The 57671-nt window shown below is 35.0% G+C and carries 49 protein-coding genes and 2 pseudogenes (2 of these 51 running past the window's edge); 27 read left to right on the forward strand and 24 right to left on the reverse strand.

Annotated features, from left to right (window positions below):
• Both JCM15579_RS05415 and JCM15579_RS05420 read right to left on the reverse strand, forming a co-directional pair.
• Nucleotides 1–230, reverse strand: the beginning of a protein-coding gene (locus JCM15579_RS05415; protein ID WP_054716845.1) for a hypothetical protein. 949 nt of this gene lie to the left of the window's left edge; the window shows 230 of its 1179 coding nt (coding positions 1–230); it begins with the start codon at nucleotides 228–230; its stop codon lies off the left edge, out of view.
• Nucleotide 231: 1 nt separating this feature from the next.
• Nucleotides 232–1251, reverse strand: a complete 1020-nt coding sequence (locus JCM15579_RS05420) for a lysylphosphatidylglycerol synthase transmembrane domain-containing protein (RefSeq protein ID WP_054716848.1) — start codon at nucleotides 1249–1251, stop codon at nucleotides 232–234.
• A gap of 219 nt (nucleotides 1252–1470) precedes the next feature.
• On the opposite strand from JCM15579_RS05420, the gene rsmA reads away from it, so the two are divergent.
• From rsmA to rodA, 8 genes and pseudogenes are all read left to right on the forward strand, one after another.
• Nucleotides 1471–2262 (forward strand): 16S rRNA (adenine(1518)-N(6)/adenine(1519)-N(6))-dimethyltransferase RsmA, encoded by a 792-nt coding sequence (gene rsmA / locus JCM15579_RS05425; protein ID WP_054716851.1) that lies wholly within the window; start codon nucleotides 1471–1473, stop codon nucleotides 2260–2262.
• A gap of 108 nt (nucleotides 2263–2370) precedes the next feature.
• Nucleotides 2371–3647: pseudogene (gene mgtE / locus JCM15579_RS05430) on the forward strand (magnesium transporter).
• A gap of 239 nt (nucleotides 3648–3886) precedes the next feature.
• Entirely contained in the window at nucleotides 3887–5401 is a 1515-nt protein-coding gene (gene purH, locus JCM15579_RS05435; RefSeq protein ID WP_218186064.1) for a bifunctional phosphoribosylaminoimidazolecarboxamide formyltransferase/IMP cyclohydrolase, read from the forward strand.
• Nucleotides 5402–5500: 99 nt separating this feature from the next.
• Nucleotides 5501–6523, forward strand: a complete 1023-nt coding sequence (locus JCM15579_RS05440) for a rod shape-determining protein (protein WP_054716855.1) — start codon at nucleotides 5501–5503, stop codon at nucleotides 6521–6523.
• Between the two features lie 43 nt (nucleotides 6524–6566).
• On the forward strand, nucleotides 6567–7394 hold the full coding sequence (mreC, locus tag JCM15579_RS05445) for a rod shape-determining protein MreC (RefSeq protein WP_083464551.1): 828 nt from the start codon (nucleotides 6567–6569) through the stop codon (nucleotides 7392–7394).
• Nucleotides 7391–7894 (forward strand): hypothetical protein, encoded by a 504-nt coding sequence (locus tag JCM15579_RS05450; RefSeq protein WP_054716861.1) that lies wholly within the window; start codon nucleotides 7391–7393, stop codon nucleotides 7892–7894. The genes mreC and JCM15579_RS05450 overlap by 4 nt, the downstream gene beginning before the upstream one ends.
• Nucleotides 7895–7910: 16 nt before the next feature.
• Nucleotides 7911–9752, forward strand: a complete 1842-nt coding sequence (gene mrdA, locus JCM15579_RS05455) for a penicillin-binding protein 2 (protein ID WP_054716864.1) — start codon at nucleotides 7911–7913, stop codon at nucleotides 9750–9752.
• A 32-nt stretch (nucleotides 9753–9784) separates the two neighbouring features.
• Nucleotides 9785–11209, forward strand: a complete 1425-nt coding sequence (gene rodA, locus JCM15579_RS05460; protein WP_054716867.1) for a rod shape-determining protein RodA — start codon at nucleotides 9785–9787, stop codon at nucleotides 11207–11209.
• Here the strand turns inward: rodA and JCM15579_RS05465 are convergent.
• The gene (locus tag JCM15579_RS05465; RefSeq protein ID WP_054716870.1) at nucleotides 11163–11786 is read right to left on the reverse strand and encodes an acyl carrier protein phosphodiesterase; all 624 of its coding nucleotides are present in this window, start codon (nucleotides 11784–11786) and stop codon (nucleotides 11163–11165) included. The two genes, rodA and JCM15579_RS05465, sit on opposite strands and share 47 nt — an antisense overlap.
• Nucleotides 11787–12026: 240 nt before the next feature.
• Here JCM15579_RS05465 and JCM15579_RS05470 point away from each other — a divergent pair, with 240 nt between their 5' ends.
• Together JCM15579_RS05470 and JCM15579_RS05475 are read left to right on the forward strand one after the other, a co-directional pair.
• Complete coding sequence (locus JCM15579_RS05470; protein WP_054716873.1) at nucleotides 12027–13382, forward strand: cyclic 2,3-diphosphoglycerate synthase; 1356 nt, start codon at nucleotides 12027–12029, stop codon at nucleotides 13380–13382.
• A gap of 220 nt (nucleotides 13383–13602) precedes the next feature.
• Nucleotides 13603–16104, forward strand: coding sequence for a PAS domain S-box protein (locus JCM15579_RS05475; RefSeq protein ID WP_054716876.1), 2502 nt, complete (start codon nucleotides 13603–13605; stop codon nucleotides 16102–16104).
• Here the strand turns inward: JCM15579_RS05475 and JCM15579_RS05480 are convergent, their stop codons facing one another.
• Complete coding sequence (locus tag JCM15579_RS05480) at nucleotides 16105–17007, reverse strand: DMT family transporter (RefSeq protein ID WP_054716878.1); 903 nt, start codon at nucleotides 17005–17007, stop codon at nucleotides 16105–16107.
• A 94-nt stretch (nucleotides 17008–17101) separates the two neighbouring features.
• Here JCM15579_RS05480 and JCM15579_RS05485 point away from each other — a divergent pair, with 94 nt between their 5' ends.
• Complete coding sequence (locus JCM15579_RS05485) at nucleotides 17102–17404, forward strand: hypothetical protein (protein ID WP_174888098.1); 303 nt, start codon at nucleotides 17102–17104, stop codon at nucleotides 17402–17404.
• Between the two features lie 31 nt (nucleotides 17405–17435).
• Here JCM15579_RS05485 and JCM15579_RS05490 read toward each other — a convergent pair whose 3' ends face one another.
• The 3 genes from JCM15579_RS05490 to lysS all read right to left on the reverse strand — a co-directional run bounded on the left by JCM15579_RS05490 (nucleotide 17436) and on the right by lysS (nucleotide 21766).
• The gene (locus JCM15579_RS05490) at nucleotides 17436–18776 is read right to left on the reverse strand and encodes a glucose-6-phosphate isomerase (RefSeq protein WP_054716881.1); all 1341 of its coding nucleotides are present in this window, start codon (nucleotides 18774–18776) and stop codon (nucleotides 17436–17438) included.
• Between the two features lie 143 nt (nucleotides 18777–18919).
• A complete protein-coding gene (locus JCM15579_RS05495) occupies nucleotides 18920–19915 on the reverse strand; it encodes an NAD(P)H-dependent glycerol-3-phosphate dehydrogenase (protein WP_054716883.1) in 996 nt (331 codons plus the stop codon).
• Nucleotides 19916–20044: 129 nt separating this feature from the next.
• Nucleotides 20045–21766, reverse strand: a complete 1722-nt coding sequence (gene lysS / locus JCM15579_RS05500; RefSeq protein ID WP_054716885.1) for a lysine--tRNA ligase — start codon at nucleotides 21764–21766, stop codon at nucleotides 20045–20047.
• Nucleotides 21767–22162: 396 nt separating this feature from the next.
• Between lysS and lipA the strand changes: the two genes are divergently transcribed.
• From lipA to JCM15579_RS05520, 4 genes are all read left to right on the forward strand, one after another.
• Complete coding sequence (gene lipA / locus JCM15579_RS05505) at nucleotides 22163–23068, forward strand: lipoyl synthase (protein WP_262493489.1); 906 nt, start codon at nucleotides 22163–22165, stop codon at nucleotides 23066–23068.
• Entirely contained in the window at nucleotides 23061–23765 is a 705-nt protein-coding gene (gene lipB, locus JCM15579_RS05510) for a lipoyl(octanoyl) transferase LipB (RefSeq protein WP_054716892.1), read from the forward strand. The genes lipA and lipB overlap by 8 nt, the downstream gene beginning before the upstream one ends.
• 23 nt (nucleotides 23766–23788) lie before the next feature.
• Complete coding sequence (recJ, locus tag JCM15579_RS05515) at nucleotides 23789–25498, forward strand: single-stranded-DNA-specific exonuclease RecJ (RefSeq protein WP_054716894.1); 1710 nt, start codon at nucleotides 23789–23791, stop codon at nucleotides 25496–25498.
• 213 nt (nucleotides 25499–25711) lie between these two features.
• The gene (locus JCM15579_RS05520) at nucleotides 25712–26950 is read left to right on the forward strand and encodes a uracil-xanthine permease family protein (protein WP_054716897.1); all 1239 of its coding nucleotides are present in this window, start codon (nucleotides 25712–25714) and stop codon (nucleotides 26948–26950) included.
• A gap of 177 nt (nucleotides 26951–27127) precedes the next feature.
• Here the strand turns inward: JCM15579_RS05520 and JCM15579_RS05525 are convergent, their stop codons facing one another.
• Both JCM15579_RS05525 and JCM15579_RS05530 read right to left on the reverse strand, forming a co-directional pair.
• Complete coding sequence (locus JCM15579_RS05525) at nucleotides 27128–27388, reverse strand: hypothetical protein (RefSeq protein ID WP_054716899.1); 261 nt, start codon at nucleotides 27386–27388, stop codon at nucleotides 27128–27130.
• Between the two features lie 16 nt (nucleotides 27389–27404).
• Nucleotides 27405–27776 (reverse strand): hypothetical protein, encoded by a 372-nt coding sequence (locus JCM15579_RS05530; protein ID WP_054716902.1) that lies wholly within the window; start codon nucleotides 27774–27776, stop codon nucleotides 27405–27407.
• A gap of 405 nt (nucleotides 27777–28181) precedes the next feature.
• Between JCM15579_RS05530 and JCM15579_RS05535 the strand changes: the two genes are divergently transcribed.
• Nucleotides 28182–28877, forward strand: a complete 696-nt coding sequence (locus JCM15579_RS05535) for a DNA-binding domain-containing protein (RefSeq protein WP_054716905.1) — start codon at nucleotides 28182–28184, stop codon at nucleotides 28875–28877.
• Nucleotides 28878–29432: 555 nt separating this feature from the next.
• Here JCM15579_RS05535 and JCM15579_RS05540 read toward each other — a convergent pair.
• The 8 genes from JCM15579_RS05540 to purE all read right to left on the reverse strand — a co-directional run bounded on the left by JCM15579_RS05540 (nucleotide 29433) and on the right by purE (nucleotide 37212).
• Nucleotides 29433–30731, reverse strand: coding sequence for an NCS2 family permease (locus JCM15579_RS05540; RefSeq protein ID WP_054716908.1), 1299 nt, complete (start codon nucleotides 30729–30731; stop codon nucleotides 29433–29435).
• A gap of 23 nt (nucleotides 30732–30754) precedes the next feature.
• Nucleotides 30755–31408 carry a DUF5020 family protein gene (locus JCM15579_RS05545; protein ID WP_054716913.1) on the reverse strand — a complete coding sequence of 218 codons (654 nt, stop codon included), beginning with the start codon at nucleotides 31406–31408 and terminating at the stop codon, nucleotides 30755–30757.
• Nucleotides 31409–31467: 59 nt separating this feature from the next.
• Nucleotides 31468–32106, reverse strand: coding sequence for an HAD family hydrolase (locus tag JCM15579_RS05550; protein WP_054716915.1), 639 nt, complete (start codon nucleotides 32104–32106; stop codon nucleotides 31468–31470).
• Entirely contained in the window at nucleotides 32100–32591 is a 492-nt protein-coding gene (locus JCM15579_RS05555) for a YbaK/EbsC family protein (protein ID WP_054716917.1), read from the reverse strand. The genes JCM15579_RS05550 and JCM15579_RS05555 overlap by 7 nt, the downstream gene beginning before the upstream one ends.
• Before the next feature lie 510 nt (nucleotides 32592–33101).
• Entirely contained in the window at nucleotides 33102–33575 is a 474-nt protein-coding gene (locus JCM15579_RS05560; RefSeq protein WP_054716920.1) for a PaaI family thioesterase, read from the reverse strand.
• Between the two features lie 64 nt (nucleotides 33576–33639).
• Nucleotides 33640–35673 (reverse strand): helix-hairpin-helix domain-containing protein, encoded by a 2034-nt coding sequence (locus JCM15579_RS05565; protein WP_054716923.1) that lies wholly within the window; start codon nucleotides 35671–35673, stop codon nucleotides 33640–33642.
• A 9-nt stretch (nucleotides 35674–35682) separates the two neighbouring features.
• Nucleotides 35683–36495, reverse strand: coding sequence for a PorV/PorQ family protein (locus tag JCM15579_RS05570; RefSeq protein WP_054716926.1), 813 nt, complete (start codon nucleotides 36493–36495; stop codon nucleotides 35683–35685).
• 210 nt (nucleotides 36496–36705) lie between these two features.
• On the reverse strand, nucleotides 36706–37212 hold the full coding sequence (gene purE / locus JCM15579_RS05575) for a 5-(carboxyamino)imidazole ribonucleotide mutase (protein ID WP_054717084.1): 507 nt from the start codon (nucleotides 37210–37212) through the stop codon (nucleotides 36706–36708).
• Nucleotides 37213–37502: 290 nt separating this feature from the next.
• Here purE and hpt point away from each other — a divergent pair, with 290 nt between their 5' ends.
• From hpt to JCM15579_RS05610, 7 genes are all read left to right on the forward strand, one after another.
• Complete coding sequence (hpt, locus tag JCM15579_RS05580) at nucleotides 37503–38042, forward strand: hypoxanthine phosphoribosyltransferase (RefSeq protein WP_054716929.1); 540 nt, start codon at nucleotides 37503–37505, stop codon at nucleotides 38040–38042.
• A 3-nt stretch (nucleotides 38043–38045) separates the two neighbouring features.
• On the forward strand, nucleotides 38046–38651 hold the full coding sequence (locus tag JCM15579_RS05585) for an adenylate kinase (protein ID WP_054716932.1): 606 nt from the start codon (nucleotides 38046–38048) through the stop codon (nucleotides 38649–38651).
• Nucleotides 38652–38663: 12 nt separating this feature from the next.
• A complete protein-coding gene (gene obgE, locus JCM15579_RS05590; RefSeq protein ID WP_054716935.1) occupies nucleotides 38664–39653 on the forward strand; it encodes a GTPase ObgE in 990 nt (329 codons plus the stop codon).
• Between the two features lie 12 nt (nucleotides 39654–39665).
• Nucleotides 39666–40358 carry a phosphatase PAP2 family protein gene (locus JCM15579_RS05595; RefSeq protein ID WP_054716937.1) on the forward strand — a complete coding sequence of 231 codons (693 nt, stop codon included), beginning with the start codon at nucleotides 39666–39668 and terminating at the stop codon, nucleotides 40356–40358.
• Nucleotides 40359–40625: 267 nt separating this feature from the next.
• Nucleotides 40626–42458, forward strand: coding sequence for a DNA topoisomerase IV subunit B (locus tag JCM15579_RS05600; protein WP_054716940.1), 1833 nt, complete (start codon nucleotides 40626–40628; stop codon nucleotides 42456–42458).
• A 59-nt stretch (nucleotides 42459–42517) separates the two neighbouring features.
• Nucleotides 42518–45121, forward strand: a complete 2604-nt coding sequence (locus tag JCM15579_RS05605; RefSeq protein ID WP_054716943.1) for a DNA gyrase/topoisomerase IV subunit A — start codon at nucleotides 42518–42520, stop codon at nucleotides 45119–45121.
• Between the two features lie 47 nt (nucleotides 45122–45168).
• The gene (locus JCM15579_RS05610; RefSeq protein ID WP_083464552.1) at nucleotides 45169–45690 is read left to right on the forward strand and encodes a shikimate kinase; all 522 of its coding nucleotides are present in this window, start codon (nucleotides 45169–45171) and stop codon (nucleotides 45688–45690) included.
• Here the strand turns inward: JCM15579_RS05610 and hxpB are convergent.
• Entirely contained in the window at nucleotides 45668–46321 is a 654-nt protein-coding gene (hxpB, locus tag JCM15579_RS05615; protein ID WP_054716950.1) for a hexitol phosphatase HxpB, read from the reverse strand. The two genes, JCM15579_RS05610 and hxpB, sit on opposite strands and share 23 nt — an antisense overlap.
• A gap of 144 nt (nucleotides 46322–46465) precedes the next feature.
• Here hxpB and JCM15579_RS05620 point away from each other — a divergent pair, with 144 nt between their 5' ends.
• Genes JCM15579_RS05620 through JCM15579_RS05635 form a run of 4 tightly spaced genes read left to right on the forward strand, consistent with a single transcriptional unit; the run spans nucleotide 46466 to nucleotide 49659 of the window.
• The gene (locus JCM15579_RS05620) at nucleotides 46466–47395 is read left to right on the forward strand and encodes an ATP-binding cassette domain-containing protein (protein WP_054716953.1); all 930 of its coding nucleotides are present in this window, start codon (nucleotides 46466–46468) and stop codon (nucleotides 47393–47395) included.
• Nucleotides 47396–47402: 7 nt separating this feature from the next.
• Entirely contained in the window at nucleotides 47403–48128 is a 726-nt protein-coding gene (locus JCM15579_RS05625; RefSeq protein WP_054716956.1) for an ABC transporter permease subunit, read from the forward strand.
• A 17-nt stretch (nucleotides 48129–48145) separates the two neighbouring features.
• Complete coding sequence (locus tag JCM15579_RS22415; RefSeq protein WP_054716958.1) at nucleotides 48146–48559, forward strand: GldG family protein; 414 nt, start codon at nucleotides 48146–48148, stop codon at nucleotides 48557–48559.
• Nucleotides 48553–49659 carry a Gldg family protein gene (locus JCM15579_RS05635; protein WP_054716962.1) on the forward strand — a complete coding sequence of 369 codons (1107 nt, stop codon included), beginning with the start codon at nucleotides 48553–48555 and terminating at the stop codon, nucleotides 49657–49659. The genes JCM15579_RS22415 and JCM15579_RS05635 overlap by 7 nt, the downstream gene beginning before the upstream one ends.
• A gap of 359 nt (nucleotides 49660–50018) precedes the next feature.
• Here the strand turns inward: JCM15579_RS05635 and JCM15579_RS05640 are convergent, their stop codons facing one another.
• The 6 genes and pseudogenes from JCM15579_RS05640 to priA all read right to left on the reverse strand — a co-directional run.
• Complete coding sequence (locus tag JCM15579_RS05640; protein WP_083464557.1) at nucleotides 50019–51698, reverse strand: lytic transglycosylase domain-containing protein; 1680 nt, start codon at nucleotides 51696–51698, stop codon at nucleotides 50019–50021.
• Between the two features lie 14 nt (nucleotides 51699–51712).
• Nucleotides 51713–52227, reverse strand: a pseudogene (locus JCM15579_RS22240) (DUF5683 domain-containing protein).
• A gap of 175 nt (nucleotides 52228–52402) precedes the next feature.
• Nucleotides 52403–53278, reverse strand: coding sequence for a ParB/RepB/Spo0J family partition protein (locus JCM15579_RS05650; protein ID WP_054716972.1), 876 nt, complete (start codon nucleotides 53276–53278; stop codon nucleotides 52403–52405).
• A 20-nt stretch (nucleotides 53279–53298) separates the two neighbouring features.
• Nucleotides 53299–54102, reverse strand: coding sequence for a ParA family protein (locus tag JCM15579_RS05655; RefSeq protein ID WP_054716975.1), 804 nt, complete (start codon nucleotides 54100–54102; stop codon nucleotides 53299–53301).
• A 215-nt stretch (nucleotides 54103–54317) separates the two neighbouring features.
• On the reverse strand, nucleotides 54318–55319 hold the full coding sequence (locus JCM15579_RS05660) for a bifunctional heptose 7-phosphate kinase/heptose 1-phosphate adenyltransferase (RefSeq protein ID WP_218186065.1): 1002 nt from the start codon (nucleotides 55317–55319) through the stop codon (nucleotides 54318–54320).
• A gap of 107 nt (nucleotides 55320–55426) precedes the next feature.
• Nucleotides 55427–57671: the 3' portion of a replication restart helicase PriA gene (priA, locus tag JCM15579_RS05665; protein WP_054716977.1), read on the reverse strand. It continues 230 nt past the right edge of the window; only the last 2245 of its 2475 coding nucleotides appear in the window; its start codon lies off the right edge, out of view; it ends in the stop codon at nucleotides 55427–55429.

Consider the following 57671-nt stretch of genomic DNA (forward strand, 5'->3'; position numbering starts at 1 on the left):
ACAAATGCAGCAACTCTTCCGATGGTTTCATTGGATTCGTTGGTCATGATCCAGCGACAGCACTCTCCATGTTGAAACATTTTATTTTCCTTGGGATCGAATATGTTGTTGATTTCAAAATCGAGCGGTCTTACCCAATTCTTTTCGTTTTGATACAATCGAACCGGTAATTCTATAAACTCTTTTTTTGTAATGTCGTCGTTTACTTCAATAAGCTTATAAGTTCCCATTTTAGGCTTTTGCTTTATTGTTGATTAATTCTTTTCGGTTGGCAAAAGGTAGAGCAATTACGGATAATGCTCCAACAATAATTATCATGGCCGTTTGTGCTCCGTGAACCACCAAAGCAAAACTTCTGGACATGCTTTCGATGTTATTAACTCCCGGAAGGTAAACTAGAAGCGTACCAATTACCATAAAATGCCATGCACCAACCCCTCCTTGTACAGGAGCTACCATGCCAAAAGCACTCATCACAAAAACAGTTAAACCTGCAAGTGCTGGTAAATTGGAAGTGAAACCAAAACTAAAGAAACAGATATAGGTCATTAAATAATACATCACCCAAATGAAAACTGTATGTAGAATGAATGGCCATTTGTTTTCGATCTTTTTGATGGTACGAAATCCATCCATGAAGCTCTTTAGGGTTTGATCTATTTTTTTGAAAAGTCCAGTATGCTTAAATTGTTTTCTCAACAACCAAATTATAAGAGTAATTGTAGTTAATGCGTATAGCGTGTAAGCAGAGGCAAATACATTCGATAGCTTTTCACTTACTTCTGGGTTGTTGGCGAAAAAGTTGGCAATTACAGAAAATTGAGTGGATAGGGCAATTAAAAGGAATACGATAAGCATGATAATATCAAGAACTCGTTCCAGTACAACTGTTCCTACCAATTGAGAAAAAGAAATTTTTTCATATCTGCTAATAATACCACATCGTGAAATTTCCCCCATTCTAGGTAAGGCCAGATTGGCAAAGTAACCAACCATTACCGCAAGGAATGTATTTACAGTTCTGGGCTTTTTACCTAAAGACTCAATTAATAGGTTCCATCTAATGGTTCTGCTAATATGACTTAATAAACCAAAAAACAGAGAAAGAAGAATCCAGTAATAATTTACATCGTTTTTTAAGGTATGTAATAATTCCGATGGATTTTGATCTCTGTAAGTGATCCAAAATAAAGATGCACCTATTGAAAAGAAGATTAAAAATTTAAGAGTATTTGCGAGCTTTTTCTTCAATTTTGATATTTTTAATGTTAGAATTTTTTTCAGAAAAAACTAACAATGATTAATTTTTCGGCACGAATACCGACTTATTCGGTATTAAGTCCTAATTTTGCCGATCATTAAATGTAGCTACAAAAATAAGTAAATGTTTGAAATCTCCTTTGAAAAGCTGCCGTTTTTAACTTCCGTTAATCATAGCTGCTTGTTTAAAAGAGAATAAAAAGGATAGGTATGGGATACGTTAGGGCGAAGAAAAATCTAGGACAACACTTTTTAAAAGACCTCAATATTGCAAAAAAAATTGTGGCAGGTTTAAAGGCTGATAATGTTTCTAAGGTTTTGGAAATTGGTCCTGGAATGGGTGTTTTGACACAATATTTATTACAAAACGATGCGTTCGAAACACACGTAGTAGAGATTGATACCGAATCAGTAGCCTATTTAAAAGAAAACTATCCAGATCTATCTGATCGTATTATTGGGGAGGATTTTTTAAAGTATGATTTATCAAAGATTTTTAATGAATCATTTGCAGTAATCGGAAACTTCCCATACAATATATCATCGCAAATATTTTTCAAAATTCTTGAGCATCGTGATCAAATTCCCGAAGTTGTTGGAATGATTCAAAAAGAGGTTGCCGAACGTATGAGTGCTGTTCCGGGAAATAAAACTTATGGAATATTGAGTGTTTTAATGCAGGCATTCTACGATATTGAGTATTTGTTTACTGTAAGCGAAAAGGTGTTTGATCCACCTCCAAAGGTGAAATCTGCTGTTATTAGAATGGTAAGAAATACAACTTCTAATTTGGAATGCGATGAAAAATTATTCTTTCGAGTCGTGAAGACGGGGTTTAATCAACGCCGTAAAACTTTACGAAACTCTTTGAAATCCATATTGGGAGAATACAAGTTGGAGGACGACTTAATGGCTAAAAGACCAGAACAGTTGAGCATTGAGCAATTTGTATACTTGACTAATAAAATCCAGGAGTTACTGAATATGCAGTTAAGAGAATAAAAATTACACCTAAAATTTATTGTTATGCAATTTGAATTGACTCGCGAATATATCGATGAAATTAAAAGAGTAATCGAAGAAAAGAATGAAGCTGAGGCAATTGGTTTAATGGAAGAATTGCATCCAGCAGATATTGCCGAAATCTACGATGAATTAAGTATTGATGAGGCAACATTCCTATACCTATTACTTGACGGAGAAACTGCCGCAAATGTATTGGCAGAACTTGAGGAAGACGATAGAGATCGCTTTGTGAAAGCATTACCTGCGGAGGTAGTTGCTAAAAAGTTTATAGACAAGATGGACTCCGATGATGCTGCCGATGTTATTGGTGGTTTATCAGACGAAAAACAAGAGGAAATTCTCTCTCATATTGAGGATATTGAACAGGCCGGAGATATTGTAGACCTTCTGCATTACGATGAAGACACTGCTGGTGGTTTGATGGCAAAAGAGTTGGTTATTGTAAATGAAAACTGGACCGTTCTGACTTGTTTAAGAGAATTAAGTCGTCAAGCCGAAGATATTGATGAAATCTATTATGTATACGTTGTTGACGATGATGGAATATTAAAAGGAACATTGTCCTTAAAAAGAATGATTCTGAGTCCAACTTCGGCCAAAATTATCAATATATACCAACCTGATGTTATGTCGGTTCACACCGATGAGGAAGACGAGGAAGTAGCACACATCATGGAGAAATATGATTTGGTTGCCATTCCAGTAGTTGATAGTATTGGACGCTTGATGGGGCGGATTACTATTGATGATGTTGTGGATGTAATCCGTGATGAGGCTGAGAAAGATTACCAAATGGCATCAGGTTTGGCTGAGGATGTTGAAGCTAGCGACTCCATCTGGCTTCAGACAAGAGCTCGTTTGCCTTGGCTTATTATTGGTCTGGTGGGTGGTATTTTTTCTGCAATGGTAATATCAGTTCATGAGAAAGGACTTGAGCATACACCTAAATTGGCATTTTTCATTCCTTTGATTACTGCTATGGCTGGAAATGTTGGAGTACAATCATCGGCAATTATCGTGCAAGCTATTGCAAATAACTCATTGGGTTTTGAGAGTACGTTTAGTAGATTAATGAGAGAGTTGGGAGGTGCTTTAATTAATGGCTTAACTTGTTCATTATTATTGTTTTTAAGCACTTATTTTTTGACTAGTAATTCTGTGGGATTAACTTTATCAATATCTGTAGCATTATTTGCAGTAATCATTTTGCAGCAATTGCTGGAACCGTAATTCCATTAATGTTGAACAAGATGAAAGTAGATCCTGCGGTTGCAACCGGACCATTTATAACAACATTAAATGATATTGTTGGTTTGTTCATTTATTTATCTATTGGAGCCTATTTTTTAATGTCCCTTTAATAGAAAAAAAGGTCATAATTTTTAAATTGGAAGCAATAAATTTTGATTTGTAAAAAGTTGAACAAAAAAGAATTTCATTGGTCGGATTTTTTTAGGTTTTTCTTAACTTTGCATGAGGTTTCTGGAGATCTTGTAAATTATTGTAGATGAATGATTTGTAAAATCGCTGAGCCGAGATAGTTTTTCGCAAGGAAAATTAATTTATACCATTTTATAAAATACCTCCAAAAAAAAGAATTATGAAGAGAGCTCTTATCAGTGTTTTTGATAAAACAAATGTTGTTGAGTTTGCTAAGGAACTAACCGAAATGGGTTGGGAAATTATTTCAACAGGTGGAACATCTGCAAAGTTTAAAGCAGAGGGAATTCCTGTAATGGATGTGTCTGATTTGACTAAATTTCCTGAGTGTTTTGATGGTCGTTTAAAAACCATTCATCCACACGTAGAAGGTGGTATTCTTGCTATTCGCGACAATGAAATGCACCAAAAACAGATGGTTGAGTTGGGGATTGAACCAATTGATATTGTAGTTTGTAACCTTTATCCGTTCAAACAAACAGTTCTAAATCCAGATTCAACTCATGAAGATATTGTTGAGAATATTGACATAGGTGGACCAACCATGTTAAGAGCTGCAGCTAAAAATTACAATTTTGTTTCGGTAATTACCGATCCTGAAGATTATTCAAAAGTTATAGAAGAGTTAAAGGAGTCAGGAGAAACAAGCAAAGAGACAAAAGAATATTTAGCAGCTAAGGTTTTTGAACACACGGCACATTACGATGCTTTGATTTCTGGTTATTTCAATAAAAAATTGAATGTGAAATCACCAAAAACTTTAACTCTTACATACGAAAAGAAACAAGATCTTCGTTACGGAGAAAATCCGCACCAAAATGCAGCTTTCTATACTCAGATTCAGGAGACAGAAGGAACGTTGACTGCGGCAAATAAAATTCACGGTAAGGAATTATCGTATAACAATATTGGTGACACCGATGGAGCTTTGGAAACATTAAAAGAGTTCGAAGAGCCAACCATTGTTGCGGCCAAGCATGCTAATCCATGTGGAATTGGTAGTGCAGAAACCATAGCTGAAGCGTTCCAGAAAGCTTACGATGCCGATCCGGTTTCTATTTTTGGAGGAATTGTTGCAGCAAACCGCGAAATTGACAAAGCTACTGCTGAAATCATGAGCGGAATTTTCTTGGAAGTAATTGTAGCTCCTTCATATAGCAAGGAAGCTCTTGAAATACTAACCAAGAAGAAGAATTTGAGACTTTTGGAATTACCAGAAATCTTAAAATCGGATTATTCTGCTATGAAAGGCAGAACCGTATTGGGTGGACTGTTGATTCAAGATCAGGATCAGAAATTGATTGGAGAAGAATTAAAAGTGGTTACCAAAAGACAACCATCTGAAAAAGAGATGGAAGATTTGATGTTTGCATGGAAAACAGTGAAACATGCAAAATCGAATGGTATCGCCTTAGCAAAAGATAAAACCACAACTGGTGTTGGACCAGGACAGGTTAGTCGTATTTGGGCATTGGAAAATGCAATTCGTCAGGGAGCAGAAAGAATTCAAGGAAGTGTTATGGCTTCTGATGCTTTTTTTCCATTCTCGGATTGTGTTGAAGCAGCTCATAAAGCAGGAGTTACCGCAATTATTCAGCCGGGTGGATCGATTAGGATGAAGATTCAATTAAAGCAGCTGACGAATTCGGTATTGCTATGGTGTTTACAGGAATGAGACATTTTAAACACTAAGATAATTGCAATTTTGGATGCAGAATTTACTTTCTGCATCCAAAATGCAACTAAAATAAGATAACAGAGATATAGCTACCATATGGGATTATTTTCATTTTTAACTCAGGAGATTGCTATTGATTTGGGGACCGCTAACACTATCATTATCTGCAATGATAAAATTGTTGTTGACGAACCTTCGATTGTAGCTCTCGATCGCCGCACCGAAAAAATGGTTGCGATTGGTGAGAAAGCTCGCCAGATGCAAGGTAAAACACACGAAGATCTGAAAACCATTCGTCCATTAAGGGATGGTGTTATTGCCGACTTTAATGCGGCAGAGCAGATGATTCGAGGAATGATCAAAATGATAAACAAAAAACCTCGGTTGTTTCCTCCTTCGTTAAGAATTGTAATTTGTATTCCATCGGGTAGTACCGAGGTTGAGATGCGTGCAGTACGTGATTCATCGGAACATGCCGGAGGTAGAGATGTTTACATGATTTATGAGCCAATGGCTGCCGCTATTGGTATTGGAATTGACGTTGAAGCTCCAGAAGGAAACATGGTAGTGGATATAGGTGGTGGTACTACCGAAATTGCAGTTATTTCTTTGGGTGGTATTGTAACCAATAAATCAATTCGTATTGCAGGAGATGATTTAACGGTAGACATTCAGGAATACATGCGTCATCAACACAATATTAAAATTGGAGAAAGAACTGCAGAAGAAATCAAAATTCATGTAGGTTCTGCATTGTCAGATCTTGAAGATCCTCCAGCTGATTTTCGTGTTCAGGGGCCAAATCAAATGACAGCATTGCCAATTGAAGTACCAGTCTCATATCAGGAGATTGCCCATTGTCTGGAAAAATCAATCTCGAAAATTGAAATTGCAATTTTAAGTGCTTTGGAGCAAACACCACCCGAGTTGTATGCCGATATTGTAAACAGAGGTATCTATTTAGCAGGAGGTGGAGCTTTGTTGCGAGGTCTTGATAAAAGATTAACTGATAAGATTAACATTCCTTTCCATATTGCGGAAGATCCATTGAGAGCTGTTGCCCGTGGAACTGGGATTGCCCTTAAAAATGTAGATAAATTTTCGTTCCTGAGAAGATAATTAGGAACGAAACTGTATATAATAGCCAGGAATTGATTTTCGAATGAAGAATTTGTTTCACTTTATCGTACGATTTCATTTTACGATTTTATTTATTGTATTCGAAATATTTTGTTTGTTGTTGTTAGTTAATTATAACAACTATCAAAAATCAGAATTCCTGAATTCAAGTAATGCCATTAGCGGAGGAATCTATCAAAAAGTATCCTCCGTTACTGACTACCTTTCGTTAGCTCAAACCAATGAGGAGTTGAATCGTGAAAATGTAAGGTTGCGAAATCTTTTGCACTCATCGTATAAATTAACAACTGATTCTTCTTTCATTTTTATAGATACAATTTACAAGCAGCAGTACATTTATCGTACAGCAAAAATTATTAACAACTCTGTTAATAAGCAGTTGAATTACATTACTATAAATAAAGGTAGAATACATGGAATTGAACGTGAAATGGCTGTTGTTACTGATAATGGTGTAGTTGGTGTTGTAAAAAGTGTCTCAGATAATTTTGCTTCTGTGATTTCAGTCCTAAATGATAGACTGAGAATTTCGGCCAAACTAAAAGGGAATAATTATCATGGATCATTAATCTGGGATGGTGTTGATTATAGAAAAGCCATGCTTAAGGATATTCCATTTCATGTTAAAATTGCCAAAGGCGATACGATTGTAACAAGTGGTTTTTCAGCTATCTTTCCTGAAGGCCTTCAGTTAGGAGTGGTTGATGAGGTTATGGCTTCTTCTGGTGATAATTTTCAGAACATCAAAGTCTTACTATCAAATGATTTTAAAAGTTTGTCATACGTGAAAGTTGTGGGTGATTTAATGAAAGAGGAGCGATTAAAATTAGAGGAGGAGGCAACGGAATGAACATCATTTTAAAAAATATCATCCGATTTGTTGTTCTTGTATTAATTCAGGTTGCAATCTTAAACAACATACAGGTAAGTGGATTTGTGAATCCTTACATGTATATTCTGTTTATCTTACTATTACCATTTGAAATACCCAATTGGTTGCTATTGGTACTTTCTTTTTTTCTGGGATTTAGTATTGATGTTTTCAGCGGAACAGTTGGAATGCATGCTTCAGCCTGTGTTTTTATGGCCTATGTTCGACCTTATGTCTTGAATTATTTATCGCTTCGTGATGGTTATGAAGTGGGAACTTATCCTGGTATTGCACATTTTGGTTTTGCCTGGTTCTTTAAGTATTCATTAACTTTAATTGTAGCTCATCACAGCTTCTTATTCGTTGTTGAAGCATTTTCATTTACTAATTTTAGTGAAACCATTATGCGTATAATTTTTAGTGCATTTTTCACTTTAACCTTAATAATTACCTCACAGTTTTTGATGTTTAAAAAATAGATCAATCTTATATCAAATGAATAATTTCTCGAATAGAATATATGTAATAGGAGGAATCTTTGTTTTGGTTGTTCTGATTTTTATGATCAAACTTTTTAATCTGCAAATTGTAGATGATTCCTATAAATTGTCAGCAGAAAATAACTCTCAACGACAGGTAACTCAATATCCTGCTCGGGGATTGATTTATGATCGAAATGGGGCGCTTCTGGTTTATAATCAAGCAGTTTATGATGTAATGATTATTCCCAGACAAGTGAAAGTTTTCGATACTCTTGATTTTTGTGTTCTTCTAGGGATAGAGAAATTAGATGCTATTAAAAGGTTAGAAAAGGCTAAGAACTATTCCTACCGTAGGGCATCCGTTTTTTTGAAGCAGCTTTCTTCAGAGCAATATGCTGTATTACAGGAAAAGCTTTATAAATTCCCAGGATTCTTTGTTCAACCACGTACACTGCGTAAGTATCCCCGTCAAAGTGCGGCACACGCTTTGGGATATCTTAATGAGGTAAATAATAAGGAAATAAATGCAGATCCATACTACAGCCAAGGAGACTATATTGGTAAAAGTGGTATAGAGTTAACCTATGAGAAAGAACTGCGTGGTGAGAAAGGTAAAAAGATCTATTGGGTAGATGTTTACAACAGGATAAAAGGTTCTTACAGGGATGGAAAGTTCGATAAGTCACCTGTGTCAGGAAAAGATTTGGTATCTACTCTGGATATTGAACTGCAGGAGTATGGAGAGCTCCTAATGCAGAACAAAAAGGGAGGTATAGTAGCACTGGAGCCTTCAACCGGGGAAATCTTAGCCAAAATATCTAGTCCAGGTTACGATCCGGAGATGTTGGTTGGTAGGGTTATGAGTAAAAATTACAGGGCATTGGTACAAAATGACAGTTTAAAACCTTTGTTTGATAGAACATTGATGGCTCAATATCCACCAGGATCTATTTTTAAAATGGTTAATGCTTTAATTGGATTACAAGAAAATGTAATAAATCCTTTTACCCGATTTGAATGTCATAGTGGTTATCATGTAGGATCATTTACTATGGGATGTCATGCCCATGTTTCACCTTTAGATTTGCGTCAATCTATTATGCACTCCTGTAATGCATATTATGCAAATACCTTCCGTTATATTGTAGAATCTCCAAAATTTGGTTCAGTAAATAATGGCTACGATGTTTGGCGAAATCATGTGATGTCTTTTGGGTTAGGAGAACGTTTGGGAGCGGATTTACCAAATGAATTTAGGGGTGGAATACCAACTTTAAAATATTATCAAAAGAAGTATAGGAGAAAAAATTTACGCGCTCTTAATATGATTTCCATTTCGATTGGACAAGGCGAGTTGTTGATTACTCCTTTACAGATGGCAAATATGTGTGCTGCAATTGCCAATAGAGGCCATTATTATACTCCACACATTATTAAATCAGTAGGTAAAGAAAAGGGGATTGATGAAAAATTTACTGTCAAACATGAAACTAGTATTGATCCTTCTTATTTTCCTTCAGTAATTGATGGTATGGAGATGGTTGTGACAGGAGGAGCAGGTAGTACGGGAAGTCTCGCTGCAATACCGGGTATTCGTGTGTGTGGTAAAACAGGAACCGTTCAAAACTCTCATGGTGATGATCATTCGGTATTCGTTGCTTTTGCACCACGAGAAAATCCAAAAATTGCCATTTTGGTTTATGTAGAAAATGGGGTATGGGGTTCACGATATGGTGCGCCAATTGCAGGTTTGATGATTGAAAAATATATAAGAGGAGAAATTTCTGATAGCAAAAAGTGGATTGAAAAAAGAATGATTGAAGCTGATTTGATTAACCAATCAGAAAAAGAGTAGAAATTGACAATAGAAAAATCACAAAAATAGATATGACCAGAAAAGTAAGCTTAATAAAGAATTTAGATTGGTGGACAATTTTGTTGTATGCTTTGCTTGTTTTTTTGGGATGGATTAACATTTACGCAGCTGTTTATAATGAAGAACATCAAAGTATTTTTGATATCACTCAAAGGTATGGAAAGCAATTGATGTGGATTGGTGCTGCTGCTGTACTTGCTATTGTGATTCTAATAGTTGAAAGTAAATTTTATTCCGCTTTTGCGTATCCTACTTATATTTTTATGCTAATTCTTCTCGTGGCTGTTTTGGTACTTGGCCGTGATATTAAAGGAGCAAAATCTTGGTTCGAATTGGGACCAATCCGCTTTCAGCCAGCTGAGTTTGCAAAATTTGCCACTTGTTTGGCTATTTCTAGGTATGTTACGCAGTATAATTTTAAAATTCACAAAATAAAATCGCTCATTACTTCGGCAGTGATTTTATTTGCGCCAATGGCATTAATTGTACTGCAAGGTGATGCAGGATCTGCATTGGTATATTCTGTTTTCTTGCTGGTGCTATATCGAGAAGGATTATCGGGGATTGTGTTATTTCTAGCATTTATAGCAGCCTTGTTATTTGTGTTTACCTTGTTATGGCCAAAGTTCACAGTGCTTTTAATAATAGTTTGTACAAGCCTTATTGTTGCAAAAGCATATGGTTTAAAGTGGCCTGCTTTTGCAAAGGCGATATTGTTGCTGTCAGCAGGTTTTGCATTAGTGTGGTTGGTTGTTAAAGGACTGAAAATAGATGTTTCCAATTATCTTATTTTAATTATTTCTTTGGGATTAAGTGCTGTGCCTTTTTGGGTTTATACCTATAAAAATAAACTGAAAAATGTTGCTTGGACCATTCTAATTGTTTTTGCTAGTATCTTTTATACTTTTTCGGTTGGATATATCTTTGAAAATATTCTGGAAGTACACCAGCGAACCAGGATCAATGAACTTTTAGGGATTGAATCGGATCCATATGGAGCTGGATACAATGTCGCCCAATCTAAGATTGCTATTGGATCAGGTGGTTTTTCAGGCAAAGGATTTTTGAATGGTACACAAACTAAATTTAAGTTTGTTCCTGAGCAAAGTACCGATTTTATTTTCTGTACTGTTGGGGAAGAATGGGGATTTGTAGGCTCTAGTCTTGTATTGCTTTTATTACTTACCTTGATTTTACGATTGTTATTTTTAGCTGAACGTCAACGTTCATCGTTTAGTCGTGTTTACGGATATGGCGTAGCCTGTATTTTATTTTTTCACCTAGCCATTAATGTTGGGATGACCATTGGTTTAGCTCCTGTAATTGGTATTCCTTTACCATTTTTTAGCTACGGAGGTTCGTCACTATGGTCTTTTACCATTTTACTGTTTATTTTCCTTCGTTTGGATGCCAACCGTTTGGAGTTGCTACGTTAATATTGTGTTCATTGCTTACATATTTTAATATGTCTTTCATGAATAGTTTGAATTTATTTTCAAAATCCGAGTAGTTATCTTCCAGTGATTTAATTGCATAAACTGAATTATCAGGTAAACTGGTCCTTCTGGCCATGATATCAAGAGCTGTTTGCAAGCCATCGATATTTGCATAGCTTTCCAATCTTCTGCTCTGAATAAGAAAAGGTAGAAACAGTTTAACTTTATTAGGAAGTAACAAGTAGTTTTTTATCAATGCTTCATGAGAATTTGTTACAAAATCTTTGATCGGTAATGTGTGATAATCCTGCCAATATTTGGCCAAAAAATGATCAAAAATCAAATCAACAACTACACCAGAATATCTCCTATAGCCTTCTTTTAACTTTTTTGAGCTATCGAGTACCAAAGGATGCTTATCTGTGAAATGATCAATGTTTCGGTGTAAAATGATTCCTTTTTGGATTTCAGGATGATACTTTTCGTAATTTTTCCCTTTGACATAGTCTCCAATAAAATTTCCAACTCTCACCTTTTCCGAATCGCCAGATAAATACAAATGCGCTAAAAAATTCATGAAACAAAAATACAAAAAAGCAATTTAGTGAATGGATAGCTTGGGTTATAATAGTTTAAATAAATGGTTAACCAAATAAGTTACATGTAATTTTTACCAATGTCAAGTTTTTATACGGTGTTAAGCAACACGCAGTAAATAAGTGATTAAAATGCGATAAAATTAGCATAATTCCTTTAAAGTAATAATTTTATAGACTCATAAACTTAATGTGAAATTTTAAATAAAGAAGGAGAAATTATGGCTAAAAAAAATGTCATTATTGTTGGTGCTGCGGGTCGTGATTTTCACAACTTCAACACCTATTTCAGAGACAATTCAGAGTACAATGTTGTTGCTTTTACAGCAGCTCAAATTCCTGACATTGATGGAAGAAAATATCCTGCGGAGTTGGCGGGTTCTTTGTATCCAGATGGAATTCCAATTTACGCAGAGGAAGATCTGCCAAAACTAATAAAGGAGCATTGTATTGATGACTGCGTTTTCTCTTATTCGGATGTGTCGTATAAGAAAGTTATGAACGTAAGTGCAATTGTTAATGCAGCAGGATCAAATTTTAAGTTATTAGGTCCTGGAGATACAATGATTAAAAGTCATAAGCCTGTTATTGCGGTTGTTGCAACTCGTACAGGTTGCGGTAAATCTCAAACATCACGTAAAGTTATTGAAGAACTAATGGCAAAAGGATTAAAAGTAATTGCCATTCGTCACCCAATGCCTTACGGCGATTTGGTAGCCCAAAAGGTTCAACGTTTTGCAACTGTAGAAGACTTGAAAAAGCACAAGTGTACTGTTGAAGAAATGGAAGAATATGAACCACATGTTACAAGAGGGAATGTAATTTATGCAGGTGTGGATTATGAGGCTATTGTTCGCGCTGCTGAAGAAGATCCTGATGGATGTGACGTAATTCTTTGGGATGGTGGAAACAATGATTTTGCATTCTATAAGCCAGATATGACAATTACCGTCGCCGATCCTCATCGCCCTGGAGCTGAATTAAGCTATTATCCAGGAGAGGTTAATTTAAGAATGGCAGATGTAGTTGTAATTAATAAGATGGATTCTGCTACTCCTGAGGGAATTCAAGAGGTAAGAGAAAGTATTGCCTATGCAAATCCTAAAGCACAGGTTGTAGATGGAGCTTCTCCTATTAGTGTTGACGATCCTGAAATGATTCGTGGTAAACGTGTATTAATTGTAGAAGATGGACCAACTTTAACTCATGGTGAAATGAAGATTGGAGCTGGTACAATTGCAGCACGTAAATTTGGTGCAGCAGAGGAAATTGATGCCCGTCCATACCTTGTTGGTAAATTAAAAGAGACCTATGAAATTTACCCAGGAATTGGGAATACTTTGCCTGCAATGGGGTATTCGGATCAGCAGTTAAAAGATCTTGAAGCTACTATTAATGCCAGCGATTGCGATACTGTTATTATTGGTACTCCAATAGATTTAAATAGAATCATCAATATTAAGAAGCCAAACACGCGTGTTTATTATGATTTGGAAGAAATTGGTTATCCAAAAATGTCTCATATTATCAACCAATTTGTAAAAGATTATAATTTAATTCAAGAAACTGTTGAGTGATTATATAATTGATTAAAGGTGATGAAAGAGGAGCAGATTTTTTTTCTGTTCCTCTTATGTTTTTGGATTATAACTGTTAGCTTAAATTGTTTAAAATATATGCTTTAAATTAGTTCTGTTAATAATAACCTTTTTAAGGAATTAGAGTATAAAAGCTATTGTGTCCTATTTTATAAGCAATAAAAGACATTACTAAAAACTACTATCTGAATTATTATCTATGAACGACTCTATTCTTCTTGGACTCGTGCAAAATGCAGCTATATTATTAAGTTTTAGTATTTTTTGCGAGTATATGTGGGTAAATAAAACCAAATTATCCCCTCTATATCGTCAAGTTCTTTTTGGTGGTATTATTGGATCTATTGGTATCATTCTAATGATGACATCATGGAAGGGATCTGCGGGAATTGTTTTTGATACCAGGTCTATTATTCTTTCAATATCAGGATTATTTTTTGGTGCAATACCAACAGTTATTGCTATGCTTATTACCAGTACCTATAGATTTTTTATGGGAGGAGATGGTATAATAATGGGAATAGCAGTAATAATTTGTTCTGGAACAATAGGGATTTTATGGAGAGAGCTATTAACCCGAGTAGACCATCAACTTAAATGGGTAGAATTATTACTCATGGGATTGATTGTGCACATTGCAATGTTGTTTTGCACCTTACTTCTTCCTTCCGAAAAAATCTATTCTACGCTCTCATATCTTGTTCTACCCCTTCTCACAATTTATCCAATTGTAAATATGTTGTTGGGATTGTTTATGCAGCGACAAATGCAAAATGTGAATAATAGAACCATCTTATCTTCAACCGAAGAAAAATATTCAAGATTGTATGGGAGTATGTCGGATGCTTATGTTGTTATGGACATAGAGTATAATATACTCGAAGGTAACAAAGCTTTGCAAGATGTATTAGGGTATTCAGAAAAAGATTTGTTAAGTACAAATTTTAAAAATATAACGCCTCAAAAGTGGATTCATATTGATGAACAAATAATAAATAATGAAGTTCTAATAAATGGAAGTTCTCAAGTTTATGAAAAGGAATGTATAAAGAAAGATGGATCCATCGCACCCGTTGAATTGAGAGTTCATTTAATGAAGGATGAACAGGATGAAATCGTGGGTTATTGGGCTATTTTAAGAGATATTAGTATAAGAAAAAATGCTTTAAAGCAGATTGATAATGAGAGAGCCAGATTGGAAACGATTTTGGAAACAGTTCCAGAAATGATTTGGTTAAAAAATACAGAAGGGGAATATTTGGCCTGTAATAATAATTTTGCGGAGTTTATTGGTGTTAAGGAGGAAGAATTAATTGGGAAGTCTGATTTTGAAATTGATATTAATCCTGAAATGGCTGAATTTTATTTTAAGAAAGATTTGGAAGTAATAAAATCTGCTAATACCATACGATTTGTGAATTGGGCCAAATCAGTTAATACAGATGAGGAGGTTCTTACAGAGACTATAAAAACTCCAATGTACGATTCTATTGGCAATGTCACGGGAGTTTTGGGGGTGTCCAGAGATATATCAGAAATTAAAAAGGCTGAAGAAGAACTCAGAAAGGCCAAAGAGAAAGCAGAAGAATCTGATAAATTAAAATCAATATTCTTGGCCAATATGAGTCATGAAATTCGTACTCCAATGAATGCAATTATGGGATTTTCGGAACTTTTAATTGATTCAGAAATCAAAGAGGTAGAACGTATGCAGTATGTCAATATCATTCAACAGTCCGGCAATCGTTTAGTCCAGATAATTGATGATATTGTTGATCTTTCTAAATTGGAAATGAGCCAAATTACACTCAAGAATGCTGATTTTTATTTGTTCTCATTGATGAAAGAAAGTCTGGAGATTCATAAGAATCGGGATCTAATTAAAAGTAAGCCCAATTTGGAATTGGCAGTAAAATCAAGTCCTGAGATTGAATGTTTAAAATTGCATTCTGATAGTACAAGAATTCAACAGATATTAGATAATTTGATTGAAAATTCTATTAAGTTTTCTGAATCTGGAAGAGTCGAAATTGGATGCAAGATGATAGAATCTAATGATCAAGAATTTGTAGAGATATATGTAAAAGATGATGGCATTGGAATTCCAAAGAATAGACAAGGAGTAATATTTGAAAGATTTAGACAAGGTGACGAAGAACATTTTATTGAAGGAGCTGGTCTGGGACTAAGTATAAGTAGAGGTTTGGTAGAGTTACTTGGTGGAACAATACGATTTGAATCAGAAGTTGGAATTGGAAGTACATTCTATTTTACAATACCGGTTGGTAAATCGAAACTTCTTAATCTACATGATGGTACTGAAAATAAGAAAGAGCGGATAGGATCAAAGAAAGTACTTATTGCTGAGAATGATTACAATTCATTTTTGTACGTTAAAAAATTATTTGAAGATCAAGATGTAGAGGTGTCATTTGCTGAAAATAGTATGGAAATGCTTGATAAATTGAAGCAATTATCTCCTGATTTATTAATTATGGATTTAAATATTCCAGGCAGAGATAGCATGAAATGTATAGATGAAATTAAAAAATCAGAAATTGCAACGAAAATAATCGTCCAAAGCTCTTATGTTTTTAAAGAGGAAGAGGAAAAATGTATGAAAGCAAGTTGTGATGGATATCTTACAAAACCTTTCAGCAAGGAAGAGTTATTTGTACAAGTACGTAAGGCACTAGCTTGATTATTTCTTTTTAGAAATGATATCGGCCATGGTAATGGTTAAAATTCCCAGGATGGTTAAGCAACCTCCTAACAGTTGATTCACATTGGGAAGTATTCCCATTAAAAGAAAGGCGCCAGCAACAATAAAAATACTTCTCGATGTGCCAATTAATGTTGTTATGGATGCATCAACATATTTTAGAGAGGCAAATGTAAGAAGTATTCCTAAGAAAGGACCAAAAAATGAGCCTGTTGTGATATAGAGAACAGACTGAAGGCTATAAGTTGGTAATTCTTGTTTTGCAACCAAATAGCTTGCGAATCCTACAAACAGAAATAAGTTTCTGCAAACAGTTATCATTGTAGTTGGAATATTTTTAATTTCTGATCTGGCAAGCACAAGACTTACGCCATAGAATAGTGCAAATACCAAGGCACTTATACTAGCAGGAGTTAGCAAAGTTTGCCATTCGAAATCTGAGTTATTGGTGTTCATTAAAAAAACACCAGATAATGTAATAAATACCCCAATAATGGAAGTAAAACCATATCTGATTTGATAGAATAAAAAACCAATAAGAATTACAAAAATTGGACTGGTGTTAGCAAGAAAAGATACAATTGCCGGGTTTTCGGTAAGTTTTATCGATAGAAAAAATGCCGTTATTGAGATGAACTCTGATAGACCAATTAGGAGAAGAATTCTTTTTGATTTTTTCGTTAAACTTTTTAATCCCTTTCGTTGAGTGAAAAATAGGTTGTAAAGTAAGTTGTAAATTAAAGCTAAACCAAACCATAAGATCCCAAAAGAAGCCAAATCAACATCTTTCATGGCCATTTTACTAAACAAGTAAACATTTGAAAAGCTTATGGTTGCAGTTAGTGCAAGTGCAATACCTTTGACTTTAGATTTATAATTCATTGTGCTTTAAATAATGGCAACAAATGTATTTAAAATTTGATGATTTATTTAAGTAGCTTGCATTTTGCCGATAATTATTGATATATTCGTTCGTATGGAACTAAATTTGATATTGGCAGCATTGGCAACCTATGTGCTGAATATGCCATTTGGCTATGTTCGTCAGGGATTTAAAAAGTTTTCGGTGATGTGGTTTATTGCCATCCATGCTCCAATTCCTTTCGTTGTTTTGTTTCGCAAACTGTTCGGATTAGGATTTGAGTTGTATACCTACCCAATAATGGTAACTTCATTTTTTCTGGGACAATTTACAGGTAAGAAGGCTAGAATTTATTGCGATGGCAAAAGGGTGAAGGAAGATGTGGAAATTTACGATACAAAAAAAGACCGGGACTGATCCGGTCTTTTTGATATCATCAATTTAGATTTTATAATCTTTCTTTGATTTTTGCAGATTCTTCTTCGAAACCTGGTTTCTCAAGCAATGCAAACATATTGCTTTTGTACGCTTCAACCCCTGGTTGATCGAATGGATTTACATCCAAGATGTATCCACTAACACCACAAGCAATTTCGAAGAAATAAAGCAACTCACCCAAATAGAATTCATTTAGTTGAGGCATTTCAATTTTTAGATTAGGAACACCACCATCAACATGTGCCAATTGAGTTCCCAATTCAGCCATTTTATTTACTTCATCAACACGTTTTCCAGCAAGATAATTTAACTTGTCCAAGTTGTCTTTATCTTCAGGAATCAATACAGTGTGGTTTGGCTTAGCAACAGAAATTACAGTTTCGAATATATTTCTCTGTCCTTCCTGAATATACTGTCCCATAGAGTGAAGGTCACTAGTGAAATCAACGCTTGCAGGGAAAATACCTTTGTTTTCTTTACCTTCACTTTCGCCGTAAAGTTGTTTCCACCATTCAGCAACATTATGAAGTTTTGGATTGTAGTTGGCAAGAATTTCGATGCCTTTTCCTTTTTGGTATAGAGCATTTCTGGTAGCAGCATAAAGCAATGCCGGGTTTTCTTCAAAAGCTGCTGCAACCGAATAGTCTTGCATTGATTTTGCTCCTTTTACCAAGGCTTTAATATCATGCCCAGCAACAGCAATTGGTAATAATCCAACAGGTGTTAATACAGAATAACGCCCACCAACATTGTCAGGAATTACAAATGTTTTATAGCCTTCCTGATCAGCAAGGGTTCTTAAAGCACCTTTTGATTCATCAGTAATGGCAACGATTCTTTCACGAGCTTCTTCTTTACCTACTTGCTCTTCCAACATTTCTTTCAATAAACGAAAAGCGATAGCAGGCTCCGTTGTTGTTCCTGATTTTGATATTACACAAATACCAAATTCGATGCTTTTCAAAATATCTGTTAATTCGTATAGGTAATCTTCACTAATGTTCTGACCAGCATAAAGTACCAAAGGGTTTTCATCTCCAGAATTTAGGTGATCAAAACTGTGAGCAAGTGCATCATTAACAGCTTTTGCACCAAGGTATGAACCACCAATACCCACAACTACCAATACTTCAACTTTATCCTTTAATGATTTTGCAGTGGCTTCAATGTCATTTAATTCTGCTTCAGTAATTCTTGAAGGCAAATCAACCCAACCAACAAAATCATTTCCTTTTCCGGTTCCTTCGTGAAGGGAAATAAGGTGTTTTTTACTGCTTTCTTCAAACTTAAAAATCTCTTCCTTACTTACAAAGTCAAGAGATTTGTCGATACTCAATTTAATGTGTTCCATTGTGTAGAAATTAAGCCTTACATTTTACCTCTATCTGAACCGATACCCCTCCAAATAGTTTGATAGATATAGAATGTAAAAGTTGTATTTAAAAAGTTTATTCTTACGTATATCCGCTGCAAAAATACAGCTAAAATTTAAGTCTAACGTAAATCTTCTGTTAATAATTTTATTTCTATGGTAGGAGAAATACGTTCGTATAAAATATTGTAAACAGCCATGGTAATTGGCATATTTACGTTGTAGTGTTCGTTGATTTCTTTGATACATTTAACAGCATAGTATCCCTCAGCAATCATGTGCATTTCAAGTTGTGCCGTTTTTACAGTATATCCTTTGCCAATCATGGTACCAAAGGTGCGGTTACGGCTAAATTGTGAATAGCATGTTACCAATAAATCACCCAGATAAGCAGAACTCTTAATGTCGCGGGTAATTGGGTGAACTGTATCTACAAAACGTTTAATTTCTTGTATTGCATTGGAGATAAGTACCGCCTGAAAGTTATCGCCATAACGAAGTCCATGACAGATTCCCGCCGCAATTGCAAATACATTCTTAAGTACGGCCGAATACTCAGTACCGTATATGTCATCAGAAATAGTAGTTTTGATATAAGGACATTCTAGGTTAAGAGCCAGCGATCTCGCTTTTTTTGTGTCCTGACATGCAATGGTTAAATACGATAAGCGTTCCATAGCTACCTCTTCGGCATGACAAGGTCCTGAAATAATACCAATGCTATCTAATGGTACATTATAATGTTCGTTAAAGAATTCACCAATAATCATATTCTCATCTGGAACAATACCTTTAATTGCCGAAACAATAATCTTATCTTCTAAGCTAACCGTTAATTTCTTTAAAGCATCTTTTAAGAAAGCCGACGGAACTGCAAATATGATCACATCCGAATTTTTAATTGCTTCATTCAAATTGTTGTAGAACTCAATGTGATTAAGATCGAATTCAACTCCAGTTAGATATCTTGGGTTGTGACTAAGTTGTTTAAATTGTTTGATGGTATCAAGGTTTCGCATGTACCAGTTAAGCTTCAGATCATTTTCGCGAAGTATTTTTGCGATTGCTGTAGCCCAACTACCACCTCCAATAATGGCAATTCTCGACGATTCGTTCATATTTTATTGCTAAGTCTTTTTAAAATAGAGAGTTGTTTTTGTAAGTAACAGATCTCTAATTTAATAAATATCGGAGGAAGGGAAAAATTCCCAACCTCCGATCATGTTATATTTCCTAATAAAATAAGTTTAAGCTAACCAAGCTTTTACTTCATCCTGACTAGGATTATTTAAACCCATTTTTAATTTTTTGTTCCAACCACAAATATCTTGGTGCAGTTTGGTAGCTTTTTCCTCTTTAAGAGCTTCTACAGTTTGGAAACCGGCTTTACGAATAATAGGCATCCATTCTGGAGCAATTCCTAATTCAATAAATTTTTCATCACTATCAACTGCAGCTTTTTTCTCTGGTCTCATTTGTGGAAAAAATAGTACATCCTGAATTGAATGAGAGTTGGTCATCAACATGGTTAAGCGGTCTATACCAATACCCATACCCGATGTAGGAGGCATACCATATTCAAGAGAACGAACAAAGTCCATATCAATAAACATTGCTTCGTCATCTCCTTTTTCGCTCAATCTCATTTGTTCTTGGAATCTTTCCAACTGATCGATAGGATCATTTAACTCAGAGTAGGCATTACAAACTTCCTTACCGTTCACCATAAGCTCAAAACGCTCGGTTAACTCAGGATTATCTCTATGTTTTTTACAAAGAGGAGACATTTCGATTGGATAGTCAGTAATGAAAGTTGGTTGAATGTAGTTGCCTTCACATTTTTCACCAAAGATCTCATCAATTAACTTTCCTTTACCAAAAGTTTCGTCAACCTCAATATTTAATTGCTTACAAACATCGCGAAGTTCATCTTCATTCATTCCGTTGATGTCAATTCCTGTGTGCTCTTTAATAGAGTCAATCATAGAAATACGTTTGAATGGACGCTTGAAATCAATTTCTTTGTCTCCCACTTGTACTTTAGTTGTACCATGAAGATCTAAAGCAACTTTTTCAATCATCTCTTCGGTGAAATCCATCATCCAGTTGTAGTCTTTGTAGGCTACATAGATTTCCATTACAGTAAATTCAGGATTGTGAGTTCTGTCCATACCTTCATTACGGAAATCTTTTGCAAACTCATAAACACCATCAAATCCACCAACAATAAGTCTCTTTAGATACAATTCGTTGGCAATACGCATGTACAATGGAATATCTAAAGCATTGTGATGAGTGATAAATGGACGAGCCGATGCACCACCTGGAATTGCTTGCAAAATTGGAGTTTCAACCTCAAGATATCCCTTGCTGTTGAACAACTCGCGCATTGAGTTAATGATTTTAGTTCTTTTCAAAAACACTTCTTTTACATCCGGATTTACTACCAAATCAACGTAACGCTGACGGTAACGCATTTCAGGATCACTAAAAGCATCGTATACTTTTCCGTCTTTTTCTTTTACGATAGGAAGAGGACGGACTGATTTTGAAAGAACTGTCATTTCGGTTGTATGAACAGAAGTTTCTCCAACCTTTGTTTTAAATACGTATCCCTTAATTCCAATAAAATCTCCAATATCCAAAAGCTTTTTGAATACTGTGTTGTAAAGAGTTTTATCCTCTTCAGGGCAAATAGAATCGCGGGCAATGTATACCTGAATTCTTCCTTTTGAATCCTGAAGTTCAATAAAAGAAGCTTTACCCATAATTCTTCTGCTCATTATTCTACCTGCAATACAAACCTCTTGTAGGTTGTTTTTTTCAGGATCGAAATCTTTCAGAATATCTGTAGAATAATTATTTACATGATATTGTGCTGCAGGAAATGGGTTGATGCCCAAATTCTGCATTTCCTTTAGGGAATTTCTTCTAATGATCTCTTGTTCACTAAGTTCTAACGCATTCATCTTAATCTCAATAAAGTTTATTCGGGTGCAAAGATATAATAACCTGAGCAATTTGTGAATTCATCGCTATAAATACTTGTAAAAAAATAAACTAGTTGTAAAATTTTATGCAGTTAGGGCATTCAAAATACAGAATATGAGATCATCTGCTTAAAAATTCTTAATTGTAATTGAATATGCATGGTAGTGAGGTTTTTATTTTTTATTATTGCAGCACAATTAGCGGTATTTAGATTGAATAAAAATAATATCCAGTGTCAAAAACTAGTTAAAAAGCCCTTTAAATTGAGTGCTAATTCAATCCTTTCGAATACCTTTGCATGAATTGAAATTTTATTGCAAGAATTATGAATTGTTGTGAAGTTTTAATGTTGATAATTGGTTGCAAAATAGATTATTGACGGAAATAGGGAGAATGTTGAGATGAAAATAAAAAGAAAGCCAGATTGGCTAAAAATACAGCTGCCAAAAGGTGACGATTATGCCTACGTAAATGGCATTGTTCAAGAACACGGATTGCATACAATTTGCTCGAGTGGAAAATGTCCTAATGTTGGAGAGTGTTGGGGAAATGGAACAGCAACATTCATGATTTTGGGAAATATTTGTACAAGAGCATGTAAATTCTGTAATGTTCCTACCGGAAAACCACTTCCTGCTGATACAAAAGAGCCTAAGAGATTGGCGAGATCAATTAAATTGATGAAGTTAAAGCATGCAGTTATCACCTCTGTGGATCGTGATGATTTGGAAGATGGAGGATCAAGAATTTGGGCGGAATGCATTAAGGAGATTAAAGCTGCCTGTCCGGGAACTACCATGGAAGTTTTAATTCCGGATTTTAATGGAAAAGAAGAGGATGTACAGCGAGTTATCAATGAAAATCCAGAAGTAATTTCTCACAATCTTGAAACGGTTCGTCGCTTGACACCAGAGGTTAGAAGTCGTGCAAAATACGATCTTAGTTTAAAAGTCTTAAAGCAGATTGCCGATTCAGGAATTGTTGCAAAATCGGGAATCATGCTTGGTTTGGGTGAAACCGAAGAGGAGATTTACCAAACGATGGATGATTTGTTAGCTGTTGGAGTTAAGGTAATGACCATAGGTCAATATTTACAACCAACCCGTAAACATTTGGAACTTCAGGAATATATAAGTCCAGAACAATTTGAAAAATATAAGCAAGTAGGATTGGAGAAAGGCTTTTCATTTGTTGAAAGTACTCCACTTGTTCGTTCATCATATCACGCAGAACAACACGTTAATGCACTTAAATTAAAGCAGGTTTTAAAAAATGATTAATACGATTTTTAGAGACTTGGGTTCGGTTGAATACCAAGAAGCCTGGGATTATCAGGAAAACTTGTTTCAGGAAGTATTACAATCGCGACAAGCAAATTCTGAACTTCCTGCAGAGGAAAAAAACTTAAGTAATAATTACTTGCTATTTTGTGAACATCCACATGTGTATACTTTAGGAAAAAGCGGTAAAGAGCAGAATATGTTGCTTAATATGCTGCAACTGCAGGCAAAAGAAGCAAGTTTTCACAAAATAAACAGAGGTGGGGATATCACTTATCATGGTCCTGGACAAATTGTTGGCTATCCAATTCTAAATTTGGAAACCTATGATATGGGAATCAAGAAATACATTGAGACCCTTGAGCAGGCCATAATCAACTGTATCGCAGATTATGGATTGAAAGGTACTCGATTGGATGGAGCTACTGGAGTTTGGCTGGATATCGATACACCAAAAGTTCGTAAAATTTGTGCCATTGGGGTTAGAGTTAGTCGATGGGTTAGCATGCATGGTTTTGCTTTTAATGTGAATACCGATTTGAAATATTTCGATTACATAAATCCATGTGGATTTGTTGATAAAGGTGTAACCTCATTAAAAAAAGAGCTAGGCAAAGAGCTTGATATTGAAGAGGTAAAACATAATTTAAAAAATCATATTGCAAATCTGTTTGATATGAAGCTGGAAATTGACTAATTTGGCTAGCTAAAATCTTAAATATGGAAAAGAGATGGGTAATAAATGAGCCGGGCGATGAAGAAACGGTTGGCGCACTAATGGAATCATTGGGTGTTGACCGAGTGATTGCCAATCTGTTAGTTCAGAGAGGAATCACAACCTTCGATATGGCCAAAGCTTTTTTTCGTCCCAGTCTCGACGATTTGCATGATCCTTTTCTGATGAAAGATATGACCAAGGCGGTTGACCGATTGGTTATCGCCATGGAGAAGCAAGAGCGTGTGATGGTGTATGGCGACTACGATGTTGATGGCACCACATCTGTAGCTCTTGTTTATACATATCTAAAATCTCATTTCGATTTTATAGACTACTATATTCCTGATCGCTACTCGGAAGGTTATGGGATTTCCAAAACTGGAATCGATTATGCAGCAGAGAATAATATTAGTTTGATTATCGCACTGGATTGTGGAATTAAAGCCATTGGGAAAATTGATTACGCTAGCGAAAAAGGAGTTGATTTTATCATTTGTGATCACCATACGCCAGACGAAACTTTGCCAGATGCAGTTGCAGTGTTAGATCCAAAAAGAAGTGATTGCGAATATCCTTGTGATGTTCTTTCGGGTTGTGGCGTTGGATTTAAGTTAATGCAAGGATTGTCTATCAGGAAAAATTGGCAGTTCGAAACACTAATTCCTCTTCTGGATTTATTGGCGGTAAGTATTGCATCGGATATTGTTCCAATTACAGGAGAAAATCGTGTTTTAACCTATTATGGATTAAAGCGACTGAATGAAAAACCTCGCTTGGGATTAAAAACAATCCTTAAATTGGCTGGTGTTTCAAAAGATTTGAGCGTTAATGATATTGTCTTTAAAATCGGTCCAAGAATTAATGCTGCAGGTAGAATTCAATCGGGAAATCATGCGGTACAGTTGTTAATTGCCGAAAGGGAAGAAGCTGCTACTTTAATTGGTGATACCATAAATGGATTGAACGAGGACCGAAAAGAGTTGGATCATAACATTACCGATGAAGCTTTGGAACGTGTAGCTAAAAGCAAAACTTTGCTCGAAAAGAAGAGTACGGTTTTGTTTGATCGCAACTGGCACAAAGGGGTTATTGGAATTGTGGCTTCTCGAATGATTGAAACCTATTACAAGCCAACTGTAATTCTTACCGAGTCGAATGGATTTGCAACGGGCAGTGCTCGTTCGGTAGATGGTTTCGATTTGTACAATGCAATATCGGCATGTAGCGATTTGCTGGAAAACTTTGGAGGTCATAAGTATGCTGCCGGCCTAACCATGAAAATTGAAAATGTTAGTGCTTTCCAACAACGTTTCGAGGAATATGTTTGCGAAAACATTACAGATGATATGTTGGTTCCTCAGATAAAAGTGGATGCCAGCATTAAACTTTCCGATATCACACCTAAATTTTTCAGAGTGTTGAAACAGTTCGAGCCTTTCGGACCTAAGAATATGACACCTGTATTTATAAGCGAAAAGGTAGTGGATTATGGATATAGCCGCCCGGTTGGTAGAAATAAAGAGCATCTTAAGCTTTCGGTTGTTGATGATATCCGAGAAGGAGATGTAAAAGGCGGTATTGCTTTTTCGATGGGTAATCTGTATTCGAAGATATCTAGCGGTTCTCCTTTCGATGTTTGTTACTCAGTTCAAGAAAATGAGTACATGGGAAAAGTAGAAACACAACTTATGGTTCGTGATATTAAATTCTAATCTTCATTTCCGATATCTTATTGTTTAAAACTTACTTAGATTGTGTCTGTTTAAGAAAAAAAGATTTTTTAGCTGACGATTTCTAATCAAGGATCTAATTGAGTTTTTTGATTTAATGCACTCCTTTGCGTTGATTTATTGAACTTTTCGAATTTGTCAGTTTCGAGAAGCTTATTATCTTTGCGCCAATTTGTGAATTTTTAAATCCATTTTATGATCCTTACTCAAGAAGCTACGGCTCCGGGATTCCAAAGTCCCGCGAAAAGAATTATTTTGGGAGTACAATTTCTCTTTGTTGCCTTTGGCGCAACGGTACTAGTCCCATTGTTAGTTGGTATTGACCCAGCAGTCGCATTGTTTACAGCAGGAATCGGAACCTTGATTTTTCATTTGATCACAAAAGGTATGGTTCCTGTTTTTTTAGGCAGTAGTTTTGCCTTTATTGCTCCAATTGTAGCCGCAACAGAATTATATGGTTTGCCTGGAACCTTATCTGGATTAATTGCGGTAGGTTTGGTGTACGGTTTGGTTTCCGGAATCATCAAAATTTGGGGATTAAGAGTTATCGAGAAAATTTTTCCATCTATTGTTGTTGGACCAGTTATCATGATTATAGGTTTGTCCTTGGCTCCTGTTGCAGTTAATATGGCTAAAACCAATTGGATCATTTCTTCTGTTGCATTGTTAACTGCTATTTTAATTGTAGTTTACACCAAAGGAATGCTGAAATTGATTCCTATTTTCTCTGCAATTGTTGTAGGATACATTGTATCAGTAGTTTTAGGTCAAGTTGATTTCACACCAATTAAAGAGGCAGCATGGTTTGCACTTCCTGAGTTTGTTCGTCCTGAATTAAATTGGAGCGCTGTTTTATATATGATTCCTGTTGCGTTTGCTCCGATTATTGAGCATGTTGGCGATATGTATGCAATTGGTGGAGTGGCAAACAAAGAGTTTGTTAAAAAGCCAGGTTTAAACCGAACTTTATTGGGTGATGGTGTTGCTACTGCTTTTGCAGGATTTTTTGGTGGACCACCAAATACAACTTACTCAGAGGTTACAGGTGCAATTGCACTAACAAAAGTTACCGATCCAAGAGTGTTAAGAATAGCAGCGATTACAGCATTGGTGTTTTCATTAGTTGGTAAGGTAAGTGCATTCCTTAAAACCATTCCTCAAGCTGTTTTGGGTGGAATTATGCTATTGCTTTTCGGTATGATTGCAGGTATTGGTATTAAAACTCTTATCGATGCGAAAACAGATTTTACAAAAACCAGAAACCAGGTAATTGTTTCAGTTGTACTGACTGTTGGTATTGGTGGAGCACAAATTTCATACGGTAATTTTTCATTGGCAGGAATTGGTTTGGCATCGGTAGTAGGTGTGGTTTTAAACCTGATTTTACCTGATAAATCGAATCCAATTAAGGGTAGTGAAGTTGTGGAAGAATAATTGAGAATTAGATTATTATTTAAATTTTAATCGGGTTAATAAGTATTCTGTTAAAAATTGATTAAATTTGATTCTGTTAACCTGAATCTAGGTTTAGGTTTTAACATCCCTTTTATATATAAAGCCCCTGTTAAGGGGCTTTTTTATTGTGAAGGCTGCCAAAACTGACAGTCTTTTTTACCACAGGGTAAAATTAGTTAGCATTTCGTGAATGGGGGTAGATATTAATACTACTAAAAGCAGCAATACGCCAAAAAATAGATATGTATTTGCTAAATATTTTTCCAATTTCTTGGATAACTTACCTAATAGCATGGCTAATAATAAAAGCATAAAATAACTAATAGAAGAAATTCTATCTTCATATTTAATATCCAGGCCCCAAAAACAACAAGCCAGTAAAATGCAATATGCAACTGTTAGAATTAGATTTCTCATTTTCGCTTTATTCAATTTATTGCTTTTCTAATCCTCTATAGTGAATGCTACCTTTAGATAGTTCTCGGTATTGAAAGCTATATTCTTCTGAAAACATGTAAGAATACCAGTTCCAAAATTGAAGTGGTTTACGTTCAAAAGTTCTAAACAATTCTGTACCCTTATAATGCGGATCATCTTCCTGCAAAAGTTCAAAATAGGTTTTTACTCGTTCAAATTTACCTCCTTTTGAAGGAACATAGGTAAACTTGTATTTCCCATTATAGGTCTCGTAGGTATATCCCTTGCCAATTCCCTCAGCAGCAAGGTTTATTAAGCCACTTAATAAATTCGCAAGAACTATTGTTATTAGACTAAGAGTAAGCACACTTCTTATAATTCTTTTCATAGCAACATTATCTACCTATTTGTATTTTAATAAGCACTAATAATAGTTAATTCCCATTATGCTTAAAAGGTAACCCAGTAAAATGTATGTTATGAAACATGAATTATGTATTTTAATATTAAAGAGTTCTGTAATGTCTGTGTACACAGGTAATAGATGATTATCTATTTAGGTAGAATGATTCTATATAGTAATTGTGTATTGGTCTCTATTTTAATGTTCACTAAGTTTATATGTGTAGTGATATAAATAACTGAAAAAGAACCACAAGAAGACCGTATAATATCCCACGAATATAATTTATGAATATTACGTATTGCAATTGTAATGCAATTTTAGAATAGGGTGTGTTGTGCCTTTTAACTCGCGCATCATGCATAGTAATAATTTTTAAAATTCAATATTATGGAATATTCCTTGTATGATTGTATGTTAACCAAAGACAATCCCAACGATAAGCTTGGGAAAGTGATGAACCAGAAGCCCAAAAACTTTGAAAATTTATTGGGTAATCTTACTGGCCCTGGTTCCATTTTAAAGGAAACAGAGTCGAAAGCTGTGATCGAAAAGTATTGGGAAACCATTATTGGCTTTGTTCGTGAAGGTTATAGTTATCACGACGATCACATTAGTGTGAATTTGGACATTGCCGGTGTTTTCGAGGACGAAAACGATAGGTTCGATCCATCGCGCCACAGCATTAATGTGAGTATTGTTCCGTGCAATAAATTAAAGACAGCTACTCAAAATATTAAGCCTACCTATGTGAAACCGAATAGGGAAGTGCCGGAAATTCAAAAGGTTTACGACTGGGGAACTGAAAAAATGGATGAGTTTCTTACTCCAGGTTCAGTACTTGAGATTGAAGGTAGTGCACTTAAAATTTATGAGGAGATTGATGGGCAAGGTGTATTTTTCATTAACAAGGCCGATGGGGTAGAAACCAAGGCTGGCATGCCTAAATTAAATGAGCCCAAGAAACTTTCCTTAAAAGTTCCAGCTTTAAACCCAGGTCAATATAGAATAGAGATTCGCAATACTACCAGAAATGGGAAAGTGTTACGAATCGGAATATCAACTACATATTACATTGTGCAATAGATAGTGTCCCAATATCTATTTGCAACTGCCCGCATCTTATTCTAAGGTACGGGCTTATTTTATGCTTCACTTTCTTTGAGCAAGGGCATGCTTCCACCGAGAGCAAGGGCATGCTTCTATCGAGAGCAGGATCATGCTTCTGCCGAGGGCAGGGGTATGCTCCTATCGAGAGCAATAGTCTGCTCAAATGGGTAAATGAAATGTGAACGTAAAAACCGCTTAAAACATTAAGAAAGTTTCCAATTGAATTACTTTTGGTAGCGAAACTGATACCTGCCGTATTTGAATTGGTTTTGTTGGCCATCTTTGATAAAGTATCCTTTGTTGTCGCACAAGCTGTTGCCCTAGTAGTAGGTGCATGAATGATGAAATAAGTTGATGGTCAGTTTTTATCGAGAGGATGGTATTTTGTGATATTTTTCATCAATAATAAGATTTTAACATGCTTAGCATATTGCAAAATGAGAGGCAGATCGTAAAAAGAAAATCCCTCTCTACTGAAGTAAAGAGGGATTTTGAATATGGAAAATTCTACTTTGATTTTTGTGCTATCAATTAGGCAAAATAGAATTTAATAATAAACAACACCGCTATAACAATCATTACCGGGCTAATTTCTTTGTAACGACCCGTAAGCAATTTTAATGTTACGAACGACAACATCCCAAATACAATACCATCAGCAATACTGAAAGTTAATGGCATCATGATGATACAAAGGAATGCTGGAATTGCTTCTGTAAAGTCGTTCATATCAACCTTCAAAATTGGCGACATCATGAATAAACCAACAATTACCAAAGCAGGAGCTGTTGCAGCTGAAGGAATCATTACAAATACCGGAGCAAATAACAATGCCAAAGCAAACATACCTGCTGTTGTAAGTGCTGTCATACCTGTTTTACCACCTTCCGATACACCAGCAGCACTCTCAACATAAGTTGTAACGGTTGAAGTACCCAAGATAGATCCGAAGAATGTACCAACAGCATCGGCAAATAAAGCTTGTTTTACACGAGGTACACGACCTTCTTCATCCAACATATCTGCTTTCGAAGCTACACCAACCAAGGTTCCTACTGTATCGAACATATCTACAAATAAGAAAGTGAACAATACGATGGCCATATCAATGGTGAAGATTTGAGAGAAATCGAATTGGAAAAAGATAGGAGATATTGATGGAGGAATACTTACAAACTTGTAGTTTTCCGGCATGTGAGTTACTCCTAAGATTAATGCCAATATGGTTGAGAAAAGGATACCAATTAAAAGAGATCCTTTTACGTTTCTTGCAAAAAGAACACCTGTTACCAAAATACCAACTAATCCTACAATTACGCTTGGGCTTTTCATATCGCCTAAACACACCAATGTAGCAGGATTATCAACAATAACGCCAGCTCCTTTTAATCCAATAAATGCAATAAATAGACCGATACCAACCGAAACGGCGTGTTTCAAGTTTAACGGAATGGAGTTAACAATTAGCTCGCGAATGTTGAAAGCTGTTAATAAAAGGAAGATGATACCTTCAAGGAACACTGCAGTTAAAGCAAATTGCCAGCTGTATCCCATTCCTAATACTACGGTAAATGCGAAGAATGCATTTAACCCCATACCAGGAGCCAAGGCGAAAGGTAATTTAGCAACCAAAGCCATCACTAAAGTTGCGATGATAGCCGAAATGGCAGTTGCTGTAAAAACAGCTCCTTTATCCATACCGGTTGCACTTAAAATATCTGGGTTAACCGCAAGGATGTATGCCATGGTCATAAAGGTAGTGATACCGGCAACAATCTCTGTGCGAAGGGTTGACCCTTGTTTGGTAATGTTAAAAAACTTATCTAACATGATTACTAGTTTTTAATTGTTGATTAGAAATTCCACTTCACAGCAAGAGTTGGACGAACTTCGAAATCGTCACCTGCAAAGTTGTTAGAGATTTCAATCTCGCTACCAAAAGAAAGGTTTTTAGTTGCATTGTACCAGATTTGAGGCTCAGTTAAGAATACTGTATCATCTGATAAACCATTTTCAGTCCAAAGATCAGCAAAACCTGAGAAAGTCATTTTGCCATCGAAGAAGTTAACATACCAAGTACCTGTAATTTGGAAGTTTGCTTCGCCAGCATCTTTAATTGCTTTGTAACCTGCGTAAGTTGAGAATCCTGATTTAGCACCACCTTTTGCGTAGTTTACACCAAAAATCCAAGCATTGTTAATGGTATAGCCAAAGTTCATGTCTGGAGTTTCAGCGCTACCAACACCACCATTGTACTCAATGTGTAAACCAACTGGCATTTTCTCTGTTTTTAATACACGAGCAATCTCGAAGTATCCTTGGTTGATACCGTTTTCTGCATCGTAATCAAAATCGATAAATGTAAAAGTGTTACCCCACTTGTCCATTTTGAACATTTCAAAAGTAGTTGTGAAGTGTCCACGGTCGAAATCGCGGTGTAATTGAAGGTTTTGTGCATTAGCAGCAAAAGAAACCAAAACAGCGAAAATAGCAAGTAATTTTTTCATGATAAATTAAATGATTGTTTAATAGAATTTAATTAAGTAAAAAATTTATAAATGGTTGTTTAATTCTTTGTGATCTCTTTTAAGTGGTTGACAACTATAGGGCAACCAGTCTCCTTTAATTTTTGATAGGATTGATGACCTGAGGCAATTAAAATGCAATTGCATTTTAACTCCTTTGCAACTTCATAATCGTGTGTAGTGTCGCCAAACAGGCAAACTTCACTGGCTTTTAATTCATGTTTTTTCATCAATTGTAAGCCATTGTCAATTTTCGAACTTGCATATATGTTATCAATTCCTGATATCTCATCGAAATACTTAATGATATTCTCGTTTCGAGTTGACTCATTAAGCATGTTTTGTTCCATTGCTGATAAAATGAATTGCTTTTTGCCCTCTTTGTTAAAGTGAGTAAGCAAATCAACAGCTTCCGGAAAAATCCCTGAATGAGGCAATAAAGATGTATAATGATTGATGAATTCATTTGCAGCTTTATCCCAATCTTCGGTTTCAAAATCAAATCCTACCGCTTCGTAATAACTTTTCACTGGAAAAGTAAATACCTCACGATAGTGCTCGGTTGTTAGTAAAGGCAATCCTCTTTTGTTTAGCATTTTGTTAATGCTAAGCACCCCAATCGACAAATCGTCGAGTAAAGTACCATTGTAATCCCAAATAATTGCCTTAAAATCTAACATGCTAGCTTTAGTTTAGGATTTGAGGTTAGACAAAGAGTTGCTTTTGTAATCGAGTGAAGGTCGATAGGATCTATTATAACTTGTTTGCCTCCTAACTCTGCACCAATCGGAAGATGCTCCAATTGTAATGTAGAAGAGTCGAGAAAAACAAGGGAATCTTTTAATAGATCATGGGAGGAATATCCACTATAGATGTAAAGGGTAGACTCTTGAATATTTTTCAAGGTAACCATACTACTCTTTTGGTTTCCTCTAAGTTGTATATTGGAATTGGATTTGAAATCGGATGAACCAGGCAGGCAGTCAACAACAGCTCCCGTTTTGTTTTCGGAAAGTACAAGGGATTTGGTTACGTGACAAATATGCATATCAGTCTTCTCAGGTACATGCTCAGTTCCTAATTCGATAGGATCTGTATCGTACTTGCTAATTGCACATTCTATGTTTACTCGATCTATATTACGAGCTGCATTGGTCTTTTTCATCCTTTCGTTTTTTGGCCCAATCCTGAAGGTTACCTCCTGATTGGGAACTACCAGTTTCCCAGATGATATTTTTTAAATGAGCGGCAAAAATAGTAAATTTTTTAAATTTCAAAATTGTTTCAATTCAATTCCGAGATCGATATTCTTGCAGAAGTCTTGTATTTAAAGAGATTGAAGTGTATGAAAAAAATGTAGTTTTAATTTTAAATGAATTAAAATTGTAATGAAGAAACATTTAGACCCATTCCTATTTGTAGTAATCGATAATATTACTCTGTTTGTTGTGTTCATTAAATATCTATTGCACAACGCTTAAATCACTTTAAGATATATATGGTCTTATTAGTTTCATCATGATTATCTATAAAAGACAATCTGATTTAATGCTGTTTTTGAACTGAATTTGGTATTTCTTATTATTCCATCCACCAAATAAATTCATTCTATATTATATAGATGGCGGAAAAACGATGGGCGAAATACAATTTGGAAAGTGAGATTGTGTAAACTTTATTCGTAAAAAGCCTCAATTCCTGGATATTCAAATTTCTTAATTGCCATTTCCTGAGGGAAAATCATGTATTGAACTTCAGCTTCAGAACACACTTTTCCGTCCGGATCAAGAATTTCAGCATGGATGGTTGCAAATCTTCTGTCTTTCGAAATTAGTTTTCCGCGAATGGTTAGTTTTCCTTTATCCGTAAAGGCTGAGTTTTTAAATTTGGCATTCAGAGCTGTAGTTACTCCTGCAGTTTCACATTTAACAAATACTACCCAACAAGCAATTTCGTCTAGAATTGTAGTTTGAATTCCACCATGTAAAACATTTTTAAAACCAGAAAGGTGAGTTTTTGGTTCCCATTGGGAAACAACATACTCGCCATCTTCAAAAAAATCCATTTGTAAGCCTTGTTCATTGTCAGGCGAACAGCCAAAGCATTTTCCGTTTTCAGTAGAACGATATGGGTTGATGATCTTTTTCATGATGCGACCTTAAGTTTTAATTTTAAGAGTTCGAAAGTACAATAAGAAAATCATTGTAAAAAATCTAAAATCGAAATTTCAATTGAAGTTTTACATCAGATTTTGTATCGCCATGAATCAATGAGGTACCTGATCCAATACTTTCCGTATCGGAATACTTTGTTTGAGCATATCTGGCATAAAAGGTAATTTTATTATTGACTTTATAATTAAGATTGAAGTAAAATCGACTTCCTTTATTGTAATAGGCTGGAACTGAATAAGAATATAGGATGTCATTTTCATAAGCATAAATTCTTGTGTCGTAAGAATCGGTATCGAATAATGCATATCGCAAACTAATGTTTAATGGAAATTGGGAAAACCTATAAATCAAATCCTGATAAATGAGAAAACCATTTTCGTTCTGTTCGCCTTGTTTGTGTTTTGTAAACTCTATTCTGTTTCTAATTTCCCAGTTTGCTGCAGGCTTTGCCGATAGGTGCAGGCGATATTGAGTTTTCTCAAATTCAACAGGGGTATTTATAAAATCAGCATTAACATTATCAGCCTTGTTTTCTTGTTTATACCTGAAATAAACCGATAATTTATCGCTGTTTGTATATTCAATTTGTGAAAAATATTCGTGGCCATTGGTTGGCGAATTGCTCGAATATCTTAGCCAGTGAAATTCAAACTGATCGTAGTAAGCTTTTATGCTCCATTTAGGAAATGGATGAAAATTAATTCCGATGTAAATTCCTTCTTCATTTTGGCTTCTACTTTGTTCCGAAAGGGAATTTGAGTAGTGAGCGTGAAAATCCTTATCGTATTTGCGATAAATAGTCTCAAGATTGAATTGAGGGTGAATTTGAATGTTTGCTCCTTGCAGTATTCCAATGCCACCTGATTTTGATCGAGAAGCTTCGCCAAATAAATGAATATTATTGATTTGAGTTTGATAGTTTATGCTTAGGTTGTAATTGTTCTTACCCGTAAAATTGTATTGAGAATATGCTTTTTCGGTGATTTTTATTTCTGGGGAATAGGAGTATTGAATAAATGCAGCACCAAATTGTGTGTTCTTTAAATTCCAAGTGAAATATCCGCCAAGCAACTTCTCTTTTACGGCATCTTTTTTGTCTAACTCATTCCTGTTTCGGTGCAAACCTGTATTTACAATGCTAGATGCATAAGATGAAATGGTGTCAGCATCTGAACTTGCATCAATCTTTTTATAAGAAGCAAATGTAGCTATGTCAATTCCATTTAAAGGGGATATGATAATGGAAGCTCCCCGAAAAAATCGATTTTCATCAGTTGATTTGTAGGATCTGACACCTTGGGATTTTTTTGCATTTTGAGTTGTGAAGGAAGATTTTTTACCGCCCATGCCTGACCACAAACTTAAACCTTGGCCAAATTTGATTTGATAATCGCCCAGGTTGATCTGTTTTAAAAGTCCATTTGATTTTTTTTGAATATGAGCCGAATAAAAATCAAATCCATTAGAGTTTTGATCCTTAAAGAATGGTTCGCCTTTATCGTTTTCTGCTGTAAACCCGAAGTCTATTCCCGAATTAGGAGATTGCATTTGGTATCTGCTGTAATATTTCCATGGATCTCCAAGGTATTTAGAATTCTCACTGGTTGTGTTATATCCAGCCTCTTTTTGAAAATTGTGTTCGCTTCTGATTAAGAGTTGGTGTTGTGTTTTTTTAATGATGATTGGTTTTGGATTTGCCTTTGTGGAAATTAAAGGAGCTATATTTTTAACCAACTCGGCAGAGAAACCTGTAATTAATTGTATTTCGTAAATACTAAGTATGGCTCCATTTTTTTCGCGGTACTTAATTAATTGCTCTATCTGGTTTTGGTTCAAAAAGTATAACTTTTCCAAATCATGAGCACTTGCCGTGTTGATGTTTAATGGATTTTGAATCAATTTGGTGATTTCCTCTAATAAATTGGTGTAATCTGGACTTTCTTCCTCTTGTTCTGCGATGTTTTCAATGATTCGTTCTATTAAATCTTGTTCTCCTGCCGTGTTTTGTGCATTAGAAATACCTAAACCAGAAAAGAATAGTATCGATAATAGTATGCTGTGAATTCGTTTCATGATTCGGTTTTAAAACTGAAAACTGATATCGGCAGAAGGAGTATAGCCAAGAACAGGGTGTCGTGAGAATGCGATGTTTGTTTTTAAGTTAGAGAAATTAAATCCAATACCGAGACTTATTGAATTTGGGTGATTGTATGCTCCTGCCCGAATGAATAGTTTTTCGTTTACAGGGTATTCTATTCCTGCTTTTACTTGTAAGTCATCATCTAAATTTTTTAATATTTCAGAACTGATGATGGCTCCGTTCGATAATTTCCATGAAATTCCAAATCGGCCTACTGTTGGGATTTTATCATCGTAATCCCAGGTTTTGAAGTTCTCCTGTGTAGGATTGGTAAGATGGAAACCCATATAGAAATTGGAAGCAATTTCTGCTAACAATCCAAATTCGAATGTATACTTTGATTGTGATCCATATTCGGTATATAGTTTCTTTCTTATCTGATTGAATTGTAAACCAGCCCAAAAGTGTTTTCCTAAAGCTCTTGAATAGGAAAGTCCGATTTTAGACTCTTTGTAAAGTTCAAAACCGAATTGAGTGTAGTTTCCAGAAAAGCATCCAAATTTACTTGGGACATTAATATGGAATGATTTTGTGCTTAATTCTTTGTTTGTGAATCTGTTTTCGTAATAAGCACCAAAAGATTTTTTCTTTAACAAAGCAAGACCAGCTTGGTTGTGGAAACCTGACCATTCATCATAGAGAGCAACGGATGCATTTCCCATTGCAAAATATCGTGCTCCTGCAGGCCTGTTTTCGTTTGAACCGAAGACTTTTATTGAGATGAATAAAAGAATGAATAATAAAAATGTGCGCATAGTATATTAAAAACTGTTTTATAGGATATTTACATACAAATATCATTAAGCTAAGCTTAAATTTGTAGAAGCCTAGCTTTATGATGCGCTCTGATTTTTATTACTTCTATTTTGGTAGATTGAGATTGAAAATCATTGTTAAATTAAAATAAAAAATCTGCATATCATAACGAAATGCAGATTTATTTCTATAAATAGGATTATGCTTTCCTAGTTAGTTTTGTAATCGTATTTTACAGTCGATAATTCTTCGTTTGCTTTAACGATTTTTTCTTTCAATCCTTCTTTAAATTCAATTATAGCTTCTTGAAGGTCTTCGTCTCCTACAGCAAGAATTTGTGCTGCAAGAATACCAGCATTCATTGCACCGTTGATTCCAACTGTTGCTACTGGAATTCCTGGAGGCATTTGCGCGATGCTTAAAAGTGCATCCATTCCATCAAGAGATGCGTTAATCGGTACACCGATTACAGGAATTGAAGTCATAGCTGCAATTACACCAGGAAGGTGAGCTGCCATTCCTGCTCCTGCAATGATAGCCTGAATACCATTTTCTTTTGCATTTTTTGCAAATTTTTCAACTTGTTCAGGAGTTCTGTGTGCAGATAATGCATTGATTTCAAAAGGAATTTTGAAGTCGTTAAGAACCTTTGCCGCTTTTTCCATAACTGGCAGGTCTGATGTGCTGCCCATTATAATACTAACTTTCGCTTTCATTTGGTTTTTTCGTGGATTTAATAAATAAAATGACAAAAAATTGTACTTTTGCAGCAAAATAAGGAATTGTTTTAATTCCAGAATGTGAACCTGCATCCGTCGCTAATTTTAGCGTAAAAATGAAAAAAAAATATGTATGTTCCATATGGAGTTGAAACATTTTTTATTCCCTAAAAGGAATAAGGATAAAATTACATTAACGATAGCTTAGGGCATTGCCTTAACCGCCCGATAACTCAGAAAAATTCTGACAGGGGAAGTCGGACAACTAAGACAAATATTAAAGACTAATGAAAACTGTAAAACTTCTTGATCGAGAATTTCGTGTATCAATTCCAGCAGAGGAAATTGATAAGGTAATTGCCCAAATGGCTGACAAAATGAATAAAGAATTAGCAGGAAAAGATCCTTTGTTCATTTGTATTTTAAATGGTTCGTTCATGTTTGCATCAGATTTGATGAAACAAATAACTGTTGAAAATGCACAAATTACTTTCATGCGTTTGTCATCTTACGAGGGAACAAACACTACAGGTAAAGTAAAAAAATTAATGGGCTTTACTGAAGACTTGAAAGATCGTACAGTTGTATTGTTAGAAGATATTGTAGATACTGGAATCACAATTTCGAATACTTTGGAGCAAATCAAAGATTATGAAGCAAAAGAAGTGTTGGTAGCAACAATGTTGTTCAAGCCAAAGGCTCTAATCAGAGATGTGAAATTACACTATGTTGGAATGGAAATTCCTAATGATTTTATTGTTGGTAGAGGTTTGGATTATGATGGAATTGGAAGAAATCTACCAGATATCTATACTGTAATTGATTAAATAATGTTAAATATTGTTTTGTTTGGACCTCCAGGTTCAGGGAAGGGTACGCAATCTAAATTAATACAAGATAGATTTGGCTTGATCCATCTTTCAACTGGAGATGTGTGCAGAGAGGAAATAAAGAAAGCTACACCGGAAGGGTTAGAAGCGAAGCGACTAATTGATGGGGGTAACTTCTTTCCTGATAAGTTGGCATATCGAATAGTAGAGAAATTTATTGATTCAAATTGCGAATCGAAAGGATTTGTTTATGATGGGATGCCACGCCATGTAGGTCAGGTTCCTGTTTTTGCAGAAATGCTTGCCAAACGAAATGGTATTGTTGATATTGTGGTCGAGCTAAAAGTAGAAGAAGAGGAGTTGATTCAACGTTTGTTGAAAAGAGGCGAAACTTCAGGTCGACCAGATGATAGCGGACGTGAAGTAATTGAAAAGCGTTTGCGAATTTATGATGATGTTACTGCGCCAATCGCAGAAGAATACAAAAAAACAGGTGTTTACTATTCTGTTGATGCTATGGGATCAATGGATGAGGTTTTGGACAGAATTTCTAAACTAATTGAGGAAAAACTATCTCTTACACCTGAATTTGTTGAAGTGCAATAGAAAATAAAAGCTATGTCAGGATCTAATTTTGTTGATTACGTAAAGATTTTTTGTAGATCGGGAGCTGGAGGAAATGGTTCAACACACCTTCATCGTGATAAATTAACGATGAAAGGAGGTCCTGATGGTGGTGATGGTGGTCGTGGAGGTCATATCATTATTCGTGCGAACGCACAATTATGGACTTTGATTCACCTAAAGTTTAGTCGTCACGTTTTTGCTGGTGATGGTGGATCGGGTAGTCAAAGTAGAAGTACAGGTTTCGATGGTGAAGATAAAGTAATTGAAGTGCCATTGGGAACTGTTGCACGTGATGCTGAAACCGGAGAGGTTATTTTCGATGTAACCGAAGATGGAGAAGAGAAAGTGCTTGTAAAAGGAGGACGAGGAGGTCTAGGCAACTGGAATTTCAGATCTTCAACAAACCAAACTCCAAGATATGCGCAATCGGGAGGAGAAAGAGTTGAGAGATCGGTTATTTTAGAGCTGAAAGTTCTTGCTGATGTTGGATTGGTTGGATTTCCAAGTGTAGGAAAATCTACTCTTCTTTCTGTGGTATCGGCAGCTAAACCAAAAATTGCCGAATATCACTTTACTACCTTGGTACCTAATCTTGGAATTGTGGCTTATCGAGATGATCGTTCTTTCATAATGGCCGATATTCCTGGGATTATTGAAGGAGCACACGAAGGTCGTGGCTTAGGTTTGCGATTTTTACGACATATTGAAAGAAATTCGGTCTTACTGTTTATGGTGGCAGCCGATAGTAACGACATTCACAACGAATACAAAATTCTTTTGAATGAATTAAAGCAATTCAATCCTGAATTGTTGGATAAAAAAAGACTACTTGCTATAACTAAATCAGATATGTTGGATGAGGAATTGATGGATGAAATTAAGCAAGATTTGCCTGATGTACCATGTGTTTTTATATCTTCAGTCGCTCAAAAGGGAATCATGGAGCTAAAAGATATGATTTGGAAAGCAATTAACGAATAAAATAAATAGTGAATGGATACCTTAATTCAATTGGATAAAGAGCTTTTGATTTGGCTAAATAGCCACAATACACCATTTTGGGATGTTGTAATGATGTTTTTTACCCGCAAAGAATTTTGGATTCCATTATATCTTTTGCTTTTGTACCAGATTTACAAAGTAAAAGGAAAAGAATCCATCTATTGGATTTTAGGTGCATTCTTACTGATATTTTTGTGTGATCAGATTTCTACACAACTATTTAAAAATGTGTTTGAAAGATTTCGTCCAAGTCATGATCCTAGTTTGGAAGGAATTGTAAATTTGGTTAGCGGTTACAAAGGCGGTCAATATGGATTTGTATCCTCTCATGCAACAAATTCATTTGGTTTTGCCCTTTTTACATCGCTATTGTTTAGAAATAAATTATACACATTATTCATATTTACTTGGTCTTTATTGGTAGTTTATACCCGTATTTATCTTGGAGTTCACTTTCCTGGTGATGTAATTGGGGGAATGATTTTAGGATTGCTACTCGGATATGGTGTTTATCGATTAACCAAGTGGTTTTCTAACTCACGTAAAGGGCCATTAACAAGAGGTAGGCGAAATATTCAATCCCTAACTTATTCTTCAGCCTTGTTGATTATCGGAGTGGCTTCTATAGAAATTATTACCATTTGTTTGGTGGTGAAAAAGCTGTTAAAATACGGACTGTTTTAATTCTTCTTTTTTAGAACAATAATTGATAAATTTCCATCGGAGGATTGATTATTGTTAAATTTTGGTGCGTGTTTTTTATAAAATTAAGCTTTCTCTTAATTTGGAATCATTTTGATTGCTCTAATCATATTGATTGATTTTTAGAGGGATATGTTTTAGCAGTTCTTTTCTGAATAGATGATTATCCTTGTCTTTTAACAGCCTGTTGATAAACTACTTTCTTAGGAATCGTTCTTTTAGCTATATTTGTAAAAACGCGAAATTTTCATGACTGCAAAATATTCTGAAGACTCAATACGTACACTAGATTGGAAAGAACACATCCGTAAACGTCCTGGGATGTATATCGGGAAATTGGGCGATGGATCTTCCCACGATGATGGTATCTACATTTTATTAAAAGAAGTAATTGATAACTCCATTGACGAATTTGCAATGGGTATTGGTAAATCAATAGAGGTTATCATTACCGATCGTAAAGTTACTGTTCGTGATTATGGACGAGGTATTCCTTTGGGAAAAGTTATTGATGTAACTTCAAAAATGAATACAGGGGCCAAATATGATTCAAAGGCCTTTAAAAAGTCCGTTGGATTGAATGGTGTAGGTATTAAAGCCGTAAATGCTTTATCTGATGAATTCATTATTGAATCTTTTCGTGATGGAGAAGTAAAAAAAGCTCAATTTTCGAGAGGTGTTCTTGTAAACGAGGAAGAAATTCAGCCATCGGAAGAAAAGAATGGAGTTAAGATTACTTTTCATCCAGATGAGGAGATGTTTCCGAATTACAGGTTTATTTCGGAATACATCCAAACCATGTTGAAGAATTACGTGTATTTGAATGCAGGTCTTTCGATATACTTTAACGGAGAAAGATTCCTTTCTAGAAATGGTTTACTAGATCTTCTGACAGAGAATATGAACTCTGAGGGGTTATACGATATTGTTCATCTGAAAGGTGATGATATTGAAATCGCACTTACACATGGCAGACAATACGGTGAGGAATATTATTCGTTTGTAAACGGACAGCATACTACCCAAGGAGGAACTCATCTTGCAGCATTTCGTGAAGCGGTTGTAAAAACGGTTCGCGACTTTTACAAGAAAGATTTCGATACATCGGATATCAGAACTTCAATAATTGCAGCAATTAGTATAAAAGTTGAAGAACCAGTTTTTGAATCACAAACCAAAACCAAATTAGGTTCTAAAGATATTGGGCCAAATGGACCTTCGGTTCGTAATTTTATTATGGATTTTGTGACTTCGAATTTGGATAATTACTTGCACAAAAATCCAGAGGTTGCAGATATCTTGCATAAAAAGATCCTTGAAAACGAGAAGGAGCGTAAGGCAATTTCAGGAATCAAGAAAATCGCAAAGGAAAGAGCGAAGAAGGCAAGTCTTCACAACAGAAAATTGCGCGACTGTAGAGTTCACTTTAATTCAAAGCACGAATCAAAATCCGAAGCCTCAATTTTTATTACCGAGGGAGATTCTGCCAGTGGATCGATTACAAAATCAAGAAATGTAAATACCCAGGCTGTATTTAGCTTGAAAGGGAAGCCTCTTAATACTTATGGGTTGACTAAAAAGATTGTTTACGAAAATGAGGAATTTAATTTACTACAAGCAGCCTTAAATATTGAAGATGGAATGGAAGGCTTGCGTTATAACAACGTGATTATTGCAACGGATGCCGATGTGGATGGTATGCACATTAGGTTATTGTTGATCACTTTCTTCCTACAGTTCTTTCCTGATTTGGTGAGAGGAGGACATCTGTACATTTTACAAACTCCTTTGTTCAGAGTTAGAAATAAGAGAAAAACTTACTATTGCTACTCTGATGAAGAAAGAGAGAAGGCAATTAAACGTTTGGGAGCAAAACCCGAAATTACACGATTTAAGGGATTGGGTGAAATTTCACCTGACGAATTCAAAAACTTCATTGGAAAAGATATCAGATTGGATCCGGTTGTGATGAAAAAAGATGATTCTGTTTCCAAAATGTTGGAATTCTATATGGGAAAAAATACACCGGAACGACAGACATTTATTATTGATAATTTGTATGTTGAGAAAGACGAGTTGTAAGAATTCAGAACCTACAATCAGTAAATCGAATAACTAAAACCATTAAACCCAAAATCTCTATGAGTAGCGAAGAGAGACAAGATATGGAGAACCAGGAGGAGTTGGACAACGAGTTGAACGGTACCCAACCAGAAGCCATGAGAAATGTTACTTACCTAAAAGGTATGTATCAGGATTGGTTTTTGGATTATGCGTCATATGTAATTCTAGAACGTGCTGTACCTTACGTGAACGATGGATTAAAACCAGTTCAGCGTAGGATTTTGCATGCCATGAAACAATTGGATGACGGACGTTACAACAAAGTGGCAAACATTATTGGTAATACCATGCAGTATCACCCTCATGGTGATGCATCTATCGGTGATGCCTTGGTTCAATTGGGACAAAAAGATTTATTGATCGATACTCAGGGAAACTGGGGAAATATACTTACAGGTGACTCTTCAGCAGCTCCTCGTTATATTGAGGCTCGCTTATCGAAGTTTGCCTTAGAGGTTTTGTTCAACCCGAAAACTACCAATTGGAAACTTTCTTACGATGGTAGAAACAAAGAACCTATTACGCTTCCTGTAAAATTCCCATTGCTGTTGGCTCAAGGAGTAGAGGGGATTGCTGTAGGATTGGCTTCAAAAATTTTACCGCATAACTTTAATGAACTAATTGATGCTTGTATTGCTTATTTGAAAGAAGAGGAATTCGAGCTTTATCCTGATTTCCCGACTGCAGGAATGGTAGAGGTTAGCCGTTACAATGACGGATTAAGAGGGGGAGCCGTTAAAGTTCGTGCGAGAATTGAAAAAGTTGATAACAAGACTTTAAAAATATCTGAAATCCCTTATGGAAAAACAACATCTAGTCTTATTGAGTCAATTATTAAGGCCAATGATAAGGGAAAAATTAAGATTAAGAAGATTGATGACAATACAGCTGAAAATGTTGAGATCCTGATACATTTAGGAAATGGTATTTCTTCGGATAAAACCATTGATGCTCTTTACGCATTTACCGATTGTGAAACTTCGATTTCACCTAATGCATGTATTATTGAAGATGATAAGCCGAAGTTTATTGGCGTATCGGAAATTCTTAAACGATCTGCGGATAATACGGTTGCACTTCTGAAATTAGAACTTGAAATACGCAAGCGCGAGCTGGAAGAAGCGTGGCACTATGCATCTTTGGAAAGAATCTTTATTGAGAATAGAATTTATCGAGATATTGAGGAATGCGAAACTTGGGAGGGAATCATTGAAACCATTGATGAAGGATTAAAACCTTACACCCAGCATTTGATGCGCGCTGTTACTCAGGATGATATCATTCGTTTAACGGAGATTAAGATTAAGAGAATTTCTAAGTTTGATATCGATAAGGCAAAAGATTTTATCCAGTCTATCGAGGATGAGATCGAAGAAATTAAGGTTCATATTGCAAATATTATTCCTTTTACAATTCGTTATTTCCAAGCCATTAAAAAGAAGTATGGCAAAGGAAAAGAGAGAAAAACAGAAATCAGAAGCTTCGAGAATATTGTTGCAACAAAGGTGGTTGTTGCTAACCAGAAATTGTATATCAATCGCGAAGATGGTTTCATGGGAACCGGCTTGAAGAAAGATGAATATGTATGTGAATGCTCGGATATTGATGATGTAATTATATTCAGGAAAGATGGCACTTATTTCGTAACCAAAGTTTCTGAAAAATCATTCATTGGTAAAAATATCTTGCATATTGCTATTTTCCGTAAGAATGATAAAAGAACCATTTACAATGTAGCTTATCGTGATGGACGTGGTGGAATTTGCTATGTGAAGCGTTTCTCGGTTACAAGTATTACCCGTGATAAGGAGTATGATCTGACCAAGGGGACAGAAGGTTCAAGAATTCTTTATTTTACTGAAAATCCGAATGGAGAGGCGGAAATTATCCGAGTTGTTCTTAAGCCAAAACCAAGACTGAAAAAATTAAACTTCGAGTTTGATTTTGCCGAGTTGGCTGTAAAAGGACGTGCATCCATGGGAAATATTCTCTCCAGAAACGATGTGCATAAGATAACTTTAAAACATGAAGGTGTTTCAACACTTGGCGGTCGTAAAATTTGGTTCGATCCAGATGTGTTGCGTTTAAATACCGATCAGCGAGGTGATTTCTTGGGAGAATTTATTGGCGATGACAGAATATTGGTTGTAAGCAGACCAGCTTCTTTCCATTTTACCAGTTTCGATTTAAGCAATCATTATTCAGATGATATCAGTATTATTGAAAAATTTGATGCTGAGAAAGTATGGTCTGCTGTATTTTACGATGCAGATCAGGAATATTGGTATTTGAAGAGATTTACCATGGAAGGAAATGGTAAACCAACTGGTTTCGTTGGTGATAATCCAGAGAACAAATTGTTGATTCTAACGGATGAGAAACATCCTAGGTTTGAGATTTCGTTTGGAGGTAAAAATGAAGATAGACCAAGCGAAATTATAGAAGGAGAAGAGTTTATTGGAGTAAAATCATACAAGGCTAGAGGAAAGCGATTAAGCATTTACGAAATTTCCGATATTAAAGAAATTGAACCACTTCCACGAGAGAATGAAATACAGGAAGAAGAAGAGGAGGAACGTGATGCTATTGAAGAGGTTATAACCGAAGATGACAAAAATTAAATAGTAATAACACAGGTGTCATAGACACCTGTTTTTTTCTTATTGTTATGCGAATATTTTTAGTAGGATATATGGGGAGTGGAAAATCGCGTTGGGGTAAAATGATTGCCAATCATTACGGACTTCGTTTTATCGACTTGGATACTCATATTGAAGAACTTGAAGGAATGACAATTCCGGAAATATTTGCCAAATACAAGGAGGAAGGATTTCGAGAAAGAGAGAAAAGTGCATTACAGTCTATTGCTGAGATCGACAATCTGATTATAGCAACAGGAGGTGGGGCTCCTTGTTATGAGAATAACATGCAAGAAATGAATTCTTTGGGAGACACACTTTACATTGAGGGAACTCCTGAATTATTGCGCGATCGAATCACAAATTCGAAAACAGAACGCCCCCTTGTAAAAAACTTCACTCAAGAAGAATTGCTGGAATACATCCAGAATCACCTGAATTCAAGAAAACCTTTTTACGAGCAAGCAAAGTATAAAATTGAAACTGGAGATTTGCAGTTGGAAAATTTTATCCAAATTCTAGATCCAATTATAAATTCTCTAAATCAGTAAGTTTAAATTCATTTAGATTACCTAAGGTTTTATTGGCAATAATAAACTTTTTTAAATTCAACGCTCCTGATTCGGGAATGGCAAAACATTTCATATTCGCAGCCAAAGCCGATATAACGCCATTTAAAGAATCTTCGAATACCAGGCATTCATTTGGATTTACACCAAGCATTTTTGCGGTTGAAATGAAAATTTGTGGATGAGGTTTCCCATATTCTTCGTACTCTGCAGAATGAATAACTTCAAAATATTCTCGAATATTTAATTTGTCTAGTACAGTTTCAATAATTTTCATTTTCGATGAGGAAGCCAAACCTATTTTTAAGGGTGATTTCTTTAAGTCTTCCAATATTTTGTACACCCCGGTTAATGCTTCTCCTTTTTCCTCAACCAGATTAATTACGTTGTTTACGATGGCATCAACAACTTCAGATTTGCTTTTGTGATTCCAGCTTTGAATTTCCCACATGGTATCAACGACTTCATCAATCCTTTTTCCCATGAAAATTTCAAACATTTTTTTGCTTGTATTAATTCCCAATGAGTTGAATACCAAATTCTCACTCTCTTGCCAAAATGGTTCTGAGTCGATCAACAACCCATCCATATCAAAAATTACTGCTTTAATCATTTGGCAAAAATAGTGTTTTTTTATAGGATATTTTAAATCGATAGATTTTATCAAATTGTTAATAATTGTTAAATTGCTGACTCTCCAAGCATAAAGAAGTCGATTTTTTTAAATTTGTTAGGTACCAAATGAAAGTTTCTAAATATGGATATAGTTGTTGAGCATCTGACTAAAAGATATGGCCCGCAAAAAGCTGTAGACAATGTTTCTTTTCGTGTTAAAGCTGGAGAAGTATTGGGCTTTTTAGGACCGAATGGTGCAGGAAAGACAACCACGATGAAAGCAATTTCCTGTTATATTAATCCTGATGAGGGAGATGTTAAAGTGGGAGGTTATTCTATAAAAGAGCATCCTGAAATAATAAAGAAGAATATTGGTTATTTGCCTGAAAATAATCCTCTTTATCAGGATATGAATATTATTGATTTTTTAGAGTTTATTGCGAAAATTCATGGTATTCCTAAATACTTAATTCCCGAACGGATTTTAGATATGGTCCGAATTTGTGGACTTGAGGGAGAAAAGCACAAATTGATTAGTGAACTTTCCAAAGGATATCAGCAAAGAGTTGGTTTGGCCCAAGCTTTAATTCACGATCCTGAAATTTTGATACTTGATGAGCCAACTACAGGATTAGATCCAAACCAGATTGTTGAAATTAGAGAGCTAATAAAAAGAATTGGGAAGGAAAAAACAGTAATCTTAAGTTCTCATATTCTTGCAGAAGTGGAAGCCACTTGCGATCGAATCTTGATTATCAACAATGGTAGAATTGTTGTTGATGGTACTGCCGAGGAATTAAGAAAACAGGCTGCAGGGAATGAAATTTTGAAATTGGGCATTCAAGGTGGTGACGTAAATGATATTTTCGAAAATTTGTTGAATTTAGATACTATTGATTCTGTGGATTTTATTGATATCGATAAACAATTGTTCGAGGTACAATCATTGAAGGAGGAAACTTCGGTGAAGGCTATTTTTGATTTATGTGTTCAAAACAACTATTATATTTCGGAATTAACACCAACCGAGAAAAAACTGGAAGATATTTTCCGACAACTAACTCTTCATTAATAGATTTATGAAGCAAATATTTCACATTGCATATCGGGAGCTAAATTCCTTTTTTGATTCGCTTACAGCTTATGTATTAATAGCAATATTTCTTGGCTTTAGCGGATTTTTCACATGGATTTACGGTGCTGATGTATTCTTTTTAGGGCAGGCTAGTCTTGATACTTTTTTTACTGTTGCCTACTGGAGCTTGTTTATTTTTATTCCGGCATTAACGATGAGATCTATTGCGGGAGAATTAAAGGCAGGTACTTTGGAGTTATTGCTTACCAAGCCTGTGAGTGATTGGCAATTAATCTTAGGAAAATTCTTGTCAACATTTTTATTAATAGGAATTGCTTTAACGCCAACATTGTTCTATTATTTCACATTGTGGGGCATTGGTCCTGTCGATCACTCGGCCATTATTTTAGGATATTTAGGATTACTCTTGATGAGTATGGTTTATATAAGCATTGGATTGTTAACCAGTTGCCTGTTTTCGAATCCTATTGTAGCTTCTTTAACGGCATTGTCTATCGGGATTTTTTTTCATATCATTTTTGATGTCTTGGCTGCGAATTTTGTTGGGTTTACAGGAAGTGTGTTTAGTTTTTTGAGTTTATCTACACATTTTGAGTCAATTACTCGTGGTGTTGTTGATACAAAAGATCTAATCTATTTCTTTTCAATTTCATTCTTTTGTTTGTATTCGTCTAAAATGATTCTTTCAAGTAGAAACCTTCAAGTATAATGTATTAGATACTAAATATGATAAAAAGAAGAAAAGTTATATATAATATTTTAATGGTAGCAGGCTTGTTGATTGTGTTGAATTCACTTTCATCGATGTTTTTTCTTAGAGCCGATTTTACCGAAGATAAAAGGTATACCTTGGATCGTTCTACAAAACGTATCCTAAAAGAGGTAAATGAGCCGATCATTATCACTTTGTATATTTCTGAGGATTTACCAACAGATGTTAATAGAACAGTTAAGGATTTGAAAAACTTATTAACGGAGTACAGTCATTATAGCAATAGAAAAATCGATTTTGAATATATTAATCCGAATAAGAACCAAGGACTTGAACAAGAAGCTATAGAAGCTGGAATCCACCCTGTGCCATTGGAAGTAAGAGAAAAAGATCAGTTAACGGTGCAAAGGGTCTTTTGGGCATGGTAATTCAGGTAGGCAATGAGTTTGAAGCAATTCCATTAATTAAACCTGGAATTGCGATGGAATATACTTTATCAACTTTAATCAAAAGGTTAACCATTAAAGATAAACCTCAGATTGGTTATATCATGGGACATGGAGAACCTGAATTTGCTGCTATCGAACAAGTGTTGGATGAATTATCAATACTATATGATGTAAAACCTGTATATCTTCTTTCAGAACCCGATTTGGAAAAATATAAATGTTTGATGTTAATTGGTCCAACTGGAACGATTTCTCCAACTCAATTGGGAAGTCTTGATAATTACCTTGAAAAAGGAGGATCGTTGATGATTGCTATGGAACGTGTTCGGGGAATGTTGAATGATGGTATTGGTGTTACTGTAAACACAGGTTTGGAAAAATGGCTCGAAGATAAGGGCTTGTATGTTGAAGATTCTTTTATTGTTGATAAAAAATGTGGTACTGTAACCGTCCAACAACAAGGATTTTTCTCATTTCCACAGCAAATCAATTTTCCATTTCTACCTGTGATTTCTCAATTTACAAATCATAGTATTACAGATGGTATTGAAACTCTGATTTTGCAATTTGCAAGTCCGATAAAGTATGTAGGAGATACTTTAATGAATTATCAACCATTGGCTTATACTTCAAAAATATCAGGAAAACTAAAAGCGCCAATAAGCTTTAATATTGGTAGAAATTGGAGAGCACAAGACTTTCTTTATCCTGATTTAGTTGTAGCGGCAGCTTTATCAGGACCAATGGGCGGAGAAGAAGATGCCAAGATTTGTTTAATTGGCGATGGTAATTTTATTGTAAATGGATTTGGTGCAAATAAAATTCCGATTCAAAAAGATAACATTAATCTTTTTGCCAATGCGATTGATTGGCTCTCAGATGACTCAGGCTTAATGAGCTTAAGAACAAAAGGAGTTTTGTCGCGACCGTTGAAAGAAATTTCTGATGGAAAAGTATTCATGATCAAGTACTTTAACTTTTTAATCCCAGTAGTGCTTTTAATTGCATATGGAGTAATAAGATTTAAACGAAGAAGCAATAGACGAAGCAAAAGGATGCGACCTGGATTTATAAAATAACGATGGAATTCTATTGTTCCCGGCTTCCGGAAAATCGGGGAAAGATTTTGCCGGAAGCTAATTAGCATATCAATGAATCGGGGAACAAATAAAAACTGTAAGTTTTTATTTATCGAAAGCAATTTAATTATATTAAAGTCACTAATCAAAAAAAATATTCAATTATGTATTGGCCTAGGGTTGAGATCGGATGTAAGTTTCAGTCTATTAGTATTATCCGATATTGTAGGATCTGTTAATTTAAATACGATTTAAATAATTCGATTAGCTATTTGTTTATAAATTAGTTGTATTTGTTTATAAAATACATAAAAAAAGCGAAGATATTTCTTCGCTTTTTTTATATAAAATATGTCTGTTTAACTCTTTCGTTTAATTCTTAATTTTTGTCCTACTTTAAGGCTTCCAGCATCATTAATATTATTCAATTTCATAATATCGTAGTTCGAAACACCAGGGAATTTCTTAGCAATTGTCCAGAAATTATCACCTCTACGTACGGTGTAGTATACGTATGAACCATCTTCTGTTTCAGTTGTACTTTTCGCAACGGTAGTTGTTGTGGTGCTTACACTTTTACCCAAAGTGGCTTGTTTTTGAGCATAGCTCATGCTGTTAAGGCTTCCATAATAATCAGCTTTTGATTTTGGAACATAAACTACCAGTTTTTGTCCTACTTTAATTAAGTTTCTTCTGATGTTGTTCCAGTAGCGTAGGTCTGAAGTTCTAATGTGAAACCATGAAGCGATTAATCCTACCGCATCTCCAGGTTTTACTTTGTAATATACTTTAGCCTTGTCTTTAGGTGCTACATGTGCAAATTTCTGATATCTGTCGCTTGGATTAACAACCTTATCTTTTTGACTGAAATAATAATCTTTCTTATATGCAAAAATAGAATCTTGATTATCAATGAATTTTGATGTTAATTTTAATGGAAGTTTAAGCGAATATGCTTTACCTCCCGGTAAAATATCAGCTCGATATTGTGGATTTAAATCCCTTAATTGCTCTTTAGGAATACTAATTACTTTCGAAACTTGATCGAAATGTAAAGTTTCATCAATCATTAATGTATCGCAGGCAATTGGGAAATTTGATTTTTTAGGATAAAGGTTGTGCTCTTTGTGGTAATTGAATGTGTAAATTGCCGCAATAAAAGCTGGAACATATCCTCTGGTTTCACGAGGTAATCGATAATAGATATCCCAATAATTTCTTTTCCCACCACTGCGTCTAATGGCTTTGTTTACATTTCCAGGACCACAATTGTACGCAGCAATTACCAAATGCCAATTGCCGTAAACTTTATACATGTCCTTTAAGTATTTTACCGCAGCATAACTTGATTTTACAGGATCTCTTCTTTCATCAACAAATGAGTTGATGTCTAATTTGTACATTCGTCCTGTTCCATACATAAATTGCCATAAACCACTGGCTCCTGCACGTGATAATGCTTTAGGGTTTAAAGCAGACTCAATAATTGGAAGGTATTTTAGTTCCTGAGGCAAACCTTCTTTATCTAAAATTTCTTCGAAAATTGGGAAATAATATTCTGATAATCCCATCATGTATTCAACTTGAGATCTTCTCTTTTCGGAATATAGTTTGATGTAATTCTTAACGATTTTATTGTAAGATAAATCGATTAAAGAAGGGATTTGTTGTAAACGCTGGATATAAACAGAATCGCTTAAAGTGACATTGGTATTTACTCTTTCCGAACTATAATTAGAATCTGTATTTTTGATGTACCAAAGATGCAATAAGCTATCCAGATTACTTGAAAAATTGGAGTTGATATCATCATCTAGATCATATCGAACATCAACATTATTCAATTTTAGAAATGCCAAAGTATCTGTTTCTGATACAGGTTCGCTCACTGCAATGTCAGTACTTACAGTATCAAGTTCAGATAGTGTATTTTCACTTGCGACTTTATCTTCTTTAATTGTTGTAGATGGCTTAATTGTACTGCATGCAAATGCAGTTCCCAATAAAATTAAGGGTATAAAAAAAATCTTTCTTCTCATTGTCTCTCTCTCGTCTAAAAAGTAATCTGGCATCTAAATCCAAGCGTATTGCCCGTAAAGGCTGAGTAGCTTACTGCAGGTTCTACCCGAAGTGTAAGTTCGTCGTTCACATTAAAATTCATCAAATGAGCGTCAACTGCCGCATCAATGATATTTAAAACGTAAACACCGGCTAAAATAATATAACTAAGATCTCTATCGTGTTTGAAAGAGTCTTTTTTATTCTGTAATTGGGTTTTAAACCACTTGTCGAACGATGCTTGTGAATTTTCAAAATCAAAACCTTTTGTATATAGTTCTTCGTAACTTTTACCCGTAGGTTCATCAGTTACTGCCTTTTCTGCTTCTGGAAGATTTTTCCAGTCTACATATAAAGAAAAATCTTGAAACCCGTTTTTATATTTTTTGAAGTTTTTTGTATTCCAGTTAATGGCGTAAATTGTAGCCCAATTCCTGCATAAAGGATAGGAATTTTCCAGTATTTTTTATTGTATGCCTGACCTAAACCGGGTAGCATAACCGAATACATTGTAGCCTTATGAGGAGAGTGTATTTTAACACTTGATTCCACCTGTACGGTATCTGCTGTAAATTTCTGAGCCTGAGTTTGAGTATTTCCTGCTAAGATAAAAACAAGCAACACCGCCACTGTAATTAAAAGTGGGCGTAAATTGTTCAATTTTAATTATTTTAGATGTTACTATTTACGAATTCATTTGGTCCATAACGGCTAAAATACGCTCTAAATCATCATCCGATTTAAAAGGGATTATGATTTTTCCTTTACCGTTATTGGTACGCTTTAAATCAACTTTAGTTTTAAAATGTTGCGAAAGATGGTCCTTTAATGACTCATACTCTTTAGGCAATGAAATTTTGGAAGGAGCTTTTTTCTCTTTATCTCCTTTGTTTAATTCACGAACCAATTCCTCCACTTTTCGCACTGAGAAATCATTCTCAACGGTAAGTTTAAAGATGTTAAGCTGAGATTTAGGATCATCCACATTTACAAGAGCTCTTGCGTGCCCCATTAAAAGCCTTTTCTCGCGAATTCCTTTTTGGATTTCAGCAGGTAGTTTAAGTAATCGTAAATAGTTGGATATGGTTGAGCGTTTTTTACCGACACGTTCGGATAAACTCTCCTGGGTTAGTTTAATTTCATCAATTAATCTTTGATAACTAATGGCAACTTCAATAGAATCAAGATCTTCACGTTGGATATTTTCGACCAAAGCCAATTCCAACATTTTGTCATCATCAGCAAGGCGAATATAAACAGGAACGCTATTCAAACCAGCAATTTTAGCGGCTCTAAATCGTCTTTCTCCAGCAATAAGCTGGTAAGAGTTATTATTGATTTTACGAACTGTTAGTGGCTGTACAATACCTAATTCTTTAATAGATTGGGCAAGTTCATTTAAAGCTTCCTCGTCAAACTTTGTTCTAGGTTGGTAAGGATTGGCTTCGATTTTCGAAATTTCAATTTCGTTGCTTATACTTTTTTCTGGTTTTACCTGTACTTCATCAACGTCCTCGATTAATGCACCTAATCCTCTTCCTAATGCGCTTTTTTTTGCCATGTTACTCTTTCAATATTATATTATTCGCTGATAATCTTTTCTTTATTACTCATTTTAGTCATGTTGTTGTTCTGCAACAATTCGCGAGCCAAATTTAAGTAATTAATTGCACCTGCCGAGTCTGCATCGTAAAGAATTGCAGGCTTTCCGTAACTTGGTGCTTCTCCAAGTTTAGTATTTCGTTGGATAATGGTTTCGAATACCATATCCTGAAAATGCTTTCTCACTTCGCTAACTACCTGGTTCGACAATCTTAAACGGCTATCGTACATGGTTAAAAGGAAACCTTCAATTTCCAATTCGGGATTTAAACGCGATTGAATGATTTTAATTGTGTTTAAAAGTTTACCAAGACCTTCCAATGCAAAATATTCACACTGAACAGGAATAATTACTGAATCAGCAGCAGTAAGTGCATTAACAGTAATTAAGCCCAACGAAGGCGAACAGTCGATCAATATAAAATCATAATCAGGACTAACCTTTTCTATAACTTTAGAAAGGATTTTTTCGCGATTTGATAAATTAAGCATTTCAATTTCAGCACCCACCAAATCAATGTGAGAAGGAATAATATCAAAGCCTTCAATATCACTTGTAAGAACTGCCTCTTTCGGATTAATTCCGTCGACTATACATTCATAAATACTATTCTCAATGGAACGAACATCATAACCTATTCCTGATGTTGAATTAGCCTGTGGATCAGCATCAATAATTAGTACCTTATATTCCAAAACGGCAAGGCTTGAAGCCAGGTTGATAGCCGTTGTGGTTTTTCCAACCCCTCCTTTTTGGTTCGCCAGAGCAATAATTTTAGCCATAAACAATTCTTATTATAAGGATTTAAATTAAATTTTTTGATGTAGTTCCAAAGATACAATTTTAAGCGATATTTAAAATTTTGAGTCACTCTAAAATACAAACAAGAGCTATTAAATTATCAACATATTACTTGAATGATCTAATAAAGGCCTTGTGAAGTCAACTATCTATGTGTTAGTTATTTTCATAATTGTATATTAGAGTTTAAATGATTTTAAACTTGTGCGAATAATTTAATACTTTCTTTAAGTAATTGTTCTTTTTCGATTGGTACAACTACTGGAATTTCGCATACAATACCGCCCGCTAAATTCGATATAGCTGCAATCTCTTTTGCATTCATACCAGCCGCTAAACATAGAGTTGCAACACTAATTACAGTATCTCCAGCTCCTGAAACATCTGCAATTTCACGAACAACAGCAGGAATGTGTTCATAGGTATTCTCATTGCTGATAAAAACACCAAGTTCTGAAAGAGTTATCAACAACTTGTTAATACCCATTTTATTCTGGAAATTTTTAGCTTCTGTAAATAATCCCTCTATATCTCCTTTTTCAAGTTTAAGATTTGATCCTTCAACAAACTCTTTAAAGTTAGGTTTGAATAGGGTTACGTTTTTATAATCTGAATAGTGACGCTTTTTAGGGTCAACCAGAATTGGTATGTTTTTGCCGTTGGCAAGAGATGTAATTTCTTCAATTAACTTTTTGGTGATTACTCCTTTGTCGTAATCTTCGAAAACAACAGCATGAATTTGGTGTTTGTCAATTAAACTTTTGATGTGATCGATAAATTCAATTTCAATCTCGTCAGCCAATTCGTGAGTATCTTCTTCATCTACACGAATAATGTGTTGATTATCGCTAATAAATCTAGTTTTAACTGTGGTTCTTCGATGATCGCTTACAACAATTCCATATTGTTCATCTTGAATATTAGTAAGAAGATTTAAGAACTCTTGCCCTTTCTCATCGTTGCCGATTACTGAGCAAAGAATAGGATTGGCTCCCATGGATTTGATATTCAGAGCAACATTGGCAGCTCCACCCAGACGACTTTCACGATTAACACAAGAAACAATTGGTACAGGAGCTTCTGGAGAGATACGTTCTACTTTGCCCCAAACATAGGCATCAACCATTACATCACCAATAATTAGCACATTATAATCAGAAAAACTGTCAAAAGTTTTTTCAAGTTCAATTTTGTTCACGATAATTCGATTTTCGAAGTTATTTGAGCAAAGATAAACAAATTCGTTTGTTGATAAACATTGCTGAAAATCCTTAGGCTTTTTTAACACTTAATTTCGATAAGTTATTACATAGGATCAACATCAAAATTGATTTGAATGCTTTTAAATTTTTCGATTTCTTTCAAGAAATTTGCTTGTTGATTTAGAATCCATTTGGCCTTTGCAGGTGAACTTTTCTTTTCAATTTTTAAAAGAATATTTACAATAAACGAATTTTGAATTCGATTTATAACTGGAGATTGTGGGCCAAATACTCTAATCCCAAAAATTTTGCGAAGTGATTTGGCAAAATAACTGGCAGCTTCGTTAACCAAACGTTGATTCTTGTGTTTCAAACTAATGTTGATTAAGCGGTAAAATGGAGGATAGATATATTCTTTACGTTCTGTAATCTGCGAAGAATACATCTCAAAATAGTCATTTTTAACTACGTTTTTAATAATTTCATGTTCAGGTGTGTAGGTTTGAATCAATACTTTTCCTCTTTTCTTTTTTCTACCCGCACGGCCAGAAACTTGTGCCATCATCTGAAAACTTCTTTCGTAAGCTCTAAAATCAGGATAATTGAGCATAGAATCCGCGTTTAAAATTCCTACCAAACCAACATTATCAAAATCCAAACCTTTCGAAACCATTTGTGTTCCAACCAAAATATCCAATTCTTGTTTTTCGAATTGATAAATTAGTTTTTCGTAGGCATTTTTTTTTCGGGTTGTATCCAAATCCATTCGACCAACTCTGGCTTCAGGAAAGTAGGAGAGAAGTTCTTCTTCAATTTTTTCGGTTCCAAATCCTCTATCTTCTAGCCCAGATGAGCCGCAATGCTCACAACTGTTTGGAGGTGTCATACCATGACCACAATAATGACAAACCAGCAAATTGTTATGGCGATGATAGGTAAGGCTTACTGAACAGTTTGGACAATGAGGAACCCAACCACAGGATTTGCATTCCAAATAAGGGGCATATCCTCTTCTGTTTTGAAATAAGATGATTTGTTCTTTGTTCTCCAAACTCTCCATCATGTGTGACATCAATTCCGGCGAAAAAATCGATTTCATCATTTTCTTTCTTCGAGCTTCTTTAATATCAGCTACTATGATTTCGGGCATTTCAATTTCCTGATGTCTTTGGAATAATTCCACCAAACCGTATTTCCCAGTTTGTGCATTGTAATAACTTTCTACTGCTGGAGTTGCGGTTCCCAAAAGGGTTTTTGCTCCATGTAAGTTGGCAAGATATAAAGCAGCATCTCTTGCATGGTATCTTGGTGAAGGATCAAATTGTTTGTAGGTGTTCTCATGTTCTTCATCAATAATAATTAATCCTAAATTACTGAAAGGAAGAAAAATAGAGGAACGAACGCCAAGGATTACCTGATAAGCATTATCTGAATGAGATTGCAGAATGTTGTTATAGATTTCGACGCGTTCTGAATCGTTGAATTTTGAATGGTAAACACCAACTTTATTGCCAAAAACCGCTTTTAAACGATTAATGATTTGAGTGGTTAATGCAATTTCAGGAAGTAAGTAAAGAACTTGTTTTCCAAGTTTTAATTGTTCTTCAATTAAATGAATATAGATTTCAGTTTTTCCACTTGAAGTAACACCATGCAAAAGCACGCAATTTTTGTGTTCGAAATTCTCTCGAATTTCATTTATTGCGATCTTTTGATGTGAATTTAATTCCTTTAATCCTGTTGTATTGATTGAGCTAAAGTCTAATCGATCTAATTTCTCGAAATAAAATTTTAAAATATTCTTATCTATCAAGGATTTCAGGATTGCTCTCGAGCCGTCAACTGATTTTAAGAGTTCGTTACTGCTTACTTTTACAGGTTTATCTTCAAAATAATGCTTGGAAAGATTTAGATAAGAATAAAGTAATTCTTGTTGTTTTTTTGCTCGTTTCAATCCATTCAATAATTCACCAATTTCCTCTTCTGTGAAATTTGAATGCAGACTAACAAATTCTTGTTTTTTCTCTTTGTATCCAGATGAAATGTGTTCTTCCACTGCCACAGCGCCTTTTTCTAACAGTGACTTTATTTGTGGAAGTGTATTTTTTAATCCTGTAGCCTGATTTAAACTGGCAATAGTAACATCTTTCGATTTGCTTAAAATGTTTAAGATTTGATCTTCAGTTTTACTAAGAGCTTTATCAGCAACAAATTCTTCGTTGAGGATAATTTTTGTTTGGCTCTCCAATTTTAAACCAGAAGGTATTGCAGCCTTGTACACATCGCCCAATACTGATTGATAGTATTGCGATATCCAATCCCAAAATTTTAATTGAAAATTATTAATT

The sequence above is a fragment of the Marinifilum fragile JCM 15579 genome (assembly GCF_001310955.1).
GTDB classification, from domain to species: domain Bacteria; phylum Bacteroidota; class Bacteroidia; order Bacteroidales; family Marinifilaceae; genus Marinifilum; species Marinifilum fragile.

Bases quoted from the DNA above. Each gene is read 5' to 3' on its own strand.
- rsmA (WP_054716851.1), top strand. From the start codon at position 1,471: ATGGGATACGTTAGGGCGAAGAAAAATCTAGGACAACACTTTTTAAAA.
- purH (WP_218186064.1), top strand. From the start codon at position 3,887: ATGAAGAGAGCTCTTATCAGTGTTTTTGATAAAACAAATGTTGTTGAG.
- JCM15579_RS05440 (WP_054716855.1), top strand. From the start codon at position 5,501: ATGGGATTATTTTCATTTTTAACTCAGGAGATTGCTATTGATTTGGGG.
- mreC (WP_083464551.1), top strand. From the start codon at position 6,567: ATGAAGAATTTGTTTCACTTTATCGTACGATTTCATTTTACGATTTTA.
- JCM15579_RS05450 (WP_054716861.1), top strand. From the start codon at position 7,391: ATGAACATCATTTTAAAAAATATCATCCGATTTGTTGTTCTTGTATTA.
- mrdA (WP_054716864.1), top strand. From the start codon at position 7,911: ATGAATAATTTCTCGAATAGAATATATGTAATAGGAGGAATCTTTGTT.
- rodA (WP_054716867.1), top strand. From the start codon at position 9,785: ATGACCAGAAAAGTAAGCTTAATAAAGAATTTAGATTGGTGGACAATT.
- JCM15579_RS05465 (WP_054716870.1), bottom strand. From the start codon at position 11,786: ATGAATTTTTTAGCGCATTTGTATTTATCTGGCGATTCGGAAAAGGTG.
- JCM15579_RS05470 (WP_054716873.1), top strand. From the start codon at position 12,027: ATGGCTAAAAAAAATGTCATTATTGTTGGTGCTGCGGGTCGTGATTTT.
- JCM15579_RS05475 (WP_054716876.1), top strand. From the start codon at position 13,603: ATGAACGACTCTATTCTTCTTGGACTCGTGCAAAATGCAGCTATATTA.
- JCM15579_RS05480 (WP_054716878.1), bottom strand. From the start codon at position 17,007: ATGAATTATAAATCTAAAGTCAAAGGTATTGCACTTGCACTAACTGCA.
- JCM15579_RS05485 (WP_174888098.1), top strand. From the start codon at position 17,102: ATGGAACTAAATTTGATATTGGCAGCATTGGCAACCTATGTGCTGAAT.
- JCM15579_RS05490 (WP_054716881.1), bottom strand. From the start codon at position 18,776: ATGGAACACATTAAATTGAGTATCGACAAATCTCTTGACTTTGTAAGT.
- JCM15579_RS05495 (WP_054716883.1), bottom strand. From the start codon at position 19,915: ATGAACGAATCGTCGAGAATTGCCATTATTGGAGGTGGTAGTTGGGCT.
- lysS (WP_054716885.1), bottom strand. From the start codon at position 21,766: ATGAATGCGTTAGAACTTAGTGAACAAGAGATCATTAGAAGAAATTCC.
- lipB (WP_054716892.1), top strand. From the start codon at position 23,061: ATGATTAATACGATTTTTAGAGACTTGGGTTCGGTTGAATACCAAGAA.
- recJ (WP_054716894.1), top strand. From the start codon at position 23,789: ATGGAAAAGAGATGGGTAATAAATGAGCCGGGCGATGAAGAAACGGTT.
- JCM15579_RS05520 (WP_054716897.1), top strand. From the start codon at position 25,712: ATGATCCTTACTCAAGAAGCTACGGCTCCGGGATTCCAAAGTCCCGCG.
- JCM15579_RS05525 (WP_054716899.1), bottom strand. From the start codon at position 27,388: ATGAGAAATCTAATTCTAACAGTTGCATATTGCATTTTACTGGCTTGT.
- JCM15579_RS05530 (WP_054716902.1), bottom strand. From the start codon at position 27,776: ATGAAAAGAATTATAAGAAGTGTGCTTACTCTTAGTCTAATAACAATA.
- JCM15579_RS05535 (WP_054716905.1), top strand. From the start codon at position 28,182: ATGGAATATTCCTTGTATGATTGTATGTTAACCAAAGACAATCCCAAC.
- JCM15579_RS05540 (WP_054716908.1), bottom strand. From the start codon at position 30,731: ATGTTAGATAAGTTTTTTAACATTACCAAACAAGGGTCAACCCTTCGC.
- JCM15579_RS05545 (WP_054716913.1), bottom strand. From the start codon at position 31,408: ATGAAAAAATTACTTGCTATTTTCGCTGTTTTGGTTTCTTTTGCTGCT.
- JCM15579_RS05550 (WP_054716915.1), bottom strand. From the start codon at position 32,106: ATGTTAGATTTTAAGGCAATTATTTGGGATTACAATGGTACTTTACTC.
- JCM15579_RS05555 (WP_054716917.1), bottom strand. From the start codon at position 32,591: ATGAAAAAGACCAATGCAGCTCGTAATATAGATCGAGTAAACATAGAA.
- JCM15579_RS05560 (WP_054716920.1), bottom strand. From the start codon at position 33,575: ATGAAAAAGATCATCAACCCATATCGTTCTACTGAAAACGGAAAATGC.
- JCM15579_RS05565 (WP_054716923.1), bottom strand. From the start codon at position 35,673: ATGAAACGAATTCACAGCATACTATTATCGATACTATTCTTTTCTGGT.
- JCM15579_RS05570 (WP_054716926.1), bottom strand. From the start codon at position 36,495: ATGCGCACATTTTTATTATTCATTCTTTTATTCATCTCAATAAAAGTC.
- purE (WP_054717084.1), bottom strand. From the start codon at position 37,212: ATGAAAGCGAAAGTTAGTATTATAATGGGCAGCACATCAGACCTGCCA.
- hpt (WP_054716929.1), top strand. From the start codon at position 37,503: ATGAAAACTGTAAAACTTCTTGATCGAGAATTTCGTGTATCAATTCCA.
- JCM15579_RS05585 (WP_054716932.1), top strand. From the start codon at position 38,046: ATGTTAAATATTGTTTTGTTTGGACCTCCAGGTTCAGGGAAGGGTACG.
- obgE (WP_054716935.1), top strand. From the start codon at position 38,664: ATGTCAGGATCTAATTTTGTTGATTACGTAAAGATTTTTTGTAGATCG.
- JCM15579_RS05595 (WP_054716937.1), top strand. From the start codon at position 39,666: ATGGATACCTTAATTCAATTGGATAAAGAGCTTTTGATTTGGCTAAAT.
- JCM15579_RS05600 (WP_054716940.1), top strand. From the start codon at position 40,626: ATGACTGCAAAATATTCTGAAGACTCAATACGTACACTAGATTGGAAA.
- JCM15579_RS05605 (WP_054716943.1), top strand. From the start codon at position 42,518: ATGAGTAGCGAAGAGAGACAAGATATGGAGAACCAGGAGGAGTTGGAC.
- JCM15579_RS05610 (WP_083464552.1), top strand. From the start codon at position 45,169: ATGCGAATATTTTTAGTAGGATATATGGGGAGTGGAAAATCGCGTTGG.
- hxpB (WP_054716950.1), bottom strand. From the start codon at position 46,321: ATGATTAAAGCAGTAATTTTTGATATGGATGGGTTGTTGATCGACTCA.
- JCM15579_RS05620 (WP_054716953.1), top strand. From the start codon at position 46,466: ATGGATATAGTTGTTGAGCATCTGACTAAAAGATATGGCCCGCAAAAA.
- JCM15579_RS05625 (WP_054716956.1), top strand. From the start codon at position 47,403: ATGAAGCAAATATTTCACATTGCATATCGGGAGCTAAATTCCTTTTTT.
- JCM15579_RS22415 (WP_054716958.1), top strand. From the start codon at position 48,146: ATGATAAAAAGAAGAAAAGTTATATATAATATTTTAATGGTAGCAGGC.
- JCM15579_RS05635 (WP_054716962.1), top strand. From the start codon at position 48,553: ATGGTAATTCAGGTAGGCAATGAGTTTGAAGCAATTCCATTAATTAAA.
- JCM15579_RS05640 (WP_083464557.1), bottom strand. From the start codon at position 51,698: ATGAGAAGAAAGATTTTTTTTATACCCTTAATTTTATTGGGAACTGCA.
- JCM15579_RS05650 (WP_054716972.1), bottom strand. From the start codon at position 53,278: ATGGCAAAAAAAAGCGCATTAGGAAGAGGATTAGGTGCATTAATCGAG.
- JCM15579_RS05655 (WP_054716975.1), bottom strand. From the start codon at position 54,102: ATGGCTAAAATTATTGCTCTGGCGAACCAAAAAGGAGGGGTTGGAAAA.